Consider the following 57,287-nt stretch of genomic DNA (forward strand, 5'->3'; position numbering starts at 1 on the left):
CAGGTTCCGAGCCCGACGATGACTCCATTCGACCCCGCCCGACTGCAAGCCAGCACGGTATGTCTGCCTCCTGGTCAATGGGCTACGGTGCTCGATTGCTTGTGCGATCACTTCAAGGCCATTGACCGTAGCCAGTGGGTGGACCGTTTTGCCCGGGGACGGGTGCTGAGCGCGGACGGCCAGGCTATTTCGGCCGGTCATCCCTACAAGCGCGGTCTGCGTCTGCACTATTTTCGCGAAGTGCCGAACGAGCGAGTGATTCCCGTGCAGGAAGCGATATTGCATGTGGACGAACACCTGGTGGTAGCTGACAAACCCCATTTTCTGCCGGTCACCCCAGGGGGTGAGTACGTGGAGCAGACCTTGCTGCGCCGTCTCATCCATCGGCTGGACAATCCGCACCTGGTGCCCCTGCACCGCATCGATCGGCACACGGCGGGGCTGGTGCTGTTCTCGGCCAACCCTGAGTCACGCAGCGCTTACCAGCGCTTGTTTCCAGAGCGGCGGATCGAAAAACGCTATCAGGCCATTGCTGCAGCGCTTGGGCAACATACCTTCCCACTGGTACACCGCAGCCGCCTGGAACACGGGGAGCCGTTCTTTCGCATGCATGAGGTGCAAGGGCCGGCCAACAGTGAGACGCACGCCCGCGTATTGGAAAAGAACAAGGAGCAGTGGCGGTATGAGCTCTCGCCTGTCACGGGCAAGACGCATCAGCTGCGGGTGCACATGGCTGCTTTAGGGGCAGGCATCAGTAACGACCCGTTCTACCCGGCATTGCTTGATGTAGAGGATGACTATCAACGGCCGCTGAAGTTGCTGGCGCAAAGCCTGAGTTTCGATGATCCGTTGACCGGGCAGGCCCGTCATTTCGAAACCCGTCTGCGGCTTGACTGGTAGCGTTGATCATGCGAAGGGTCGACGATGCCGACCCCGCGCGGGCTATCCGATCTAGCGGTTGAACCGCTCCACCAGTGAATATTGGCTACCGGCCGTGCTGTTGAGGGCCTCACTCAGCACTGCCGAGTGCTGTGCCTGCTCGGCAGTTTGGTCGGCCAGGTCGGCAATAGTGCTGATGTTACGGCTGATCTCGTCGGCCACCGCAGTCTGCTCCTCTGTCGCAGCGGCAATTTGCGTGGCCATGTCGGTGATGTTCGCCACGGCTTCACTGATGCCCACTAGCGCCTCGTCAGCCTGCATGACCCGATCGACACCTTCCTGGGCCTGGCGGTGCCCACTTTCCATGGTCGTCACGGCGTTGCTGGCAGTTTGCTGGAGCTTGGCGATCAGGCCGTGAATCTGCCCGGTCGATTCGGCCGTGCGCTGGGCCAGCTGCCGCACTTCGTCGGCAACCACGGCGAAGCCCCGGCCCATTTCGCCTGCCCGTGCCGCTTCGATGGCGGCGTTCAACGCCAGCAAGTTGGTCTGGTCGGCAATGCCCTTGATGACATCGACCACACCGCCGATCTCGTCGCTGTCCTTGGCCAATTGCGTCACGGTCTGGCCAGTTTCTCCAACTGCGGCTGACAAGCGTTCGATGGCTGCCCGGGTTTCACCGGCAATTTGACGGCCCTGGCCTGTCAAGCGATTAGCCTGCTGGGTCGCATCGGCGGTGCGTTGTACATGGTTGGCCACCTCCTGGGTGGTGGCGGCCATCTGGTTCACTGCGGCAGCGACCTGTTCGGTTTCCACACGCTGGCGCTCCAGGCCTGATGAACTCATATGCGCCAGCTCGTCTGACTGACGCGCCTGATCGCTCAGGTGCTCGGCGCTGTCCTGCAACCGTGTCAGGCAGGTCTTCATCCGGGCATCCTGGCTGAGCATGGCCATTTCCAGGCGCGCCTGCACGCCACGGCTGTCGGTATACATCTGCGCAATCAGTGGATCGGACGTGGTCTGTTCGGCCAGGCGCAACAAGCGCTTGAGCCCACGTTGTTGCCAGGTCAGGCCGAGCAGGCCCAGGGGGACCGACAACGCTGCCGCCAAGGCAAAACCCCATGAGTGTCCGAGCCAGTTGCCGATGAGGAAGCCTATCTGGCTGATCAGGATGAATGGCAACCAGTCCTGCAACACGGGTAACCAACGATCACGGCGCGGCACAGCAGGCTTGCCTTGGTTGATACGCTGGTACAGGGCCTCGGCCCGGCGAATTTGCTCGGCAGTGGGCTTGACGCGCACTGACTCGAAGCCGACGACCTGATTGTTGTCGAAAATCGGTGTGACGTACGCATTGACCCAGTAGTGGTCACCCGACTTGCAACGGTTTTTGACGATGCCCATCCAGGGCAGCCCCTGCTTGAGGGTCTGCCACATGTGAGCAAACACGGCAGGCGGCACATCAGGATGACGCACCAGGTTGTGCGCTGCGCCCATCAATTCATCGCGGGTGAAACCACTGATTTCGATGAAGGCATCGTTGCAGTAAGTGATCACGCCTTTGGCATTGGTGGTGGAAATCAACCGCTGCTTGGCAGGGAAAGTCCGTTCTCTCTGGGTAATGGGCTGGTTGTTGCGCATGGCTAGGATGTCCGCAGGGCTTTGGACTGGTATCGGCACGGTGCGCGCTTTATTGAGGGAATATTTCCAGGAATTGACCCATGGCAGTGCATGGTAGATACGGGTGGGCTACTGGCATTTGTTCGCGGTCGGTTCCCACTGCGATCTTGATAGGTACTTTGGTGGAGGGGAGGCTAGCAAGGGCAGATTGGAAGAAGGAGGGTGCCAGCCTGCGCACAGACTGGCACCCGCGCGGGGCCTACGCGGCGATCAACTGACGCAGCACGTAGTGCAGGATCCCACCCGCCTTGAAGTACTCCACTTCATTGAGGGTGTCGATCCGGCAGAGCACGTCGATCTGCTCCTTCGTGCCATCTTCGCGGAGGATGGTCAGTGCCAGGCTCATGCCCGGCACAATGGCAGCCCCCTCCAGGCCAGTGATATCAATCTGCTCTCTACCCGTCAGGCCGAGTTGTTTACGGTCCTGGCCTGCCTTGAACTGCAACGGCAGTACGCCCATGCCAACCAGATTGGAGCGGTGAATACGCTCGAAGCTTTCGGCCAGCACTGCCTTTACGCCAAGCAAATTCGTGCCCTTGGCAGCCCAGTCGCGGCTGGAGCCTGTGCCGTATTCCTGGCCGGCGATCACCACCAGGGGCGTGCCTTGCTCTTGGTAGCGCATGGCGGCGTCGTAGATCGAGAGTTTCTCGCCGCTTGGCACATGCACGGTATTGCCGCCTTCTTCGCCTGCAAGCATCTCGTTGCGGATGCGAATATTGGCGAACGTACCGCGCATCATGACTTCATGGTTGCCGCGCCGTGACCCATAGGAATTGAAATCGCGAGGCTCCACACCCTTCTCGCGCAAATAACGACCCGCAGGGCTATCGGCCTTGATATTGCCGGCCGGAGAGATGTGGTCCGTTGTGACCGAGTCGCCCAGCAACGCCAGGATGCGGGCGTTGTGGATATCGGTGATCCGAGGCGCAGGTCCTTCGATACCTTCGAAGAAAGGGGGATGCTGAATGTAGGTCGAGTCCTCTTGCCATACATACGTGGCAGCCTCTGGCACTTCGATAGCCTGCCACTGCTCGTCGCCCGCGAACACTTCGGCATATTCGTTGTGGAACATGGCCGTGCTTACCTTGGCCACAGCCTCGGCGACTTCTTGCTGGCTAGGCCATATGTCCTTCAGATAGACCGGCTGCCCGTGCTTGTCGGTGCCCAATGGATCCTGGGTCAGGTCGAGTTTCACGCTACCAGCCAGTGCATAAGCCACGACCAGAGGCGGTGAGGCGAGCCAGTTTGTCTTGACCAGTGGATGCACGCGCCCTTCGAAATTACGGTTGCCAGACAACACCGAGGCGACGGTCAGGTCGGCGCTGCTGATGGCGTTTTCGATAGGCTCGTCCAAGGGACCTGAGTTGCCGATGCAGGTAGTGCAGCCATAACCGACCAGATCAAACCCGAGCTCATCAAGGTAGGGTGTGAGACCGGCCGCCTCGAAGTATTCGGTGACCACCTTGGACCCCGGTGCCAGCGAGCTTTTCACCCATGGCTTGCGCTGCAAACCTTTCTCGAGGGCTTTCTTGGCCACAAGCCCGGCCGCCATCATTACACTGGGGTTGGAGGTGTTGGTGCAGGAGGTGATGGCCGCAATGACCACGGCGCCGTCGCGCAGGGTGTGGGTCTGGCCTTGGTGACTGTAGTCGGCTTCGCCCGCCTGATCGGCATTGCCCACGGCAACGCCACCCCCGCCCTCGCTCTCAAGCCTGCCGACTTCCTTGGCGGCAGGTTTGGGTTGCAGCTCGATGAACTGTTCGAACGCCTGCTTGACCTGGGCTAGGGCAACCCGGTCTTGCGGACGTTTGGGGCCGGCCAGGCTGGACTCAACCTCATTCATGTCCAGCGCCAGCGTGTCGCTGAAGATGGGCTCCTGCCCAGGCAGGCGCCACAACCCCTGAGCCTTGCAGTAGGCCTCGACCAGTTGCACGGTTGCTTCAGGTCGACCCGACAGGCGCAGGTAATCCAGCGTCACTTGATCGACGGGGAAGAAGCCACAGGTCGCGCCGTACTCCGGAGCCATGTTGGCAATGGTGGCGCGGTCAGCCAAGGGCAGCTCGGCCAGACCGTCGCCATAGAACTCCACGAACTTACCTACTACGCCTTTCTTGCGCAGCATCTGGGTGACCGTCAGCACAAGATCGGTGGCCGTAATGCCTTCGCGCAGCTTGCCCGTGAGCTTGAAGCCGATGACCTGTGGGATCAGCATCGACACAGGCTGGCCAAGCATGGCGGCCTCCGCCTCGATGCCGCCCACGCCCCAGCCCAGCACGCCCAGGCCGTTGATCATGGTGGTGTGGGAGTCGGTGCCGACCAGCGTGTCCGGGAAGGCATAGGTGCGGCCGTCGGCTTCGCGGGTCCACACGGTACGCCCCAGGTATTCGAGGTTCACCTGGTGGCAAATGCCAGTGCCAGGCGGTACCACACTGAAGTTGTCGAAGGCACTCTGGCCCCAACGCAGGAACGCATAGCGCTCGCCGTTGCGTTGCATTTCGATGTCGACGTTCTCGCCAAAGGCCTGCGGTGTCCCGTATCGATCGACCATCACGGAGTGGTCGATCACCAGGTCCACAGGCGAGAGCGGGTTGATGCGCTGGGGATCGCCGCCAGCCTTGGCCATGGCCGCGCGCATGGCGGCGAGGTCCACCACGGCTGGCACGCCGGTGAAGTCTTGCATCAGCACCCGCGCGGGGCGGTACTGGATTTCGCGGTCCGAGCGCTTTTCAACGAGCCACTGGGCCAGTGCCTGCAAGTCTTCGCCGGTAACGGTCTTGCCGTCCTCCCAGCGCAGCAGGTTTTCCAGCAGCACCTTGAGCGACATGGGCAATTGCTGCAGGTCCCCGAGCTGCCGAGCAGCTGTCGGAAGGCTGAAGTAGTGATAGGTCTTGTCACCGACATCGAGCGACGTGAGGGTATTCAGGCTATCGAGCGAGGGCATTGCCAACTCCTTCTGAGCCGGTGCCCCGGCAACGTCTCGAAGGGCTGCCGGTGGCACCGCTGTGTACAGGCCCGCACGGCACGGGTCCGACTGAATGGTCAGGTTAGTCCTGTTTGCCTGACCTGACCCTTTTCTGGACCAGCGGGGCATGTCCCAGGTTCCGATCTTCCTTTATCATCGCCGCCCTGCCGGCGCCTGTGTCGCGCCAGCCGTCGTGGAGTGAGAGATGGAAACCCTGTTCATGCATTGCCGGCCCGGCTTCGAGGGTGAGGTGTGCGCCGAAATCAGTGAACATGCCGCCCGCCTGGGGATTGCCGGCTATGCCAAAGGCAAGCCTGGCAGCGCCAGCGCCGAGTTCGTCTGCAGCGAGCAAGGCGGTGCCGAGCGCTTGATGCAGGCGGTGCGGTTCAACCAGCTGATTTTCCCAAGGCAGTGGGCGCGTGGCGCGTTCATCGAGTTGCCCGAGAGCGATCGTATCAGCGTGTTATTGGCGCACCTTGCCGACCAGCCGGTGTTCGGCAGCCTGTGGCTGGAGGTGCTCGACAGCAACGAGGGCAAGGAACTGTCGACGTTCTGCCGCAAGTTCGACGCACCATTGCGCAAGGCGTTGGAGAAGGCCGGTCGCCTGGTGGCTGACCCGAATCGCCCACGACTGCTGTTGACGTTCATCAGTGGCCGCCGGGTGTTTGTCGGGCAGGCTTTTGCTGACAACAGTGCTTTATGGCCGATGGGCATTCCCCGCTTGAAATTCCCGCGTGAAGCGCCCAGTCGCTCGACCTTGAAGCTGGAGGAGGCCTGGCATCAGTTCATCCCACGCGAGCAGTGGGAGCAGCGGCTGGGCGATGACATGACCGGTGTCGACCTGGGGGCCTCACCGGGTGGGTGGACGTATCAGCTGGTACGGCGGGGCATGCTGGTGACGGCCATCGACAATGGTCCGATGGCCGAGAGCCTGATGGACACGGGGCTTGTCCAGCATTTGATGGCCGATGGCTTTACCTGGCAGCCCAGGCACCCGGTGGATTGGATGGTGTGCGACATCGTCGAGAAACCGGCGCGCACGACGGCCTTGATCGAGACGTGGTTAGGGGAAGGGCTGTGCCGCGAGGCGGTGGTGAACCTGAAGCTGCCGATGAAGCAGCGCTATGCTGAGGTGCGGCGGTTGCTCGATCGCATGGAGGCGACATTCAAGGCCCGGAAGGTGAGGGTGCTGATTGCGTGCAAGCAGCTGTATCACGATCGTGAAGAAGTGACGTGTCATTTGCGGCGGGTTGATTTGAAGGGGCGGTGAGGGTCTAACGAGGCCGAGCCAGGCGTGGCCTGTACTGCTTTGCGCTGAATCGGCCGCGATGCTCGAAATCAGGCCAAATCGATCCGTCGCCGTTGCCGTTGCCGTTGCCGTTGCCGTTGCCGTTGCCGTTGCTTTGGCTTTTGCTTCTAAGCGCACGGTAGCTCAGGCGCCGCAGATCGCGACTTCAGGAGGCCGAGCGCAGGGCTTGCGGAGGGAGGTGACAGGCATGGATGCCTGTCAAGCGCTGGGCCCCAGGATGGGGCCTGCAGCGCGGTCCTCCCGGGAGCAAGCCCGGAGCGAGGGAACCCCGGAGCGTAGCGTAGGGGCCGGATGATAGGAGCAGGCGGTTTTTGCTTACTTTTTGACAAGACAAAAAGTGAGCCGCCGTAAGGGCGGAAAGGTGACTGTGCGCCACCCGCGCCAACGAATACCAACTTGCTGTATGCGCCCACGCTTTGAAGTTTGAAGTCTGAAGTCTGAAGTTTGAAGTTTGAAGTTTGAAGTTTGAAGTTTTAGTGTTGGGTGTGGGTGTGGGTGTTGAAAGAGAGCATAGTCCATTTGCGATAGCGACGCTTAATCACCTTTTCGCCATTACGGCGAGTCACTTTTTGTCAAACGCGACAAAAAGTAACCAAAAAACGCTGTGCTCCATTCATACGGCCCCTACGCTGCGCTTCGGGGTTCCCTCACTCCGGTCTTGCTCCCGGGAGGACCGCGCTGTAGGCCCCATCCTGGGGCCCAGCGCTTGACAGGCATCCATGCCTGTCACCTCCCTCCGCAAGACCTGCGTTCGGCCTCCTGAAGTCGCGAAGATCAAGATCAAGGTCAAGGTCAAGATCAAGATCAAGATCAAGATCAAGATCAACAGCAACAGCAACAGCAACAGCAACAGCAACAGCAACAGCAACAGCAACAGCAACAGCAACAGCAACAGCAACAGCAACAGCAACAGCAACAGCAACAGCAACAGCAAGAGCAACAGCAAGAGCAACAGCAAGAGCAACAGCAAGAGCAACAGCAAGAGCAACAGCAAGAGCAACAGCAACAGCAAGAGCAACAGCAAGAGCAACAGCAAGAGCAACAGCAAGAGCAACAGCAACAGCAACAGCAAGAGCAACAGCAACAGCAACAGGCATCGAGCATCTTATACTGGCCGATACCACGAGCTGGAATGTCATGGTTATGTATTTTGAAAAGAAAGGGTGGTATGAACTAGCAATGCCACACAACTTGCATCTTATAGAGATTGGCAACCTGTCTCATTTGTATGGGGAAATTTGCCTTGCACCGCACTTAAAAGCCAACAGATGCCGGGTAGAGGCGGTCTTGCCGGTCCGGCGCCCCTGACCCAGCGGGTCCCCCAACAGCCCCACTTGGCCCGCATCCCTGGAATGCGCCACAATACCCATCATTTGCGGAGCCCTTCATGACCGACCTCACCCCCGATGCCACCCTCGACGCCACCGGCCTCAACTGCCCAGAGCCAGTGATGATGCTGCACCAACACGTGCGCGCCCTCGCCGCCGGCGGCCTGCTGAAAGTCATCGCCACCGACCCCTCGACCCAACGCGACATCCCCAAGTTCTGTACCTTCCTGGGCCACCAACTGCTGGAACAACAGGAAGCCGCCGGCACCTTCCTCTACTGGATCCGCAAGAAAGCTGACTGAGCCGCTCTGGAACACGCTCCGCGTTGAGCCTACACTGCGTTCCCCAGACAGGAGAGCGCCATGCTGATAGTTGCCGACGAAAACATCCCTTTGCTCGATGCCTTCTTCCGAGGGTTTGGCGAGATTCGTCGTTATCCTGGGCGTAGCCTCGACGCCGCCAGCGTCCGGGAGGCCGACATTCTGCTGGTCCGCTCCGTGACCAAGGTCGATCGGCAACTGCTAGAAGGCAGTCGCGTGCGGTTCGTGGGTACCTGCACCATCGGCACCGATCACCTCGACCTCGACTACTTCGAACAAGCGGGTGTCCGCTGGAGCAGTGCACCCGGTTGCAACGCCCGGGGTGTGGTGGACTATGTGCTGGGCAGCCTGCTGACCCTCGCTGACCTTGAGGGTGCATCACTGCCCGAGCGCGTCTACGGCGTGGTGGGTGCAGGCGAAGTAGGTGGGCGGCTGGTGGGCGTGCTACGCGCCCTGGGGTGGAAGGTGATGGTCTGCGATCCATTGCGCCAGGCCGCCGAAGGCGGTGACTACGTCGAGCTCGATACCCTGCTGCAAGCCTGCGATGTCATCAGCCTGCACACACCCCTCGAACGCGGTGGCCAGTACCCGACCTGGCACCTGCTAGGCCCTACAGAACTGGCGAAACTGCGCCCCGGCGCCTGGCTGATCAACGCCAGTCGAGGGGCAGTGGTGGATAATGGCGCATTGCGCACGCTCCTGCAGCAGCGCGATGACCTGCACGCGGTGCTGGACGTGTGGGAAGGCGAGCCCCAGGTCGATCTGCGGTTGGCCGACCTGTGTACCGTCGCCACCCCCCACATCGCCGGCTATAGCCTCGATGGCCGTCAGCGTGGCACCGCCCAGATCTATCGCGCGTTGTGTCAACACCTGGGCGTGGAGGAGCGCATTCAACTGGCCGACCTGTTGCCGCGCCCGCCAGTCGCGCAGATTGAATTGGACGCCGAGGCCGATCTGCAATGGGCACTGGCCATGCTATGCCGCGCCGTCTACGATCCGCGCCGCGATGATGCCGATTTGCGCCGCAGCCTGAGCGAAGACGCGCAGCAGCAACGTGCGGCTTTCGACCTATTGCGCAAACACTATCCGCCACGCCGTGAAATCGAAGGGCTATCCGTGCGCATCCGTGGTAACTCGCCCCAGCTTGCGCAGCTGATTGACGCTATCGGAGCAAAAAGGGTCTGACGCTCGGGGTTGCCCCAGGGCAAAGCAGCACGCATAAAAAACCCGGCGCTTGCGCCGGGTCAGGAATAAGGTGATCAGTTTTTCTGCGAGCGCTCGACCCGGCTTTCTTCCAAGGCCTTGCAGGCCTGCTGGATCATCTGCTCGGTGATCGGTACCTCCCGCCCTTGGGCGTCGATCAGCGCGCCGCTTGCCTGGGGGGACGGTGCGTGACGGGGCGTGTGGTGTTCGCGGTCATGGTGCAAGCTCATGCAGGGTCTCCTCTTCAGATGACGTCTGGTATCAACCTTGCGCCTGGCAGATCTTCGACGCGGGTGCGGCGCAACCTGAGGCTGGGCCATAGTCCACCAGAGATGGCGAACAAGTGCCAGAGCGCGGTTAGAACAATAGGCTATAGCCGCGCCAGACAGTTCCGTGCTGCGGCATGAATGGTAGGCTGCATGTTCCGCCTTCGAGAGCAGATCCATGGCCTCTACAACTCCGCGCCCCAGCCGCGCTTTGCGCCTCGGTTGGCATTTTCTTCGCCCATATCGGCGGCGCCTGGTGCTGGCCTTGCTGGCACTGGTGGTGACTGCCGGCATTACCCTGTCCATGGGACAAGGCATCCGCCTGCTGGTGGATCAGGGGTTCATGACCGGTTCCGTCCATCAGCTCAACCAGACCCTTGGCCTCTTCCTGCTGCTGGTGCTGGCCCTGGCGGTAGGGACCTTCAGCCGGTTCTACCTCGTCTCCTGGATAGGTGAGCGGTGCGTGGCGGACATTCGTCGCGCCGTTTTTGACCATCTGCTCGAGCTTCATCCGGGTTTTTTCGAAGACAACCGCAGCTCGGAAATACAGTCTCGGTTGACGGCCGACACCACGTTGCTGCAATCGGTGATTGGCTCGTCCCTGTCCATGTGCCTGCGTAATGCGCTGATGGTGGTGGGGGGTGTGGTCTTGCTGTTCATCACCAACCCGAAACTGACCAGCATCGTGGTCGTGGCATTGCCGGTGGTGCTGGCCCCGATCCTGCTGTTCGGTCGTCGTGTGCGCAGCCTCTCCCGCCAGAGCCAGGACCGGGTGGCAGATGTGGGTAGCTATGTGGCCGAAACCCTGGGCCAGATCAAGACCGTGCAGGCCTACACTCATCAAGCCCACGACCAGGCACTGTTCGCCGAGACGGTGGAGTCGGCATTTGCAGTGGCCCGCCAGCGCATTGCGCAGCGGGCCTGGCTGATTACCGTGGTGATTGTGCTGGTGCTAGGCGCTATCGGCGCAATGCTGTGGGTCGGCGGCCTGGACGTTATCGCCGGGCGTATGTCGGGGGGTGAGTTGGCGGCGTTCGTGTTCTACAGCCTGGTAGTGGGCAGTGCGTTCGGCACACTCAGCGAGGTGATTGGCGAGCTCCAGCGTGCTGCTGGAGCAGCAGAGCGCATAGCCGAATTACTGGCAGCGCAAAGCCAGATTCTGGCGCCATCCAGTGCGCGGCGGCTGGCGGGAGGCCGTGCACGGGGCTGCCTGACGTTGCAGCGCGTGGTGTTTGCCTATCCCTCGCGACCCGAGCACAAGGCTATCGATAACCTGAGCCTGGCCATCCAGGCAGGCCAGACGCTTGCATTGGTCGGTCCCTCCGGTGCGGGTAAATCCACCCTGTTCGACCTGCTTCTGCGCTTCTATGACCCTCAGCACGGGCAGATTCTGCTCGATGACCACCCCATCGACCAACTCGACCCCGACCACCTTCGCCAGCAGTTTGCATGGGTCGCACAGCAACCGGCACTGTTTCGAGGTACGGTGGCGGACAACATTGCCTACGGACGCCCTGGCGCTTGCCTGGCCGACATCGAAGCAGCCGCGCGCGCAGCCCATGCCGACGGGTTCATACGCCAGTTGCCGCAGGGCTACCAGACTTGCCTGGGGGAGGGCGGGGTGGGTTTATCCGGTGGGCAGCGCCAACGGTTGGCGATTGCCCGTGCGTTGCTGGTGGATGCCCCGATCCTGCTGCTTGACGAGGCGACCAGCGCGCTCGACGCTCACAGTGAGCACCTGATCCAGCAAGCTTTGCCGCGCCTGATGGCGGGGCGGACAACGGTGGTGATCGCGCACCGTTTGGCCACGGTACAACACGCCGACCGCATTGCCGTGGTCGACCAAGGCAAAGTGGTCGCCACTGGGACCCACAGTGAGCTGATTGAAGCCAGCCCGTTGTATGCACGGCTGGCAGCGCTGCAATTTACGTCCGCTTGAAAGGCTGGCCGGCTGGTGCGCGATGCAGGTATGAGCCTGAGTCGTGAACAACAAAAAACCCGCACAAGGCGGGTTTTTTGAAGGACTTGGTCGGAGAGACAGGATTCGAACCTGCGGCCTTCTCGTCCCGAACGAGACGCGCTACCTGGCTGCGCTACACTCCGATGAACAAAATCCTACTGCATCCGAAATTTGCCCGCAAGTCCTTGTAAAAGAACGAAGCTTTGGCCAACTCGGATGGGCTATCAGAGTTCTTTGACGGTGCGAATCTGGTCTTTATTCAGACGCATGCGCTTGCCATCGAGCTGCTCGAACTCGTAGAAGCCGGAATCTTCATCATAGGACGGCTTGTCCACCGCCTGGATTTCGCGACCGTCGTTCAAGGTGATGACAGTTGGGGTCGAGCAACCGGCCAGGGCAGCCAGGCCCAGGGCGAGCATAAAGGCGGGAAGGGTCCGTTTGATCATCGTGTTTCTCCAGTGCGATGGTGCAAGATGACTGTTAAGACGCGGGACGTTAGTGCAAGTTCCTTGCGCGTGCAGCATAACGGCATTCGCTCGGCGCGATCCAGTGAAGACAGCGCACCCCACGCCGGCGGGGGTGCCCTGTGATATAACTGCCGTCATTGCCATCACCAGTGACCGATACCTATGAAAGCCTCGGCAGACACCCCGTTCGTTCCTCTCAATATCGCCGTGCTCACGGTCAGCGACACCCGCACGTTCGACAACGATACATCGGGCCAGGTCTTCGTAGACCGGCTGACAGCGGCGGGCCACCGGCTCGCCCAACGCGCACTGCTCAAGGATGATCTCTACAAGATCCGTGCCCAGGTCGCGACCTGGATCGCCGATGACACCGTGCAGGTGGTGCTCATTACTGGCGGTACCGGTTTTACCGGACGTGACAGTACGCCCGAGGCGGTTATTTGCCTGCTCGACAAGCAGGTCGACGGCTTTGGCGAGCTGTTCAGGCAGATCTCCGTGGCGGATATCGGTACCTCGACCGTGCAATCGCGGGCACTGGCAGGGTTGGCCAACGGTACCCTGGTGTGTTGCCTGCCCGGCTCGACCAATGCGGTGCGCACCGGTTGGGACGGTATCCTGGCCGAACAGCTCGATGCACGGCACCGTCCCTGCAATTTCGTCGCCCATCTGAAGCAGGCGGCGGCCTGTGAAAGCCGTGGCTGAGGCCGTGCAGCCCAGGCCACTGATGCCGGTGGAACAGGCCCTCGAGCAATTGCTGGCCTTGGCAGATGCCGCGCCGATTCGCGACACCGAGCGCGTGGCGTTGGCCGAGGCACAAGGCCGAGTGCTGGCCAGTGCTCTGGTGGCTTCGCTCGATCTGCCGCCTTGGCCCAACAGCGCAATGGACGGCTATGCCCTGCGCCGGGCCGACTGGCAGGGGGCGCCGCTGCCGGTCAGCCAGAGAATCTTTGCCGGCCACGCACCTGGCCCACTGCAGCCTGGCACCTGTGCGCGGATCTTCACGGGTGCACCGGTTCCCGAAGGCGCCGACTGCGTGGAGATGCAGGAAAATACCCAGGTTCATGCCAATGGCCATGTGCAGTTCCTGCACCCCCTCAAGGCGCTGCAGAACATTCGCCCGCAAGGACAGGAAACCCGCAAGGGTGAGCAGGTGCTCGACGCCGGCACGCGTCTTGGGCCAATCGAGTTGGGCTTGGCCGCCACCCTGGGTCATGGTCAGCTCGATGTGGTACGCAGGGTGCGGGTGGCAGTGCTGTCTACCGGGGATGAACTGGTCGAGCCAGGGCTGCCGCTGGGGCCTGGGCAAATCTACAACAGCAATCGTCGCTTGCTGGTGAGTTGGTTGCAGCGCCTGGGATGCGACGTCACCGACGCCGGTATCCTGCCTGATGACTTGGCCCGTACCCGCGCGAGCCTGGCTCAGTTGCAAGGGGTGGACCTGATCCTCTCGACAGGTGGCGTCTCGGTGGGCGAGGCCGATTATCTGGGCGCGGCCCTGCGCGAGGCCGGTGAGCTGGCCTTGTGGAAACTGGCGATCAAACCCGGCAAACCGTTGACCTTCGGACACTTCCAGGGCGTGCCGGTGATCGGCCTGCCCGGTAACCCGGCCTCTACCCTGGTGACCTTCGGCCTGCTGGCGCGCCCCTACTTGTTGCGCCGTCAGGGTGTGATCGACGTCGCCCCGCTGCGCGTGTGCCTGCCCGCCGGTTTCGATTGGCCCAAAGCTGGGTCACGCCGTGAGTACCTGCGTGCGCGCATCGAGCAGGGCAAGGTGTGCCTTTACCCTAACCAGAGCTCTGGCGTGTTGCGCAGCGCAGTGTGGGCCGATGGGCTGGTCGAGGTGCAGGAGGGCACTACGCCTGGTCAAGGTGACCTCGTACCCTTCATTCCCTTCAGTGACCTACTCGGTTGACGCACGCCAGCGGCGCAGGCTCGCTCCAGTGCGCGAGCCCTGCGCCGCAATATTTGAACGACCGTGCAACAATTGGTAACGGCTAAGAGTCAAGATGCAGGTGGTCAATTATGGAGGCACCTACATGCAAGCGCGCAAGGCAATGCTGATTCTGCACGGCAAGCAAGCCATGAACGAAGACGTACGCACCGCCGTGCATGATCTGCGCGACACTGGCTGGGCATTGGACGTGCGCGTAACCTGGGAGGGCGGTGATGCCCAGCGCCTGGTCAAGGAGGCACTTGCCGCCGGTTACAGTCACATTGTCGCCGGCGGTGGTGACGGCACCTTGCGGGATGTGGCCGAAGCCATGGGCCTGGCGGGCACCGAAGCCAGCCTGGTGTTGCTGCCGCTTGGAACCGCCAACGACTTTGCCAAGGCGGCCGGTATTGCGCTGGAGCCTGCCCAGGCACTGGCGCTGCTCAATGAACCGGCGCAGGCAGTTGATCTTGGGCAAGTGGGCGAGCAACTGTTCCTTAACATGGCGACCGGCGGCTTTGGCAGCCAGGTCACAGCCAGTACATCCGAAGACCTGAAGAAGTTGATGGGGGCCGCCGCCTATGTGTTCACCGGCTTGTCGCTCGTCAGTAAACTGGAGGCAGCCTCGGTCAAGTTGAAAGGCCCGGATTTCCAATGGCAGGGTGAGTTGCTGGCGCTAGGGATCGGCAACGGCCGCCAAGCCGGGGGAGGGCAGGTGTTGTGTCCGGATGCGGTGGTAGATGACGGGTTGCTGGATGTTGCGATCCTGCCCAACCCGCAGGATGTGGTCGGCGCATTACGCGATTTGCTGGCAGGCAATGGGCTGTTCATTCGCACACGGTTGCCGTGGGTAGAGATCAACAGTCAACAGGGCCTTGATATCAACCTCGATGGCGAACCGCTCAAGGCGGACAGCCTGCGTTTCGAAGCGCGGCCCCAGGCTTTGCGCCTGCACCTGCCGCAAGGCTGTCCATTACTCAGTCATCGAGGCTGATGATCTTTTCGCGCACCGCGAACAGCACCAGCCCGGCGACGTCGTGAATTTGCAGACGTTTCATCACTTGCGAGCGATGGGTTTCGACTGTCTTGATCGACAGCCCCAGACCGTTGGCGATTTCGCGGGTGGACTTGCCGCGCACGATCAGGCGCAGAATCTCCAGCTGCCTGGCAGTCAGGTTGTGTCGCTCGCACGCCGGACGTCTGGCGGGTCTGGTATGACGCAAGGCCTGATTGATGACGGTGTGGGCAATGGCCGGGCTTAGGTAGCGCTCCCCGTTGCGCACCGCGCTAAGCGCCTGCTCAAGTTCAGAGGCGCTGGTGTCCTTGAGCAGATACCCATGGGCACCGCCCTCAAGGGCGCGCATGATTAACTCCGGGTCCGTGTGCATGGAGAGGATCAGCACCTTGCAGGCGCTGCCGCTGGTATTGAGCTGGGTCAGGGCGTCCAGCCCGCTGGTTGATCGCATGGAGAGGTCCAGCAGGATGATATCGGGCATCAACGTCCGCGCCTGATCCAGCAACTGCCCGCCATCGTCGGCCTCGCCGACTACCTCGTACCCGGGTATGTCACTGATGAGGGCGCGGACCCCCGCCCTGATCAACGAATGGTCATCCACCAGCAACAATCTACAGGTCATGGGTATCCACTCGGTCAGCGCGTTGCCGGCTACGGGGCGGCCAGGGGAACACGGCGTCGATGCGGGTGCCCTGGCCAACATCGCTGGTAATCTTCAAGCTGCCGTCAAGGGCAGTGACCCGCTCGAGCATGCCAGCCAGCCCACGCTGACTGGCAAGGTGCGGGTCTCTGGCAGGCTTGAAGCCGCAGCCATCGTCCTCGATCGACAATGCCAGGCCCAGCTCCGTACGCCGTAGGTGGATGACGAGATTGCGCGCCCCAGCGTGGCGCAACATGTTGGTCACCGCCTCCTGGGTGATGCGAAACACTGCCATTGCGACATTTTCGGCAATGCCCCCAAGGCGTTGCTTGCAAGACAGGCTCCATTGCACGCCGCTACCGTCCAAGGTGCGCAGCAAGTGCGCGCGCAGGCTGGCCTCAAGACCAAGGCTGGCCAGCTGACGGGGGTTGAGCAGGGCAGAAACGTCGCGCACAGCGCTCAACGTATCGTCCAGCGTGGCATGCAAAGCATCGCAATGCCCCTGCACATCCCCGGGCGTTCGTCGCTGCAGCCATTGCAGCTGCAATTTCGCAGCGGTCAGCAGCTGGCCGATGTCGTCATGAAGCTCCCGGCTCAGGTGCTGGCGTTCATCTTCTTGCACTTTTAGCAGGCGCTCGGCGAGTTCCGCAGGGCGCAAGCTGATCGAGCGCGCCCCCGTACGCAGTTGCACGGCAGCGACCAATACACCGGTCAGCTGCAGCACCACCAGGCTGATGGGTACGGGGCGCTCAGTCAGGTGCAACACCAGGCAGGCGATGCAGGAAACCACACTGATGCCTGCCGTGGCCCAGCACAGCCTGGTGTACGGGGGGCTACAACGAAAAGAGGTCATCAAGCGTGGGAACATAGGTAGGGGAGCCGCTGAAGTATTGCTGATGGAGGCCTTGCACATTACTGCTCAGAGGCTTTTGCGCCGTACTTTCGATGCTTTTTCGACCACGGTTCATTCAACCTTGTGTCAAGTTGAAGCGTTTCGGTGGGGCATACTACCACCTCGAATTCCCGAGGTCGCCGCCGAAGACGACTTCACCTAGATAATTCTTATTGTTGTAAATTACCCCATAGCGGCGCCTGACTTGATTGTCTGAGGCTATTTCCTACAAGTTTGTAAATTAAAGCTACAACTTTCCAGTTTCGCCAAAGTTGCACTTCTGGCATGCAACTGCAGGATGGCAAATTGCCCTACGATTTGTCGCCAAGGTCGGGCTGGTGGCGGTTATGCGCTGCGCCGTCACCTGCCACCCAGGCTTATGCCAGAGAAGATCGAACCGCCCTGGCCAGTTCGCCCAGCAACACAAATTGTTCTCCAGCGTCCAGGTCCAGCCGCCCAGTGTGTGCGTCCAGTAGCTCGAGCTGCCAGGCCAGCAGCCTCAGGCATGCAGCAGTAGTACGCAGCGTGTCAAGATGCAGGCACGCGCCTTTGCAGCAGGGTGCCAGTATCTGCTGAAGGGAAGTAGTGAAGTGGGCCACTTCAAGCAGCCCCAAACGCTGTGCGTCATGTGCCAAGTCGCTTAACGCAGCGTCCAGACACCTGCAGGCATCAGGGTCATTTTCGATGAGCTCAAGATGCTGCAAGCAGTCCTCTGCTCTGTGGAGGCGCTTCTGAGCCTTCTCGCGAAAACCTTCAACCGCCTCCGAGAAGGGTAAGGCACTGTCCATCATGGCGCCTCCATGGGCAGGACAGGCGATAGAGACGGGCACGCCGTTACGATAGCTAGCAAAGCCTGACTCCATTCATGCAGTGAGAATGGCGTCACATTAATGGCTAAAAGATAGAGCGAACATCAGGTTGTACCTGAGTGCCGCTAGGGGTTTCCCTGATAGGCAAGAAAAAAACGGAACTTTTCAGCCCATGGGAGTGGCATTAGGAAACCCGTTAAGCATGCTGTTAAAGTGACATCAAATAAGGGAGGGGGTGTAGCGTTTACTAGGGGTCAAGATGCTACGCCAACTGCCGATACACACACAATCGCGCATATTTTCGACATGAGCCTGGGGGCTTACCAATGGCTGGCATTCTCGACACGGTAGACCAACGCACACAACTGGTAGGTGAGAACCGGCTGGAAATCCTGATGTTCCGGCTGGCTGGGCGTCAGCTTTTCGCGATCAACGTCTTCAAGGTGCAGGAGGTGTTACAGCTGCCCAAGCTGACCCTGATGCCGCAGCGCCACGCGTTCGTCTGCGGTGTGGTCAACCTGAGAGGCCAGACCCTCCCGGTCATCGACCTGTCCCAGGCAATCGGCATGCGCCCCATTCAGCCAGGCCCTGACAGCACCATCATCGTCACTGAATACAACCGCTCGGTGCAGGCGTTTCTGGTGGGCGGGGTCGACCGCATCGTCAACCTCAACTGGGAGTCCATCATGCCGCCACCGACCAGTGCCGGCCGTCAGCATTACCTGACCGCCATCACCAAGGTGGACGACAAGCTGGTGGAGGTGATCGATGTGGAAAAGGTGCTCGCCGAAATCGTGCCTTACAACGCTCGCGTTTCGGGCGAGAAGTTGGCCGATCCGGTTCTGGCAAGGGCACGTGGTCGCGAGGTGCTGCTGGTGGACGATTCCAGCGTGGCCCTGGCCCAGTTGCGCGACACGCTCTCGCAGTTGGGGATGAAACTGCACGTTGCCAGTGATGGCCTCAAGGCGTTGCGCATGCTCAAGGCTTGGGCCGATGCCGGGGAGGACATGTGCGAAAAGCTATTGATGATCTTCACGGATGCTGAAATGCCGGAAATGGACGGTTATCGCCTGACAACCGAGATCCGCGAGGATGCGCGCCTGCGTAAGCTGTACGTCGTACTGCACACGTCGTTGTCGGGCAGCTTCAACGAATCCATGGTCAAGAAGGTGGGTTGCGACAATTTTCTGTCCAAGTTTCAGCCTGATCGCCTGGTCGATGTGGTCAAGCAGCGCCTGTTGCTGGACAACACCAACGCGTGATCGCGCCCCCTGCCGGGTATAAGCTGACGTTTTTGTGAATTATGAGGCGGCAGGGATGTTTCTCAGCGAGCTCTATCGGTATCCGGTCAAGTCAGGGCGGGCACAAAGCCTGCAAGCCTCTCCCGTGGGTCTGCTTGGACTGGAAGGAGACCGTCGCTGGATGCTGGTGGAGGAAGAAAACGGGCGCTTCCTGACCCAGCGTGCCTGGCCGCAGCTCGGGCAGCTCGAAGCAGTGCAGTCAGGCGGGGCACTGTTGCTGCGGGCGCCTGGGCAAGTGCCGCTGAATGTGGTGGCCCCAGCCGAGGATGCCGCGCTGCGAGGGGTGACCTTGTGGCGCGACACCTTGCGCGTGCCGGATGCCGGCGATGAGGTCGCCGCCTGGCTCAGTGGCTGGCTAGGCAAACCGGTGAGGTTGGTCTACTGCCCGCAGCAGCGGGCCAGGTACCTGCCCAATGGCTATGGCACCGACCGTGACCGTGCCGCCTTTCCCGACGGTTTCCCGTTGTTGCTCATTGGCCAAGGGTCGCTCGATGAGCTCGATCGCCGTATCGGCCGGCCCATGGACATGCTGCGGTTCAGGCCCAACCTGGTGGTTCAAGGGGCCGAGGCTTTTGCAGAGGATGGCTGGAAACGCATTCGCATCGGCACGGTGGAGTTTCGTGTTCTGAAGCCAAGCGTGCGCTGTATTTTCACCACCATCGACCCTGCCACCGGGGAGCGCAGCCCTGACCGGGAGCCCATGACCACGCTTCGCACGTTCCGGGAAAAGGAAGGGGACATACTGTTTGGGCAAAACCTGGCCGCCGATGGCAGCGGGCACCTGGAAGTTGGCATGAAGGTGCAGGTGCTCTGAGTCGCCGGGCAGCTGGACGCCGGTGTGGCCGGCGCCCAGGCTTGATCAGCTGGCAGTGGCCCTTACATGTCGTCGAAGTAGCGCTCGTGCCAGTCCACCAGAGGTTGTGGCATGTTGAGCTTCTGCCCGTAGATCACCGAGTAGGACAGCACGTTCTGAACGTACTGACGGGTTTCATCGAACGGAATGGACTCGACCCACACGTCGAAGCTCAGGTGCTTGGCACCTTTGAGCCATTGCCGCACGCGGCCTGGGCCTGCGTTGTAAGCCGCTGACGCCAGTACTCGGTTGCCGTTGAACTGGCTGTGCACTTGGCTGAGGTAGGCGGCCCCCAGCTGGATGTTCTTGTCCGGGTTCAGGACCTGTGCGGGCGATGCCAGTGGGATGCTGAACTTGCGCGCCGTTTCTTTGGCTGTAGCAGGCATCAACTGCATGAGCCCGCTGGCGCCCACGGGGGAGCGAGCATCTTCCATGAAGGCGCTTTCCTGACGGGTGATTGCGAACACCCAGCTTGAATGCAGGCCGCGCACCTTGGCTTCGCGTACCAGGGTGTCGCGGTGCGCCATGGGGAAGCGCACATCCAGGTCATCCCAGTACTTGGCCTGGCTGATGGTGCGAATGGCCGGGAAATACCAGCGCAACTCGTAACCCAGGCGCGCCTGGGCAACCATTTCGTCGCGGTTGAAGTGACGGCTAACGTGATACCACTCGCGGCGACCTTCGACGATCTGACCGCGAGCATGGAATTCAAGGGCGCGTCGGATGCCAGGGGTGTTGCGCACTTTCTTGACCAGCTGTGGGCTGAGCACCAGGGGCTTGTTGTTCAGCTGGTAAGGGGCTTGCGCACGGTCCGCAGCCAGGAAGCCATAGAAATCACGCTCGCGGGCAACGGCCTTGTACAGCTGCGGGACTTGCGGATTCTTCGGCTGTGCCAGCTCCAGGCTGCGCGCCTGCCAGTACTTCCAGCGACTGCTCTGGGCCAGGTCGCCGCTCAGGCGCTTGGTGAGCGCGTAGGCGTCTTCCCAGCGGCCCAGGCGCAGCAACAGGCGCAAGCGCCATTCACTGACGGTGTCGTCCCGCAGCTCCGGGTCGTAGCGGGTCATCAGGTCAAGCGCGCGCGGGTCATAGCGCCGGGCCAGGGTCAGGCCGATCTCGCGGGCGATGGCCACTTTTTCATCGCGGGAAAAGTGCATGCGCTGGGCATAGTCGTCAAGCAGCCCCATGGCGCGCTCCGGGTCCTGCCGTGCAAGGCGGCGCAGGCCGAGGCTGACGACGTCCGAGGTGGCCTCGTCGGCCTGGGTGAAGCGTGATGGCTGGTTGAGCAGTTCGGGTTTCTGCGCCACATCGATCAGCAGGCGGCCTTGTGGCGCCAGCGTGGTCAGGGTCTTGACCAGGTTCTCGGCCAGGCCGTAGTTGCGCGCCTGGGCAGCAAGCTTGGCCCGTTCCCAGCGTTTGCCCTCCGTGAGTTGCCCCTCTGCGGCCCACATGGCGAACAACGGGTCGCAGGCAGCAGGCTGGGACTTGCCCACCGACCACAGCTTGTCTGCCGTGGCAAAGCCTTCGGTGCGCATCCCGTGGCTAAGCTGGTACTGGCCGTTCAGGCAATCGAGCTCGGTGAAGTTGAGCTTGGGATCGTAGTAGTTGGCGAAGGTCTGCCACTCGCCGCGTTCGGCCAGCCAGCGCAACCAGCGCAGTTTCATCCAGTTGGCTTGCGGCAGATCGCCATGCTTGGCCAGGAAACCCTCGATCTCCTCGTTGCTGGCAGATTTCAGGCGCGCGGTCAGTTCGTCATAGGCCAGGTAGGGTGTCAGCGGATAGTCGCTCAACGCCTGGGCATAGCGCAGGTACGGGCCCTTGTCGCCCTTGGCCAGCGCACGCTTGGCTTCATCGTAGTATTGACGTTGCACGGTGATGTCGGTGGCCTGGGCCGCGCCGGTGGCAGCGGTGAGCAACAGGCATGAAGCAATTTGTAACAGGCGGCTGCGCATGATACGTCCGGGCAGTTGAACCATGGGAAAGTGGCGGCTGGGCCAGCACTGTTGGGAACGATGGCCCTAGCTTAGCCGTTTGCGGATGACAGGTGAAAGCACTGTGCTTGTATCGGGATATTAAGTTCGACCGGATGTCGCCGTGGGTGGCAGGCGCTGGCCTTGCGGATGTCGGCGCAGGGCCAACTCAGGTAGAATGCGCGCCCGATTTATGGAGACGAACATGACCCTGCTCAAATTCAGCGATGTGTCCCTCGCATTCGGCGCCATGCCGCTGCTGGACAAGGTGTCCTGGCAGATCGCTCGTGGCGAGCGGGTGTGCATCATCGGCCGCAACGGCACCGGCAAGTCGAGCATGCTGCGCCTGGTCAAGGGCGAGCAGAAAGGCGATGACGGCGACATCTGGCGCGCCCCTGGGCTGAAGATCGGCGAGTTGCCCCAGGAACTGCCATTGGCCGACGAGCGCACGGTGTTCGACGTGGTGGCGGCAGGCCTGGATGGCGTTGGCGAGCTGTTGGCACAGTTTCATCACCTGAGTCAGAACATCCAGGGCGATGAAGACCTGGAAAAGCTGATGCACGTGCAGCACGAGCTGGAGGCCCGCGATGGCTGGCGTCTGCAGCAGGTGGTTGAAAGCACCCTGAGCCGCCTGCAGTTGCCGGCGGACAAGACCCTGGCGGAGTTGTCCGGCGGCTGGCGCCGTCGTGTATTGCTGGCCCAGGCACTGGTGTCCGAGCCCGACCTGTTGCTGCTCGATGAACCGACCAACCACCTGGACATCGGTGCCATCGCCTGGCTTGAGGAAGCACTGCGCGGGTTCAACGGCGCTGTGTTGTTCATCACCCACGACCGATCCTTCCTGCAGAACCTGGCCACCCGCATCCTTGAGCTGGACCGGGGCGGCCTGATCGACTGGAACGGCGACTACGCCAGTTTCCTGGTGCACAAGGAGGCCGCGCTGGCCGCTGAGGAAACCGCCAACGCCTTGTTCGACAAGCGCCTGGCCCAGGAAGAGGTGTGGATCCGCCAAGGCATCAAGGCCCGTCGCACCCGTAACGAAGGCCGCGTGCGGGCGCTCAAGGCGCTGCGTGTGGAACGTGGCGAGCGCCGTGAGCGGCAGGGCAAGGCCAACATCCAGATCGAGGCGGCCGACAAGTCGGGCAAACAGGTCATGGTGCTCGAGCACGTCAGCTTCTCGCACCCGGACGGGCCGATGCTGGTCAAGGATTTTTCCATGGTGCTGCAGCGCCAGGACCGTATCGGTCTGCTGGGGGCCAACGGCACCGGCAAGACCACCTTGCTCAAGCTGATGCTGGGTGATCTGGAGCCCACGTCAGGCAAGATCGAGCGCGGCACCAAGCTTGAAGTTGCCTATTTCGACCAGATGCGCCATCAGCTGGACCTGGAAAAGACCGTCATCGACAACCTCGCCGAAGGCCGTGACTTCATCGAGATCGAGGGGCAGAACCGGCATGTGCTGAGCTACCTGGGTGACTTCCTGTTCAGCCCGCAGCGGGCCCGCACCCCGGTCAAGGCATTGTCCGGCGGCGAGCGTGCGCGTCTGCTGCTGGCCAAGCTGTTCAGTAAGCCGGCCAACCTCTTGGTGCTCGACGAACCCACCAACGACCTGGACGTGGAAACCCTCGAGTTGCTCGAAGAGGTGCTCTCCAACTACAAGGGTACCGTGCTGATGGTCAGCCACGATCGAGCGTTTCTCGACAACGTCGTGACCAGCACCCTGGTGTTCGAAGGCGATGGCCTGGTCCGCGAGTACGTGGGCGGTTACGAAGACTGGATTCGTCAGGGCGGTTCGCCAAAGCTGCTTGGGGTCACCGAGAGCAAGGGCGGCAAGTCGGCGCTCAACAGTGCGGTGGTGGAGAAGGTCGAGGCCAAGCCGCAAGCCGTCGCTGCGCCAGTGGTCGAGGAGTCGAAGAAAAAGCTCAGCTACAAGCTGCAGCGTGAGCTGGAGATGCTGCCAGGTCAGATCGACGCGCTGGAACAGCGCATGGCCCAGGCTCAGGAAGAGGTGAGCGCGGCCGGTTTCTACCAACGTCCGATCGCGGAGACGTCAGCGGTGCTGGCGAACATCGAGAAGCTGCAAGGTGAGCTCGATGCCCTGGTGGAACGCTGGGCCGAGCTGGAAGGCTAAGCAGACAGGACGCTTGGGGCCTGCGCGTGGCGGGCGAGCCCGCTACCAGGTGCCGGAGGGAGGGGACAACCCCGAGGCACCTGGCGTTGCGGCTTGACGTGCCGCGATGGACAGGTTCAGTCCTTTTTCTGCAGTCGCACTGCCAGCACATCGCAGGGTGCGCCATGCAAAACGTCATTGGCCGTGGAGCCCAGTAGCAGCGCCAGGCCGTGGCGACCGTGGCTGCCCACGACGATCAGGTCGCATTTCTGGTCTTTGGCCAATTGATGGATTTCCTGGCGGGGCTGTCCGTAGGTCAAGTGCGAGTCGCCGCGCTGAATGTCCGGATATTTGTTGAACAGGCGATCCATGCGTTCCTTGGCCTGGTCGAACTGCTGCTGTTGCAATTGCGACAGATCCATCGGCACGTCCCCGCCAAACGCCATGGCCATGGGTTCGACGATGTGCACCAGTGAGACCTTGGCGTTGGTTGGCTGGGCCAGCGCCATGGCGCGCTTGATCACAGGGTCGCATTCTTCCGTCAGGTCGACGGCGACCAGCAGATGTTGGTAGGTCATGAGCTGTACTCCAGGCAATCGCTATAGAAGAAGTATGGTCGCTTTCGGGCGGGTCATGCGTGAAAAATGGCTAACCAGCTCATTTGCAACGGTTTATGGGAACTACTGATATGACGGTATTGCTGGTGGTGTCAATCCTTGCGCTGATTCTCAGCCCGCTCTCCTGGCTGCGCAACTCGCGCAATCAGAGCGAGCAGATGCGCTTGCGCCTGGAGGCGCGGCGCATGGGTCTGGCCATGCAGCTGGCGCCTCAGCAGTGGCCGCACTGGTTGGAAAAGCAGCCGCCGAGCCCATGCCCGCAATATCACCGGGCCCGCAAGCGGGGGCATGTCGACAGCTTCAGCTTCTGGCAGATCAGCCCTGGCGTATGGTGGAACCAGTGGCGAGAGCCGTGCGAAGACCCACGCTTCATGCAGGCGCTGGCCCGTCTGCCGGCAAGCGCCTACAAGGTCGAGGCCGATGCGCGGATGATAGCGCTCTACTGGACGGAGCGCGGGGATACGGCTGTATTGCAGGATGTTGCCTATGTGCTGGAGACACTGGCCTGACCCCAAAGGCACTCGGCGGGCTTTCCAAGGCCCCCTGGAATGCGGCGCAACGACAAAGCGGCGATTCGGCGGTCCCCTGACAGGGCCTGCTCAATCGCCGCTTTGTCGTTGTGCCTCAAGCGAAGGCAGGGCAGGCCAGTGAATTCATTGCGTCATGCGGGGGCTGGCGCTTGTGCCCGGATCAGCCAGACTGCAGAGCACGCCAAGGCTGACAAGGTTTGAAAATTGCCAGCATGAATGGGCAGCGATCAGCCCCATGATCGGTCGTGCCCGGCCTGTGGAAAGTGACCGCAAAGTCGGCTTTTCTGCCGTGGGTGCAGCATTTGACAATGCAGATCTTTTCGGAGAATGTGTGCACACCCAAATCAAACGGGCGTATGAATTGAGCGTTTGCATTGCACGTCATTCATTCATGCGCTCGACTCGCGCGCTGACGGGTGTGCCTGGGGCAGGTGGCCATGATGGCTGCGGTGCCGCAGCGATCGGCGTGTACAGTTCAGCTTCCATATCTTGGAGATCAGTTGATGATTTACGAAGGTAAAGCCATCACGGTTAAGGCTCTTGAAAGTGGCATCGTCGAGCTCAAGTTCGACCTCAAGGGTGAGTCCGTCAATAAGTTCAACCGCCTGACCCTGAGCGAGCTGCGCCAGGCTGTAGACGCCATCCAGGCCGATGCGTCGGTCAAGGGTGTCATCGTCAGCAGCGGCAAGGACGTGTTCATCGTTGGTGCCGACATCACCGAGTTCGTCGACAACTTCAAGTTGCCCGAGGCCGAATTGGTCGCCGGCAGCCTGGAAGCCAACCGTATCTTCAACGCATTCGAAGACCTTCAGGTGCCCACGGTTGCGGCCATCAACGGTATCGCCCTGGGCGGTGGCCTGGAGATGTGCCTGGCAGCCGACTACCGCATCATGGCCACCACCGCGCGCATCGGCCTGCCCGAAGTGAAACTGGGCATCTACCCAGGCTTTGGTGGCACCGTGCGCCTGCCGCGCCTGATCGGCTCGGACAATGCCGTCGAGTGGATCGCCGCGGGCAAGGAAAACAGTGCCGAAGACGCCCTGAAAGTGGGTGCCGTCGATGCCGTGGTCGCGCCTGAGTTGCTCATGGCCGGTGCTCTGGACCTGATCAAGCGCGCCATCAGCGGCGAGCTGGACTACAAGGCCAAGCGCCAACCCAAGCTCGAAAAACTCAAGCTCAATGCCATCGAACAGATGATGGCCTTCGAAACCGCCAAAGGCTTCGTCGCTGGGCAGGCAGGCCCTAATTACCCAGCGCCTGTCGAGGCGATCAAGTCCATTCAGAAAGCGGCCAACTTCGGTCGTGACAAGGCGCTGGAAATCGAAGCGGCAGGCTTTGCCAAGCTGGCCAAGACGTCGGTCGCACAGAGCTTGATCGGCTTGTTCCTGAACGATCAGGAACTCAAGCGCAAGGCCAAGGCCCATGACGAGATTGCCCGTGACGTCAAGCAGGCGGCCGTGCTGGGCGCCGGTATCATGGGCGGTGGCATCGCCTATCAGTCGGCGGTCAAGGGCACCCCGATCCTGATGAAGGATATCCGCGAAGAGGCCATCGAGCTTGGGTTGAACGAAGCGTCCAAACTGCTGGGCAATCGGGTCGAGAAAGGTCGGCTGACACCGGCCAAGATGGCCGAGGCGCTCAACGCGATTCGCCCGACGCTGTCCTACGGTGATTTCGCCCACGTCGACATCGTGGTCGAGGCAGTGGTCGAAAACCCGAAGGTCAAGCAGGCCGTGCTTGCCGAGGTGGAAGGGCAGGTGAGGGAGGATGCGATCCTGGCATCCAATACCTCGACCATTTCCATCAATCTGCTGGCAAAAGCGTTGAAGCGCCCGGAAAACTTCGTGGGCATGCACTTCTTCAATCCGGTGCACATGATGCCGCTGGTGGAAGTGATTCGTGGCGAAAAATCCAGTGAAGCGGCAGTCGCCACCACCGTCGCCTACGCCAAGAAAATGGGCAAGAACCCGATCGTGGTCAACGACTGCCCAGGGTTTTTGGTCAACCGCGTCCTGTTCCCGTACTTCGGCGGCTTCGCCAGGCTGGTCAGCGCGGGGGTGGACTTCGTGCGCATCGACAAGGTCATGGAAAAATTCGGCTGGCCCATGGGCCCAGCGTACCTGATGGACGTGGTGGGCATCGACACCGGGCATCATGGCCGTGACGTCATGGCCGAGGGGTTCCCCGATCGTATGAAGGATGAGCGCCGCTCTGCCATCGACGCCTTGTACGATGCCAACCGCCTGGGCCAGAAAAACGGCAAGGGCTTCTACGCCTATGAAACCGATAAGCGCGGCAAGCCGAAAAAGGTCGCCGATGCCAGCGTGCTCGAGGTGCTCAAGCCCATCGTGTACGAGCAGCGTGAAGTCAGTGACGAGGACATCGTCAACTGGATGATGATCCCGCTGTGCCTGGAAACCGTGCGCTGCCTTGAAGATGGCATCGTCGAGACCGCCGCCGAGGCGGACATGGGCCTGGTCTACGGCATTGGCTTCCCACCCTTCCGCGGCGGTGCGCTGCGCTACATCGATACCCTGGGTGTAGCCGAATTCGTCGCCCTGGCCGATCGCTACGCCGACCTGGGGCCGCTGTACCACCCGACCGCCAAGCTGCGTGAGATGGCCAAGACGGGCCAGCGCTTCTTCAACTGAGCGGTCAACGAGCTAGAGCGAGAGATTTGATATGAGCCTTAATCCAAGAGACGTGGTGATCGTCGACTTCGGTCGCACGCCAATGGGCCGCTCCAAGGGTGGCATGCACCGTAATACCCGCGCCGAAGACATGTCGGCGCACCTGATCAGCAAGTTGCTTGAGCGCAACGACAAGGTCGATCCCAAGGAAGTCGAGGACGTGATCTGGGGCTGTGTGAACCAGACCCTGGAGCAGGGCTGGAACATCGCCCGCATGGCATCGCTGATGACCCAGATTCCGCACACGTCCGCGGCACAGACCGTCAGCCGGTTGTGCGGCTCGTCGATGAGCGCGCTGCACACCGCCGCCCAAGCGATCATGACCGGCAACGGCGACGTGTTCGTGGTAGGCGGCGTCGAGCACATGGGGCACGTGAGCATGATGCATGGCGTAGACCCCAACCCGCATCTGGCGCTGCATGCGGCCAAGGCTTCGGGCATGATGGGCCTGACGGCCGAGATGCTGGGCAAGATGCACGGCATTACGCGTGAGCAGCAGGACCAGTTCGGCCTGCGCTCGCACCAGCTGGCGCACAAGGCCACCGTGGAGGGCAAGTTCAAGGATGAGATCATCCCCATGCAGGGGTATGACGAGAATGGTTTCCTGAAAGTGTTCGACTTCGATGAAACCATTCGTCCGGAAACCACCCTCGAGGGCCTGGCGTCGCTCAAGCCGGCCTTCAACCCCAAAGGCGGAACCGTGACCGCAGGCACTTCTTCCCAGATCACCGACGGTGCGTCGTGCATGATCGTGATGTCGGGGCAGCGTGCAATGGACCTGGGTATCGAGCCTCTGGCGGTCATTCGTGCCATGGCTGTGGCTGGCGTCGACCCCGCGATCATGGGCTATGGCCCAGTGCCGGCCACCCAGAAAGCCCTCAAGCGCGCGGGCTTGAGCATGGCCGACATTGACTTCATCGAACTCAACGAGGCGTTCGCCGCACAAGCACTGCCTGTGTTGAAAGACTTGAAAGTGCTCGACAAGATGAATGAGAAGGTTAACCTGCACGGCGGTGCGATCGCCTTGGGCCACCCGTTTGGTTGCTCCGGGGCGCGTATTTCCGGCACCCTGCTCAACGTCATGAAGCAAAATGGCGGCACGCTGGGGATTGCGACCATGTGTGTCGGCCTTGGCCAAGGTATTACCACTGTATTCGAACGCGTCTAAGGCGCAGGAGAAGAACAGCGACCGGGGCCTTGTGCCCCGGTTTTGTTTTTTCGGTTTCAATCGAACCAGGAGGTAGTCCACATGCAGATCCAGCCAGGTGTGTACCGGCATTACAAGGGCCCGGAGTACCGTGTGTTCAGTGTTGCGCGGCACTCTGAGAGCGAGGAGTGGATGGTGTTCTACCAATGCCTGTATGGTGATTACAGCTTCTGGGTGCGCCCGCTGTCGATGTTCCGCGAGTCTGTGGAAGTCGACGGCGAACAGGTGCCACGCTTTGCGTTGATCAAGGCCGAAGAGGGGTTGTGCGGGACGTCGGCCAAGTCGCAGGCGTGATGTTCTGAACTTGACCTCGCAGTTTCGCCACTATATATAGCGGTGCCGCGTCTGGTACCTGACGTGTTTTCAATCTTCAGATTCAGGAATACTCCGATCCATGGGCAAATCGCTGGTCATTGTGGAATCCCCGGCCAAGGCCAAGACCATCAACAAGTACCTGGGCAACCAGTACGTGGTGAAGTCGAGTATCGGCCATATCCGAGACCTTCCCACCAGCGGTTCGGCGAGCGCGAGCAAAGAGCCGGCCGCCAAGCGTGGCAAGGCGGCGGGTGAGGCACCGGCCCTTTCGCCCAAAGAAAAGGCGCGCCGCCAATTGGTTGCACGCATGGGCGTCGACCCGGACCAGGGCTGGAAAGCCAAGTACGAGATCCTTCCTGGCAAGGAAAAGGTGATCGACGAGCTGCGCCGCCTGGCCAAGGATGCCGACACCATCTACCTCGCGACCGACTTGGACCGCGAAGGGGAGGCAATCGCCTGGCACCTGCGTGAGGCCATCGGTGGCGACGATACCCGCTACAAGCGCGTGGTGTTCAACGAAATCACCAAGAAGGCCATTCAGGAAGCGTTTTCGCAGCCTGGTGAGCTCGACATTGATCGGGTCAACGCGCAGCAGGCGCGTCGTTTTCTCGACCGTGTGGTGGGCTACATGGTGTCCCCGCTGCTGTGGTCCAAGATTGCCCGCGGCCTGTCGGCCGGGCGGGTGCAGTCGGTAGCCGTCAAGCTGGTGGTCGAGCGTGAACGCGAGATTCGCGCCTTCATTCCTCAGGAATACTGGGAAATTCATGCCGATCTCGGCACCGCCAAGAACGCCAAGGTTCGCTTCGAAGTCGCCCGTGAAAATGGCGAGGCCTTCAAGCCGCTGAACGAAACCCAGGCCATGGCCGCGCTGGAGAAGCTCAAGGCATCGAGCTACAGCGTCGTCAAGCGTGAAGACCGCCCGACTAGCAGCAAGCCATCGGCGCCCTTCATTACCTCGACCCTGCAACAGGCAGCGAGCAATCGCCTGGGGTTCGGCGTGAAGAAAACCATGATGATGGCCCAGCGTCTGTATGAAGCGGGTTACATCACCTACATGCGTACCGATTCGACCAACCTGTCGAGCGATGCGCTGGAAATGGCGCGCAGCTACATCGAGCGCGAATTCGGCAAGCAGTACCTGCCCGAAACGCCGCAGGTGTACGGCAGCAAGGAAGGGGCCCAGGAGGCGCACGAAGCCATCCGGCCGTCGGACGTGAGCACCCACCCGACCAAGCTCAGCGGTATGGAGCGCGATGCCGAGCGGTTGTACGAGCTGATCTGGCGTCAGTTCCTGGCCTGCCAGATGCCGCCGGCCCAGTACCTGTCCACCAGCGTGACCGTGGCAGCGGGCAGCTTCGAGCTGCGTGCCAAGGGCCGCATCCTGAAGTTCGACGGTTACACCCGCGTGTTGCCGCAGCAGAGCAAGCCTGGCGAAGACGACGTGCTGCCTGAGATGGTGCAGGGTGAAGCGCTCAAGCTGATGCAGCTTGACCCTAGCCAGCACTTCACCAAGCCGCCTGCCCGGTTCACCGAGGCCAGCCTGGTCAAGGAAATGGAAAAACGCGGCATTGGCCGACCATCGACCTATGCGGCGATCATCTCGACCATTCAGGACCGCGGCTATGTGACGTTGCACAACCGTCGTTTCTATTCGGAAAAGATGGGCGACATCGTGACCGAGCGGCTCTCCGAGAGTTTTTCCAATTTGATGGACTACGGTTTCACCGCCGGCATGGAGGAAAACCTCGACGACGTCGCCCACGGCGAGCGCGACTGGAAGAACGTGCTGGACGAGTTCTACGGCGACTTCAGCAAGAAATTGCAGACGGCCGAATCCAGCGAACATGGTATGCGCGCCAATCAGCCGACGATGACCAACATTCCTTGCAAGGAGTGCGGTCGCCCGATGATGATTCGTACAGCGTCCACGGGCGTGTTCCTGGGCTGCTCCGGTTACAGCCTACCACCTAAAGAGCGCTGCAAGTCCACGGTCAACCTCGTGCCTGGTGACGAGATCGCTGCTGACGATGAGGGCGAATCGGAGTCGCGCGTGCTGCTTGGCAAGCACCGCTGCCCAGTTTGCGCAACGGCGATGGACGCTTACCTGCTCGATGAAAAGCACAAGCTGCACATTTGCGGGAACAACCCTGATTGCCCGGGTTACGAGATCGAAGAGGGCAGCTATCGCATCAAGGGCTACGAAGGCCCAAGCCTTGAGTGCGACAAGTGCGGCAGCGAAATGCAGCTCAAGACCGGACGCTTCGGCAAGTTCTTCGGGTGCACCAACCCTGCGTGCAAGAACACCCGCAAGCTGCTCAAAAGCGGTGAAGCGGCGCCGCCGAAGATGGACAAAGTCGACATGCCCGAGCTTAAGTGCGAGAAGGTGGACGACACCTATGTGCTGCGCGATGGTGCTTCGGGGCTGTTCCTGGCTGCCAGCCAGTTCCCGAAGAACCGCGAAACACGTGCGCCCTTGGTGTGCGAGATTGTCCCGCACAAGCATGAAATCGATCCCAAGTACCATTTCTTGTGCGAAGCGCCGCAGAAAGATCCCGAGGGTCGACCAACCGTAATTCGCTACAGCCGCAAGACCAAGGAGCAGTACGTCCAGTCGGAAGTGGACGGCAAGCCCACGGGTTGGAAAGCGTTTTACGATGGTAAGGCCTGGAAAGTCGAAGACAAGCGCTGAGTTCCAGCGTCCAGGGATGGGGCCGTGCTGCGGTCTTTCGTGAGCTGATATCACGAAAGGCCGCAGCACGGCCCCTTTCATTTATGATGCAGCAATCCGCTAAGCCACTTGATGGGAGGGCAGCACATGGCCCAGGAGCTCTATACCCGCACTAATCAAAAACTGTACTTTGCCGGGCTGGCACTGGAATCGATGGCCAGGGCTGAACAGAGCCAGGCCATGAACGCCCAGGGGCTGGTGCAGGCTGAGCGGGAGTCGGCATTGTTTCATCTGCATGGTGCCTTGCTTGGCCTGTGTCACGAAATCAGTGGCTACTACCGCTTGCCTGCGCTGGCAAGCGTTGAGCAGGCTCTGGCGCAGGACGCCTTCAATGGCATCGCCATACCAGAAGTTGCCGAGCTCCTGGAGCTTGCCCGGCAGCGGGAAACCTGGCTGGCGCAGATGCTGGCTGCCTATGCTGACTTGTTCCGAGCGCCTGTGATGCGCAAACCACCCAAGACTGACGTCACCCAGCCGTTGATCCAGGCGGTCAGCCTCGATGAGCAGGTGCCTGCGCCGCTGTCCCGTGCCGAGCTTGAGGCCTGGCGCAGCGATCTCAAGGCACTCGTCAGGCGTTTTCGCGATGCGTTGAGTGAGTGCTGACAGCGTCGAGCGCTGGTACAATGCTCGCCTTTCGTGGAGAACCGCCCTTTATGTCTACGTCTTTTCTGGAAATTGTCGAGTTGCCTGATGGCCGCATCGAACTGCGTCGCGCCGAGGATGAAGGCTCACTGGTAACCCTGGATTTCTCAGAGGATGCCAAAGTATTCCTGCAGGGTCAGCACGTCGAGGTGGCCAAAGCCATGCTCAGCGTGGGTGTGCAGATGGCTGGACGACTCGTGGATGGCGAGCTCGAACGTGACGAAGGGCCGCGCGTTCTGCACTGAAACGCGCAGTCGTGAGATGGCTGCCACCGGCCTGGCCGGTGTCGGCGGCAAACGTATCGAACAGATGAGTGTGGGGGTGTCGGGAAAGCGTTGCGCTTTGTCGGCGCTCTTTACTCGTCATGGCGAGCATGGCCTGGAGCGGTCTGGCCGGTAGTACGAATGCCGCAGTGTCAGCCGAAACGAATGTTCAGGCTTTGCGCGTTCCCTACGCTTGCCGCACGCAACAGCAGCTGACGTGCGTTGGCATTGACGCTCCCCAACCAGCTGACCACGGTATGGCTACGGCCCAGGCGCAAGGCTTCGCACGCCAACTGCAAGGGAAGCTGGTTGCCCCGCGGATGAAGCAGCAGAATGCGTTCGCGGTTGAGCCCAGCCCTGCGCAGCCAGGCCTGTGTCAGGCTCGACGGTGGTGCAATGAGGGTCAACCAGCGTGTTTCGTCTTCTTCGCTGAGTTCGCGTAGCACAGGTGCCAGCAAGGTGTGACAGTGACTGGGGGCGCCGTGCAGTGACAATTCGCTGAACAGGTCGGGCATGTCGCTCTTGCGCGCCAGTTCGCTGGCCTTGAGGCCAGGCAGGACAGGCTGGGCGAGGAATGCTTCGAACAGCGGCAACTGGACTTGCTCGGTAGTATGGGTGAATGGCTGCATGACGCCTCCTGATTCAGCGGCGAATGACGCCGACGCTCAAGCCCTCGATCACCAGTTCCTGATCTTTCAGGTTGACTTCGATAGGGGCAAATTCCGGGTTTTCGGCCAGCAGCCAAACCTTGTTGCCTTCGCGCTTGAAGCGCTTGACGGTGACTTCGTCGCCGATGCGCGCCACGACGATCTGGCCGTTGCGGGCTTCGCGGCAGGTATGCACCGCCAACAGGTCGCCATCGAGGATGCCGACGTTCTTCATGCTCATGCCGTGCACACGCAACAGATAGTCGGCCTGGGGGTGGAAGAAGGCTGGGTTGATGTTGCAGGATTGCTCGATATGTTGCTCGGCAAGGATCGGGGCGCCGGCAGCAACGCGGCCGATGATCGGGAGCCCGGCTTCTTCGGCCTTGGCTTCGAGGCCGGGAATGCGAATGCCTCGGGAGGCGCCTGGCGTCATTTCGATAGCGCCTTTACGGGCCAGCGCCTTGAGATGCTCTTCGGCGGCATTGGGTGACTTGAAGCCCAGCTCCTGGGCAATCTCGGCACGAGTCGGCGGAAAGCCGTTGTCCTCGAGGCTGCGCTTGATGAAGGCGAGGATTTCGGCTTGGCGTGGCGTCAGTTTCAACATGATCAGCGCTCTGTCTTTTTGTACAGTGACTGGGATTATATACAGTATTCGGCGCGCCGCAAGCTCTGCCACTGCCCAGGCCAGCTGATCGCCACGGATTACACCGGATTCGCCGCCAAATGCCCTCGCAACGATATGGTTGACCGGCCGGTCACGAACGCTTGACAGATGGGGGGTTGAAACGTATGTTTCAAACACCTGTTTGTATGGCGGAGTGCTTGGAGTAGTCATGGCCCAATCGGAAACCGTTGAACGCATCCTCGATGCTGCCGAGCAGCTGTTCGCCGAGCGCGGGTTCGCCGAAACCTCGTTGCGGCTGATCACCAGCAAGGCCGGCGTTAACCTGGCGGCGGTGAATTACCACTTCGGTTCCAAGAAAGCGCTGATCCAGGCGGTATTCTCTCGTTTCCTGGGGCCATTCTGCGCCAGCCTCGAGCGCGAGCTGGAGCGGCGCCAGGCCCGCCCCGAGCACAAGCCCACCCTCGAAGAGTTACTGGAGATGCTGGTCGAGCAAGCCCTTGCCGTGCAGCCGCGCAGCAACAACGACCTGTCGATCTTCATGCGGCTGCTGGGCCTGGCGTTCAGCCAGAGCCAGGGCCACTTGCGCCGTTACCTCGAAGACATGTATGGCAAGGTCTTCCGCCGCTACATGTTGCTGGTCAACGAAGCCGCGCCACGCATTCCTCCGCTCGAATTGTTCTGGCGTGTGCATTTCATGCTCGGGGCTGCTGCGTTCAGCATGTCGGGCATCAAGGCGCTGCGAGCCATCGCCGAGACTGACTTTGGCATCAACACCTCCATCGAGCAGGTGATGCGCTTGATGGTGCCGTTCCTGGCTGCCGGCATGCGTGCCGATACCGGTGTCACCGATGCGGCCATGGCCAGCGCCCAGTTGCGCCCGCGCAGCAAGACCGTCAGCGGTGCAGCCCCCGCCAAGGCATGAGCTCGCCATTCGCCAGCCCTGAGCGGGCTTTCCCCTGTCTCTATTGAAGGATTTCTCATGACCGCCAGCCTGCAAGGCTCATTGATGGTGGATATCGCCGGTACCTGGCTGACCGCCGAAGACCGGCAGCTGTTGCGCCAGCCCGAAGTGGCGGGGTTGATCATCTTCGCCCGCAACATCGACAGCCCGCGCCAGGTGCGTGCGTTGTGCGCGTCCATTCGTGCGCTGCGCCCGGACCTGATCCTGGCCGTCGACCAGGAGGGCGGTCGGGTACAGCGTCTGCGCCAGGGTTTCGTGCGCCTGCCGGCGATGCGTGCCCTGGCCGACACTGCCAATGCCGAGTACCTGGCCGAACAATGTGGCTGGTTGATGGCGACCGAAGTCCTTGCCGTTGGCCTGGACCTGAGCTTCGCTCCGGTGCTGGACTTGGATCACCAGCGCAGCGCGGTGGTGGGCAGCCGCGCCTTCGAAGGTGATCCGCTGCGGGCTACGCAATTGGCCGGCGCGTTCATCCGCGGCATGAACGCGGCAGGCATGGCTGCTTGTGGCAAACATTTCCCAGGCCATGGTTGGGCAGAAGCCGATTCCCACGTGGCGATACCCACTGACGAGCGTAGCCTGGAGCAACTGCGTGCGGCAGACCTGGTGCCGTTCAGCCGCCTGAGCGGTCAACTGGCGGCAGTGATGCCTGCCCATGTGATCTACCCGCAGGTCGACAACCGTCCGGCAGGCTTTTCCCGCCGGTGGCTGCAAGATATTTTGCGCGGCGAGCTAGGTTTCGACGGGGTCATCTTCAGTGACGACCTGTCCATGGCCGGTGCTCATGTGGTCGGTGATGCGGCCAGCCGCATCGAGGCCGCGTTCAGTGCCGGGTGCGACATGGGGCTGGTTTGCAACGACCGTGCTGCGGCCGAACTGGCGCTGGGTGCTGCTCAGCGTATGCGAGTCACGCCGTCACCTCGGATCGCCAGCATGCGCGGCCAAGGCACCGCCTGCACCGATTATCGCCAGCATCCGCGTTGGCTGCAGGCGCTGCGTGCGCTCAAGGACGCGCAGTTGATCGACTAGCCGCTCATCGTCCAGCAGTCTGTCGGAACGCGTATACCCAGCGGGTACGCGTTCCGACAGCTGCTACCGACCGCGTTTGCCCGGCAACGGCGCAAACAGCGCCTCTATTTCCTCGTCCCCCAGTCGCCATTGCCCGGCCTTGGCACCGTCTAGCAGGCTGGCAGCCAGCGCCGCTTTTTCCTGCTGCAACAGCTGAATCTTTTCCTCCACCGTGCCGCGGGTGATCAGCTTGAACACGAACACGGGCTTGTCCTGGCCAATGCGGTAGGCCCGGTCGGTCGCCTGGTTTTCGCTGGCCGGGTTCCACCACGGGTCGTAATGGATGACGGTGTCGGCTGCCGTCAGGTTCAAGCCCACCCCGCCTGCCTTGAGGCTGATCAGAAAGACCTGGCTGTCCCCCTCCTGGAACTGCTGGACAGGGGTGCGGCGGTCGCGAGTGTCGCCGGTCAACAGGCTGTAACGGATGCTGCGCTTTTTCAGTTCCTGCTCGATCAACGCCAGCATCGAGGTGAACTGGGAGAACAGCAGCACGCGGCGGCCTTCGCCCATCAGCTCTTCGAGCATCTCCAGCAGCGCGCCCAGCTTGCCCTTGTCGCTCTGGTTGCCCTTGATGTCCACGCCCTTGACCAGGCGCAAGTCGCAACACACCTGGCGTAGCTTGAGCAGTGCATCGAGGATGACGATCTGGCTGCGTGCGGCACCGTTGCGGGCTACCTCGTCGCGGACCTTCTTGTCCATCGCCACCCGTACGGCCTCGTAGGTGTCACGCTGTGCGTCACTCAGTTCGACCCAGTGCACCAGCTCTGTCTTGGCTGGCAGCTCGGTGGCGACCTGCTCTTTCGTGCGGCGTAGCAGGAAGGGGCGAATGCGCGTGATCAGGTGGGTCAGGCGCTCGGTATTGCCCTGGCGCTCGATAGGCGTGCGGTAGTCCTGATTGAAGCGCTTGAGGTCACCCAGCCAGCCGGGCATCAGGAAGTGGAAGATCGACCACAGCTCGCCGAGATTGTTTTCCATCGGTGTACCGGTCAGGCACAGGCGCTGGGTAGCCTGCAGTTGGCACACGGCCATGGCTGCCTTGCTGGTGCTGCTCTTGATGTTCTGCGCCTCGTCGAGCAACAGCAGGTGCCATGGCTGCGCACGCAAATGCGCAAGATCGCGGGGCACCAGTGCATAGGTGGTCAGGATGAGGTCGTAATCGTGCAGGCGGGCGAAATGCTTGCTGCGGGCTGGCCCGTGCAGGGCCAGCACCCGAAGGCCGGGTGCGAAGCGCTGCGCCTCGTCCAGCCAGTTGGGTATCAGGCTGGTCGGCATGACAGCAAGTGCTGGCGCGCTCAAACGGCCCGCTTCTTTTTCCAGCAGCACATGGGCCAGGGCCTGCAAGGTCTTGCCCAGGCCCATGTCATCCCCAAGGATGCCACCGGTGCCCATTTCCCGCAGTGCTTGCAGCCAGTTGAGCCCCTGCTGCTGGTAGCCGCGCAGGCTGGCTTGCAAGCCGGCAGGTGGGGCGACCTGCAGATCCCTGGCATCGCGCAGGCGGCGACCCAGGTCGCGCACATGCTCACCACCTTCCCAATGCAGGGGCAGCGCCTCGATCCCGTTCAGGCGCGCAGCGTCTGCTCGGCTCATGCGCAGTGCCGTCCCGGCTTCAGGTTCGCTCAGGTACAGCTCGCCCAAGGTCGCCATCACGGCCTTGACCCGGCCATAAGGCAGAGCCACGCGCAGGGCAGGGGCATCGATCCGGCCGCGGTTGAGATCGATCAGCAGGTGCTCCTCGTCGTTGCGCTTGGCCAGTTCGCTGGGGCGTAGCAGCTCAGGGCTGTTGCGCAACAGTTGCAGGACGATGGGCAGCAGGCTGTGCCGCTGCCCTTCGACGACGATACCCAACTCAAGGTCGAACCATTCATGGCCGGGCGTTTCATCGACCGTGGCGTACCAGTCTTCTACCTCCTGCAAGTCGAACGCGAAGTCGCGGTTGACGTCCACCTGCCAGCCCGCTTCACGCAGCTGGGGCAGGTTGGTGCGCACGAATTGCAGCCAGGCCTCGTCGTCGGGAAGCAGGAACATTTCGCCGGCGCTGTCGGGCAGTGCCTTGCTCTGCCGGGTCGCGACTCTGAACCCTATGTCACGCAGGACATTGCGCAGGGCTTGCTCAGCCTTGGGCTGGCGGCTGATGCGCTGGCTCACGCTGCCCACCAGGCGCGTCAGCGGCTTGTCGGTATTGCCGCTGGCCGACAGGCCGTCGTAGTCGAACGACAGCGCGGCGCGGTGCTGCATCTGGCGCTGCATGCGACCGGTCTTGGGCATGTAGGCGGTGAACTCCAGGCTCCCAAGTACCAGGTGCGCGGAGGGCTGGATGTCATCGACGTGTTGCTCCTGGACCTCGGTCGGCGTCGGCACGGCATGGCTCAAGGCGTTGAGCTTGTGGCTGAGCGGCACGACCAGGTGCTCCGGCACCTCGGGTGCGAGGGTCAGTTGCATCGCAACGTGGGAGTTGAGCCCATGTTCCAGGACACCGATCTCATGGGTGACCAGGTCCAGGTAGTACAGCGGAAGCAATGGGATGACGCAGTTGGATTCATCTTCGCCGGTGAACCACAAGCCACGGTATGCACCGTTGTCCAGGCGCACCCAGCGAAACTCGCCCTGGCGCACCGGGCCAGGCCGCAGTTGTGGCTGAGTGTCTAGCAGGTACAGCCGGCCCGTGTCGATAATGCGCTGGAGCAACTCGCCGCCTTCGGCCCCGGTCAACCTGTAGCCCCGCTCTTGGCCGCCCCCCTGGTTGAGCGAGGAGAGCAGACGCAGGATGCGCGCGTCTTCTTCGGTCACGAATTTTGGCCGGTCATATAGGAAGTCGTAGACCGATTGCACCCGGCTGAAGCGAATGCCGTCTTCTGTTTCGGTGCCCTTGCGCACGACCACCGAGCAACTGGCATCGTCCTGGAGGTTCAGGTTGTAGCAGACCGAGCGCCCACGCTTGTCCTTGCCAGGTTCGGCCGGTGCGGGCGCTTGTTCGAGGTTGCTGAGCCAATGCTGGAGCTCGGCTGACATCTGCGCAGAGGTGGGCTTGGCTATCAGTGGCTTGTCGAAGGGATCGCTGATCAGCAGCAGCGCGGCTGCGCAGTGCTTGCAGTTGTGCGCAACAGGGCAACTGCACCGGCCTTCTACAAGGAGGCGCCCGGCATGCACGCTTACTTCGATGTCCTGCCGGTAGGTTTGTCCTGCACTGCCTTTGCACAGAGCGGAAAACCTTCGCCCGTTTAGGTGCTCCAGCTCGGCCATGCCCTCGCTCGCGTAAACCTCGCCTCGCCTCAGAGTGCCTGCGTCGAAACATTCGATCCAGTTGGGGTACTCGTTCAGCAGCTCGAAGGCATCAGGTCCGTTACGGCTCATGGGCTACTGCTCCAGCATGTCCAGCGATGGCATCTTGGGTGTGCCGGGTGGGGTTATCTTTAGGAGCATGGCCAGATGACCGCCGTCCAGGTAGGTCAGTTGTCCGCCTTTCATATTGCTGTTGGTCTGCCGAAATTGCTCGCTTTGCAGCACGCTGCCGTTGCCGTCGAGCTGGTTGACCCAAAGGTTGGCTTCGACCTGGATGAAGCGACCCTGGGTGATGCTCAGGTTGCCCTCGATCGGGAAATGGCCGAACTGCTCGGCACCTTCACCCAATGCGATGCGACTGGGCCCATCGCCTACCTGCTGTTGCCAGGCCCGGTGCATGAGCACCGTGTAGTCGGCCGTGGCGCTCAAGCGTGTGGCCTCGTCTTCGAGCGCCGGGCGCTGCTCTGCGGCTTTGTCCAGCCGTGGCGCGCCAGCGCTCCAGTCTTCAGGCGCGAATGGGCTGGTGAACGCGGGTACGTTGTTCTGCCTTACCAGGATCATTTCGACCTGATACGGGCCCTGGGCGAATGCCGCTGGGGCAAACGCCACCAGCAGCAGGGTCAGACAGCGGATGGCGCGCATGAATCTTCCTTAGGCAGGCTTTGGTGTCAGGCGCTCGAACAGCGCCTCAAGGGTGTTGAAACGCTCATCAGGCCGCTCCATCGGGACCATGAAGCGGAACTGGGTGGCGCCTTCGAACTTGTAGCGCTTGGGCTGACCCTGGATCAGCTTGATCAGGGTCAGAGGATCGACTGGCGTTTCGGCCTCGAACTCGAGCTTGCCGCCATTGGGGCCGGCGTCGACTTTCTTGATGCCCAGTTTCTCCGCCTGCAACTTGAGCAGCGTCAGGCGCATGAGGTTCTTGGTGGGCTCTGGCAGAAGGCCGAAGCGGTCGATCATCTCGACCTGCAGGTCCTTGAGGCCCTCCTCATCGGCCGCCGAGGCGATGCGCTTGTACAGGATCAGCCGCGCATGCACGTCCGGCAGGTAGTCCTCGGGGATCAGGGCTGGCAGGCGCAGGTTGATTTCCGGGCCGCCGCCCAGCGGTTGTTCCAGGTTGGGCTGGGTGCCCTTGCGGATCGCCTTGACGGCGCGCTCGAGCATTTCCATGTACAGGGTAAAGCCCACCGCCTGGATCTGACCGCTCTGGCCGTCCCCGAGCAACTCGCCAGCCCCGCGGATTTCCAGGTCGTTGGTCGCGAGCACGAACCCGGCGCCCAGGTCCTGGGTGTTGGCGATGGCTTCGAGGCGTTTTTCGGCGTCGCCGCTGACCTTCTGGCGCGTTGGCGTCAACAGGTAGGCATAGGCCTGGTGGTGGCTGCGACCGACCCGGCCACGCAATTGGTGCAACTGGGCCAGGCCGAACTTGTCGGCACGCTCGATGACGATGGTGTTGGCGCTGGGCACGTCGATGCCGGTTTCGATGATGGTCGAGGCCACCAGCACGTTGAAGCGCTTGTGATAAAAGTCGCTCATCACCTGCTCCAGCTCGCGCTCGCGCATCTGGCCGTGACCAATGCCGATGCGCGCCTCGGGGACCAGTTCGGCCAGGTCGGCGGCACATTTCTCGATGGTTTTCACATCGTTGTGCAGGTAATACACCTGGCCACCGCGCAGCAGTTCGCGCAGCAGCGCTTCCTTGACGGTGCTGTTGTTCTGTTCCATGACGAAGGTGCGTACCGACAGGCGCCGGGCCGGCGGCGTGGCGATGATCGACAGATCGCGCATGCCCGCCACGGCCATGTTCAAGGTGCGCGGGATGGGCGTGGCGGTCAGGGTCAGGATGTCCACTTCGCTGCGCAGCGCCTTGAGCTGCTCTTTCTGACGCACCCCGAAACGATGCTCTTCGTCGATGATGGCCAGGCCCAGGTCCTTGAAGCGCACGTCGTCCTGGAGCAGCTTGTGGGTGCCGATCAGGATGTCGATCTTGCCCTCGGCCAGCTCGGCCGCGGCGTTGGCCACTTCCTTGGCCGACTTGAAGCGGCTCATCACCTCGACGGTGACCGGCCAGTCCGCAAAACGGTCGCGGAAACTGTTGTAATGCTGCTGGGCCAGCAGGGTGGTGGGCACCAGCACAGCCACCTGGCGACCGCTGTGCACGGCGATGAACGCTGCACGCATGGCCACCTCGGTCTTGCCGAAGCCTACGTCGCCGCACACCAGGCGATCCATGGGCTTGGGCGCCAGCATATCGGCGCGTACCGCTTCGATGGCCGCTTGCTGGTCGGGGGTTTCTTCGAACGGGAAGCCTGCGCTGAACGTGGCGTAGTCGGCGGCCGGGTCGGCGAACGCGTAACCCTTGCGCGCTGCACGGCGGGCATAGATGTCGAGCAGCTCGGCGGCGACGTCGCGTACCTGTTCGGCGGCCTTGCGCTTGGCTTTCTGCCAGGTTTCCGAGCCCAGGCGGTGCAGGGGCGCCAGCGCGTCATCGCTGCCGGTGTAGCGGGCGATCAGGTGCAGGTTGGCAACCGGTACGTAGAGCTTGGCGCCCTCGGCGTATTGGAGGGTCAGGAACTCGGCGGCCTGGCCGTCGATTTCCAGCGTCGCCAGGCCCAGGTAGCGGCCCACGCCATGATCGATATGCACCACCGGCGCGCCTTCACGCAGCTCGGTCAGGTTCTTGATGACGGCATCGTTGGCGGTTTCACCGCGCTTGTCGCGGCGGCGGCGCTGCATCACCCGCTGACCGAACAGCGGGCTTTCGGCGATCAGGGCCATGGCCGGGTCGTCGAGCAGCAGGCCTTCGTCGAGCGGTGCGATGGTGATGTTCAGGCGTTCGCTACCGGTGACGAAGTCGGTCCAGCCTTCGACCGTGTTCGGGCGCAGCTTGAGCCGTTCGAGCAGCTCAAGCAGCACTTCGCGGCGTCCGGCCGATTCTGCGGTGAACAACACGCGCCCATCGAACTGGTCGAGAAACCCTGCCAATGCCGCCAGCGGCTGGTTGGCCTTGGCTTCGATGGCAAGGTCAGGCAGGGGGCGGGCGGCGAAGCGCTGGCGCCCGGCGCCTGGGTCCAGGTCATCGCGGCTGACCACCACCCGTGGCCACTGCTTGAGGCGCGCGAAACAGTCTTCAACCGGCATGAACAGCTCGGCCGGCGGCAGCAAGGGCCGGCTCAGGTCGCCCCGGCGGTCCTCGTAGCGCCCGCGTACGTCGTTCCAGAAGTGCTCGGCCGCTTGCTCCACGCCCGGCAGCGAAAACACCTGGGTATCGGCCGGCAGGTAGTCGAACAGGGTCGAGGTTTCTTCGAAGAACAGCGGTAGGTAGTACTCGATACCGGACGGGATGATGCCGCTGGCCAGGTCCTGGAAGATCGCGCTGCGGCGAAAATCCACGTCGAAACGCTCGCGAAAGCGTGCCTTGAACCGGGTGACTTCCTCTTTTTGCATCGGAAATTCGCGTGCCGGCAGCAGGCGAATGGAGTCGACCTTGTCGATCGAGCGCTGGGTCTCGGGGTCGAACGTGCGCAGCGTTTCGATTTCGTCGTCGAACAGGTCGATACGGTAGGGCAGCTTGCTGCCCATCGGGAACAGGTCGATCAAGGCCCCACGCACGGCGAACTCGCCATGCTCATAGACGGTGTCCACGCAGCGGTAACCACTGGCTTCCAGGCGGCTGCGCATCTGCTCCACATCGATGGTCTGGCCCACGTCCAGCACCAGGCTGCTGCCCAGCAGGAAGCGGGTAGGGGCCAGGCGATGCAAGGCCGTGGTGATGGGCACTACCAGGATGCCGTGGCTCAGCTCCGGCAGCCGGTACAGGCTGGCGATGCGCTGGGAGATGATGTCCTGGTGGGGCGAGAACAGGTCGTAGGGCAGGGTCTCCCAGTCGGGAAACGGCAGCACCGGCAACTCGGGCGCGAAGAACTTCAGTTCCTGCTCCAGGCGGTCGGCGGCCTGGCTGTCTGCCGTCAGCAGCAGGGTGAAGCGGCCAGCGCTGCTGGCGGCCTCGGCGATGGCAAGGCTGAGGGCGGCACCGGGCAGGTTGCCCCAGGTTTGTTTGCCGGCGGTAGCCGACAGTTGCGGTAGGCGCAGAACTGACACGGGAGATTGCACTCCAAGCGTTTCGGCAAAGAGACCGATTGTACCGGTGACGCTGGCGGCTGTCAGGCTCCAATGGGGCAGGATGATCGATGTGCGTGACCACGACAGGCGCTCATTGCCGGTTACGCATCGGGGCGTCATAATGTAGCCCCTTTTTTCTGTCCCTACATGTGGAAGGTTCCCGTGACTCAGAAGCCCGACCAGTGTCTTGGTGAGTGGATCGATCGTGAAGCCCTGGCTGAAGCGATGATCCCGCTTATCGGTCAGCTCTACCGCAACAACAATGTGGTGAGCTCGATCTATGGCCGCAGCCTGATCAACCGTTCGGTTATCTCGATCCTCAAGGCACACCGCTTTGCGCGTCATCGCCAGACCGACGAAACCGAACTGTCCGTTCACGAGACATTCCCCCTGCTCAAGGCCATGAGCGAGCTGAAACTGGGCGCCGCCTCGGTCGACCTGGGCAAGCTGGCCAACAAGTTCAAGCTCGAAGGCAACGGCCGCAGCGCCGAGCAGTTCGTGCGTGAAGAACTGGCTGACGTGGTGGGCCAGCAGAACGCCGCCGCGCGCAAAGGCACCGACGTCGTGCTGTATGGTTTCGGCCGTATCGGTCGCCTGCTGGCGCGTATCCTGATCGAGAAGACCGGTGGTGGCGACGGCCTGCGCCTTCGTGCCATCGTCGTGCGCAAAGGCGCCGAGAACGATCTGGTCAAGCGTGCCAGCCTGCTGCGTCGTGATTCGGTGCATGGGCCGTTCGATGGCACCATCACCATCGACGAAGCCAACAACACCTTGACGGCCAACGGCAACCTGATCCAGATCATCTACGCCAAGAACCCGAGCGAAGTCGACTACACCCAGTACGGCATCGACAACGCGCTGATCGTGGACAACACCGGCGTATGGCGTGATGCCGACGGCCTGGGCCAGCACCTGGCCTGCCCGGGTGCCAGCCGCGTGATCCTCACCGCACCTGGCAAGGGTGCCCTGAAGAACATCGTGCATGGCATCAACCACGGCGAGATCACGGCCGATGACAAGATCATCTCCGCCGCCTCCTGCACCACCAACGCCATCGTGCCGGTGCTCAAGGCCGTCAACGACCAGTACGGCATCGTCAACGGCCACGTCGAAACCGTTCACTCGTTCACCAACGACCAGAACCTGATCGACAACTTCCACAAGGGCAGCCGCCGTGGCCGCGCCGCGCCGCTGAACATGGTCATCACCGAAACCGGTGCTGCCACCGCCGCCGCCAAGGCCCTGCCCGTGCTCAAGGGCAAGTTGACCGGCAACGCCATTCGCGTGCCGACGCCGAACGTGTCGATGGCAATCCTCAACCTGAACCTGGAAAAGGCCACCAGCCGCGAGGAAATCAACGAGTACCTGCGCCAGACGGCCATGCACTCGGACCTGCACAAGCAGATCGACTATGTGAGCTCCCAGGAAGTGGTCTCCACCGACTTCGTGGGTTCGCGCCACGCCGGTGTGGTAGACGCCGAAGCCACCATCTGCAACGACAATCGCGTCGTGCTGTATGTGTGGTATGACAACGAGTTCGGCTACAGCTGCCAGGTCGTGCGCGTGATGGAAGACATGGCCGGGGTCAACCCACCTGCCTTTCCACGCTGATCGGCCAGTCAGACGCTGAACACACGGGAACCTTCGGGTTCCCGTTTTCGTTTGCGCTGCCGGGCAAGGGCGCTTGTCCTAGCAGAGCGCAGGGGGGCATCGAGTGACTCAGCGCAACATTTCAGGGACAATAACCGCCGTTTCGCAGGTGCCTGGGCGGTTTTTCCGTCTGAGCAGGCAGTGCAAGGTGGTCGAAAGCGTGGACAAGGATGATTGCCGCCAGGGAGACGGTGCTTTATGTAGTGCGGGCGAAATTGGCCTACGACGCGACCAAGGGTTAATGTGCGCGCCGTTCACGCTTGATTAGACTGCACCCGATTTTACTCATGGCGCCGAGGCGGCATGATCGTGCGCCGCAAGCGACCGTGGCTTGCGGGCCAGTTCTGAAGGAGTACGCATGGCTGTCTACAACTACGACGTAGTGGTGCTGGGTTCCGGCCCGGCCGGGGAAGGTGCGGCAATGAACGCCGCCAAAGCAGGGCGCAAGGTGGCAATGGTCGACACCCGTCGCCAGGTCGGGGGTAACTGCACCCACCTGGGTACCATCCCGTCCAAGGCGCTGCGTCACTCGGTGCGGCAGATCATGCAGTTCAACACCAACACCATGTTCCGCGCCATCGGCGAGCCGCGTTGGTTCTCTTTCCCGGACGTGCTCAAGAGCGCCGAAAAGGTCATCGCCAAGCAGGTGGCCTCGCGCACGGGCTACTACGCCCGCAACCGCGTCGACCTGTTCTTCGGCACCGGCAGCTTCGCTGACGAGCAGACCGTCGAAGTGGTCTGTCCCAATGGCGTGGTGGAAAAACTCAACGCCAAGCACATCATCATCGCCACCGGTTCGCGCCCCTATCGGCCAGCAGACATCGACTTCAACCACCCGCGTGTGTACGACAGCGACACCATCCTCAGCCTCAGCCACACCCCGCGCAAGCTGATTGTGTATGGCGCCGGCGTGATCGGGTGCGAGTACGCCTCGATCTTCAGCGGCCTTGGTGTGCTGGTCGAGCTGGTGGACAACCGTGGGCAACTGCTCAGCTTCCTGGATTCGGAAATCTCCCAGGCCTTGAGCTACCACTTCAGCAACAACAACATCACCGTGCGCCACAACGAAGATTATGAGCGGGTCGAGGGCCTGGACAACGGCGTCATCCTGCACCTGAAGTCGGGCAAGAAGATCAAGGCCGATGCCTTGCTCTGGTGCAACGGGCGGACCGGCAATACCGACAAGCTGGGGCTGGAGAACATCGGCATCAAGGTCAACAGCCGCGGCCAGATCGAAGTGGACGAGGCCTACCGCACCAGCGTGCCGAATATCTACGGCGCAGGCGACGTGATCGGCTGGCCGAGCCTGGCCAGTGCCGCGCACGACCAGGGCCGCTCGGCCGCAGGCAGTATCGTCGACAACGGCAGCTGGCGTTTCGTCAACGATGTGCCGACGGGCATCTACACCATTCCGGAGATCAGCTCGATCGGCAAGAACGAGCAGGAACTGACCCAGGCCAAGGTGCCCTATGAAGTGGGCAAGGCCTTCTTCAAGAGCATGGCCCGGGCGCAGATCGCCGGTGAGCCCCAGGGCATGCTGAAAATCCTGTTCCACCGCGAGACCCTGCAGGTGCTGGGTGTGCACTGCTTCGGCTACCAGGCATCCGAGATCGTGCATATCGGCCAGGCAGTGATGAATCAGCCAGGCGAGCTGAACAACCTCAAGTACTTCGTGAACACCACGTTCAACTACCCGACCATGGCAGAAGCCTATCGGGTAGCGGCCTATGACGGTCTGAACCGGCTTTTTTGAGCGGCTCCGACCGGTGGCCTGAGCCGGTCGGAGAGACCGAATTCAACCCTGCCCGAGGGTGGTCCTGGCCAAACCGGGAAAGTCTGTAATCAGGCTGTCCACGCCAAAATCAGCGAGCCTGCGCATCAGCGCCGGCTCGTTGACCGTCCATACCGATACGTGCAAACCCTGCTTCTGCGCCTTTTGCAGGCGTTCCGGGGTGCACAACGTCCAATTCAGTGCCAGCATCTGGCAACCATAATTCTGTGCAACCTTCAGCGGGTCGAGCCAGGCGTATTCGGCCACCAGGCCGCGTTGCACGTCCGGCACCAGTTCTTGAGCGGCGCCCAGTACTTCGCGTGAACTGGAGGTGATCGTCACCTTGTCCAGCAAGCCGAACTGCTGGGCCAGCTCGCGTATGGCCAGCACCGTAGTGGCTGCGCGGGTGCGCGAGGCGCTCTTGACTTCCAGCTGCCAGTGCTCGAACGGGCACTTCTCGAACAGCTCTTCCAGGCGTGGGATGGGGCAGGGCTGGACCCAGCCCGGGCCACCCTGACGTGCGTCGAGCTTGACCAGGTCTTCGGCCGGGTGCTCGACCACCTTGCCGCGCTTGCCGGTGGTGCGCTTGAGGGTAGGGTCATGGATCACCATCAGCTGGTTGTCGGCCGATAGGTGCAGATCCAGCTCGCAGCGCATGATGCCGTGGGACAGGCACTGGCGGAAGCTGTTCAGGGTGTTCTCGGGTGCTTCGCCCTTGGCGCCGCGATGGCCGTAGATCAGGGTCACGTTCGTTCCTTCAGTGAGAAAATGAGTCAGGGTGATGGGGCGTTCTGTTCCAGTTGCTGGCGTCTTTGCTGTTGCTGGCGTTGCAGAATGTAGCGGGCAAGCAGTTGGCGCTGGGCATCGACCATGTCGATGAATTCGATGCCGACCTCGAAGCCGCCCTGGGGCCTGGCGTCGCAATGGGTGATCTTGCCGCGCAACAGCAGGCCGTGGGCGCGCGGCATCAGCACCATTTGTACCTTCACCTGGGTACCCTGTGCAAAGGGCTCTGGCTGGATGCACTCCAGGCCACCTTCGGACACCACGACTGCCTGCGGCTGGCCTACCTCGCCCAGCAGGGTATGGGCGACCACGGCGCTGAGCACGTCCAGGCGCTTGTTTTGTACCCGCAAAAACGCTGCAAGGGTGCGGTCCTTGTCGCTGAGCTGGCGCAGCAGGTGCTGGGCCTCGAAGTCGGCCAGGTGCAGCTCGCTGAGCAGATTTAACAGCGGGGAATCATCCTGCAACACATCTGGATCCAGGGCTTCGGCCGCGCTCAATGGGCTGATTTGAAGTGCGATCCGATCGGCGATGCGGTAGTATTCGCGGCGATCTTCTTCGTCTAATGTCGTCATGGCGAACCCATGGTAGCGGCGGTGGTCCGAGTGTAAAGCCGCCATAGGCGCCTCGCCACAAGGACGTTCCCTTCCATCCGAACAAGCCCCGACATGTTCAGACCTCTTTTCGCATTCATCGGCACGCGTTATACCCGTGCCAAACGTCGCAATCACTTCGTCTCGTTCATTTCCCTGACCTCGATGATCGGCCTCGCCCTGGGCGTGGTAGTCATGATCGTGGTGCTGTCGGTGATGAACGGGTTCGACCACGAGATGCGCACCCGCGTGTTGGGCATGATCCCTCACGCCACCCTCGAGAGCGGCCAGCCCATCGCCGACTGGCCTGCCCTTGCCGAACAAGTAAAGCAGAATCGGCAGGTGGTGGCGGTCGCGCCCTTCACCCAGATGCAGGGTTTGCTCACCCATGACGGCAAGGTGCAGAAGGTCCTGCTCAACGGCATCGATCCGGCCCGGGAACGGGAGGTGTCGATCATCGACAACTTCGTCCAGCAGGGCCGGCTGGACCAGTTGGCGCCCGGCGAGTGGGGCATCATGATCGGTGACAAGGCCGCGGCCAAGTTGGGTGTGGCCGTGGGCGACAAACTCACCTTCGTGGCCCCGGAGGTCAGCGTCACGCCGGCCGGCATGTTCCCGCGCATGAAGCGCTTCACCGTGGTGGGCACCTTCCATGTGGGGGCCGGCGAGATCGACGGTTACCTGGGGCTGACCAACATCGCCGACCTGTCGCGCCTGCACCGCTGGAAGCCCGACCAGGTGCAGGGCCTGCGCTTGAAGTTCGATGACCTGTTCCAGGCCCCGCGCGTGGCCTACGACATCGCCCAACAACTGGGTGACCAGGATTTCTATAGCCGCGACTGGACCCGTACCCATGGCAATCTCTACCAGGCCATTCGCATGGAAAAAGCCATGATCGGCCTGCTGTTGCTGCTGATCGTCGCGGTTGCCGCGTTCAACATCATTTCCACACTGGTGATGGTGGTCAACGACAAGCGGGGGGACATCGCCATCCTGCGCACGTTGGGCGCCACCCCTGGGCAAATCATGCTCATCTTCATGGTGCAGGGCACTGTGATCGGTGTGGTGGGCACGTTGATCGGGGCCGTGGTGGGCATCATTGCGGCGCTCAACGTCAGCACGGTCATCGCCGGTATCGAGCACCTGATCGGCCACAAATTCCTCAACGCCGACGTGTATTTCATCGATTACCTGCCCTCGCAGATCCAGGCCCAGGATGTGTACATGGTCTGTGGTGCGGCATTGGTCCTGAGTTTCTTCGCCACCCTGTACCCTGCCTGGCGTGCGGCACGCACCCAGCCGGCAGAGGCGTTACGTTATGAGTGAGTCGCGCATGAGTGATAAAGCCGTTCTGAGTTGCCGCAACCTGGGCAAGTCCTACGATGAGGGCCCCGAGTCGGTGCAGGTCTTGTCTGGCCTGAACCTGGAACTGCACGCCGGCGAGCGTATCGCCATTGTAGGCAGTTCGGGGTCGGGCAAAAGCACCTTGCTCAACCTGCTGGGGGGCCTGGATCGCCCCACCCAGGGCAGTGTCTGGCTGGCCGGCGAAGAGCTGTCGGCGTTGGGCGAGCGCGCCCGGGGCCTGCTGCGCAACCGCGAGTTGGGCTTCGTGTACCAGTTTCATCACCTGCTGCCCGAATTCACGGCCCTCGAGAACGTGTGCATGCCACTGCTGATCGGCCGTACGGCTATTCCAGAGGCGCGTGAACGTGCCGAGGCGCTGCTCAAACGCGTTGGGCTGGGGCATCGCCTCAATCACAAGCCGGCCGAGCTGTCTGGCGGCGAGCGTCAGCGAGTGGCCATCGCACGTGCGCTGGTCAACCGCCCAGGCCTGGTGATGCTGGATGAACCCACCGGGAACCTCGATCACCATACTGCACAGGGCATCCAGGAGTTGATGCAGGAACTGTCCAGCGCTTCGCGCACGGCGTTCCTGGTGGTGACCCACGACCTGAGCCTTGCGCGTCAGATGGACCGTGTACTGAAACTCGACAATGGCCACCTGGTGGCGATCTGACCGACCGAGCGGGGTGACCCTTTCATCCCGCGACCTGTTTTGATTGGGTGTATCCGCACATGTTCAGACCCCTGCCCATCTTCATCGGCGCGCGCTATACCCGGGCCAAGCGTCGCAACCATTTCATCTCGTTCATCTCCATGACCTCGATGATCGGCCTGTCCCTGGGCGTGCTGGCCATGATCGTGGTGCTGTCGGTGATGAACGGCTTCCAGCGCGAAATGAGTTCGCGCATCCTGGGTCTGGTACCCCACGCGGCCATCCTGGGCCAGCAGCCGTTGGACAACTGGCAGCAAGTGGCCGATGCGGCCATGAAAAACCCTGCCGTGGTTGCCGCGGCCCCGATCACCGAAATGGAAGGCATGCTGTCCTACAAGGGCGCCATGCAGCCGATTCAGGTTGGCGGTATCGACCCGGCCGAGGAAAACAAGGTGTCGATCGTAGGACGGCACATCGTTCAGGGCCGCCTGCAGGACTTGCAGCCTGGCGAGTTCGGCGTGGTAATTGGCGAGCTGACGGCCCGCCGCTTTCGCCTGAATACCGGGGACAAACTGACCTTGATCGTGCCGGAGATCAGCAGCGAGCCTGGCGGGATCACCCCACGCATGCAGCGCTTGACCGTGGTGGGCATCTTCAAGGTGGGCGCCGAACTCGATGGCTCCCAAGCCTACATTCACATGGCTGATGCCGCGACGATGCAGCGTTGGGCGCCCGGCCAGGTGCAGGGGGTGCGGCTGAAACTGCATGACCTGTACGCCGCCCCGCAGGTGTCCAAGGCCATCGCAGCGCAGCTGGGTGAGGGCTATCGGGCAGATGACTGGTCCCATACCCAAGGTAGCCTGTTCAGTGCCATGAAGATGGAAAAGACCATGATCGGCCTGTTGCTGCTGATGATCATTGCCGTGGCCGCGTTCAACATCATCGCCACCTTGGTCATGGTGGTAAACGACAAAGGGCCGGATATCGCCATCCTGCGTACCCTCGGGGCAACGCCTGCGCAGATCATGGGTACGTTCATGGTCCAGGGCAGCTTGATTGGCGTGGTCGGCACGCTGATCGGCGGCGTGCTGGGGGTGATCGCCGCGCTCAACGTGAGCCAGATCGTGGGCTGGCTGGAGCGGATCAGCGGTCAGCATATCTTCACCTCCGACGTGTACTTCATCAGCAGCCTGCCATCGGAGCTGCAAGGCGGGGACGTGGTGATGATCTGCGCGGCAGGGCTGGTGATGAGCTTCCTGGCGACCCTCTACCCAGCCTACCGGGCTTCCCAAGTACAGCCGGCCATTGGCCTGGCGGTTTGACGGAGCCTTTACCGGCCTGTGAAGTCCAGCGTGAAGCGGGTCCAGCCAGCCTCGCACGCCACCTGAATCCGCCCGCCATGGGCCTGCACGATCGACCGCGTGATCGCCAGGCCCAGGCCGGCATGTTCGCCGCCGCCGTCATGCCTGGAAGGGTCCACCCGGTAGAAGCGATCGAACAGCCGTGGCAGTGCCGTCGCCTCGATGGCGCTGCCGGTGTTGGCCACGGTAATGCTCGGCCCTGCGGCCAGTGTGATCCGCACCTGTCCGCCCGCCGGCGTGAAGCGCAAGGCGTTGTCGAGCAAGTTGCAGAGCGCCCGGCGCAGCATAGTCCGGTCGCCGGGCAGCCACGCTTGCCCCTCGCGTGTCAGTTGCACGGCCGCCTCTTCAGCCGCCAGGGCGTAATACTCCAGCAGCGAATCCACTTCATCATGCAGCGCCAGTGGTGTGTCACCTGGTGCCAATAGCCCCTGGTCGGCCTTGGCCAGGAAGAGCATGTCATTGATCATCTGCGCCATTGCTTGCAGCTCTTCGAGATTGTCATGCAAGGCCTCCCGGTAGGCGTCGAGGCTGCGTGGGCGAGTCAGGGTGACCTGGGTGTGGGTCAGCAGATTGGACAGCGGCGTACGCAGTTCATGGGCGATATCGGCCGAAAACGCCGACAGGCGCTGAAACGCATCGTCCAGGCGCTGCAGCATGGCATTGAGGCTGTCAGCCAATTGGGCCAGTTCGGCAGGCATCTGCTCCACAGGTAGGCGAGTGGTGAGCGAGCGGGCAGAGACGCGTGCGGTGATGCGCCCCATCTGTCTCAAGGGGCGCAGGCCGCTACGCGCTGCCCAGGCGCCCAGCAGGGCGGTGACCAGCGCCGACAGCCCGACTGTCAGCCAGACCAGACGCTGCATGCCTTGCAGAAAATGCTGGTGATGGGTGATGTCAAGGTACAGCACAAGGTGCGGTGAGGCCGCGCTGCCGGGCATCAGCGCCACAGCAAGGCTACGGTAGTCAGTGCCCTGCGCGTGCAGCGTGTTCAAACCCGTGGAGGAGGGCGCAGGGGGGAGGCCGGCGCGGCTCTCGAACCAGGTGGCGCCACTGCCTGAGGTGACCCGCACGGACAGGTCGGCCTGATGACTCAGCTCCTCGTGCAGGGCAGGCAGGCGGGTTTGCAGATCGGCTTGTGTGCCGACGTCAGTGAGGTGACGGCGCAACAATGACAGGCGCGACGCCAGCAACTGCTGGTCGAGTTCGATGAAATGCTGCTCGCTGGCCTGATTGAACACAAGGCCCGCCCCTAGCGAAACAGCAGCTGTGCAGGCGGCGAACAGCAGCGCCAGGCGGCCGGTCAGCGAAATGCGGCGCCTCACGATGAACGCACTTCCAGCACATAACCCATGCCGCGCACCGTGTGGATCAGCTTGTCGTCGTAGGCATCGTCCACCTTGGCCCGCAGTCGCCGAATGGCCACTTCGATCACGTTGGTGTCGCTGGCAAAGTTCATGTCCCATACCTGGGACGCGATAAGCGCCTTGGACAGCACTTCACCCTGACGGCGCAACAGCAGCTCGAGCAAACCGAATTCTTTCGCGGTCAGGTCGATGCGCTGACCGCCGCGCTCGACACGCCGGCGAATCAGGTCAAGGCGCAGGTCCGCCACCGCCAGCGAGGTATCGGCACTGGGCGTGGCCCCGCGCCTGAGCAGGCTGCGCACACGCGCCAGCAGCTCCGAAAAGGCGAATGGCTTGATCAGGTAATCATCGGCGCCCAGTTCCAAGCCATGTACCCGGTCCTCGATGGCATCGCGGGCGGTCAGAAACAGCACAGGCGTATCGATACCGGCTTGTCGCACGGCCTTGAGGATCTGCCAGCCGTCGCGCCCTGGCAGCATCACATCCAGGATCAGCAGGTCGTGATCGCCCGTCAGCGCCAGAAACTGGCCTGTCTCGCCATCGGTGGCCAGCTCTACCGTGAAGCCGGCCTCGCTCAGGCCCTGATGCAGGTACTGGCCAGTACGGGCCTGGTCTTCGACGATCAACAGTTTCATTGAGGCAAGCTCCGGCTGGCGATGCGGCGCCGCGGTGTTGTCCAGCCGGCGCACAGGTGCCAGGATCATACGTGACCTGCGCGGCGTTCGGCCAAACTGACAGGCTTGTAATGCAGCGGTCAGGTTCATGGCAGTCGCATGGGCTTAACATCGCGCTGTTCAATCAAACGAATGGAAACCCCGATGTCTCGCTTTATCTTTGCCTGCGCACTGACGCTGGCCAGTAGTCTTGCTCAGGCAGGCACCGCCCACACACTGGCTTTCGGTGAGCCTGCGCCAGCCGAAAAAGCCACCCGTACGGTCGAGGTGAGGCTCAAGGACATCGCCTTCGAGCCCGCCAGCCTCACTGTCAAGGCGGGTGAGACGGTGCGCTTCGTGTTGATCAACGAAGGGCAATTGCCCCACGAGTTCAACCTGGGTGACAAGGCCATGCATGCCGAACACCAGAAGCAGATGGTTGCCATGCAAGGCGAGCTGTTCACTGCGGCCGTAGGCGAACAGGGCATGGGGCATGGCGCCATGAGCGAGCATGATCATGGTGCAGGCCATGGGCATGGCGGCGGTAACACGGTGCTGGTGATGCCTGGCCAGCGCGCCGAGTTGACCTGGACCTTCAAGGCCTCTGCACCCATCGAATTCGCCTGTAATGTGCCAGGTCATTACCAAGCGGGCATGGTGGGGCCGCTGATCATCGAATGAGTGGCGCTGCAAGGCGGCAAGCAAAAGGGTAGACTGGGCGCCCTACGCGTCATCCTGTACACGACACGATTGCCCCAGAATGGGGCGCGCACCGTACGAACGCTAGCGTCCACTCCACACTTTCAGGTCAGTTCCAATGCACCCTGCCGCCGAACACTCCCCGCTGGGCAAGTCCAGTGAATACGTCGCCACCTATTCCCCGGAGCTGTTGTTCCCGATCCCACGCACCGCCAAGTGGGCGGAGCTGGGTGTCACCGCGCAGACGCTACCGTGGCAAGGTGTGGATTACTGGAATTGCTTCGAGCTGTCCTGGCTGTTGCCCTCGGGTAAGCCGGTGGTTGCCATAGGCGAGTTCGCCATCCCGGCCGATTCGCCCAACATCATCGAATCGAAGTCATTCAAGCTTTACCTTAACTCGTTGAATCAGACGGTTTTCGCGGGCGTCGAGCCGTTGCAGGCGTGCCTTGAGAGGGATCTCTCGGCGGCCGCCGGCAAGGCGGTAGGGGTCAAGGTCAAAACGCTGGAAGAGGTTGAGGCCCAAGGCGTGGTCGCTTTGCCAGGCACCTGCATCGATGGGCTGGACGTGGCTATTTCCAACTATGCGCAGCCGCAACCGGAGCTGTTGCAATGCGACGCCCATCAGGTGGTCGAAGAGACGCTGCACAGCCATTTGCTCAAGTCCAACTGCCCGGTCACCGGACAGCCTGACTGGGGGAGTGTGGTAGTGACCTACAAAGGCAGCGCGCTTGATCACGCCAGCCTGCTGACCTACCTCATCAGCTTCCGCCAGCATGCGGACTTCCATGAGCAATGCGTGGAGCGCATCTACCTGGACCTGAAAAATCTGTTGCAGCCTGAGCACTTGACCGTTTATGCCCGGTATGTGCGCCGAGGTGGGCTGGACATCAACCCCTACCGCAGCATGGGGGAAATCGTCGTGAACAATGGGCGGCTGGCCAGGCAGTGACCGCCGCAGAGGTGCGCCTGCGTTGAATTGCAGCCGATCCTGACAGCAGGCCATGTGCTGTTCGCCTCTGGCCTGAGTGCGGGTCAAGGCAGGCCACTGCGCTGCGCTGGGCGCGCAGCAGCCCGAGCGGTATGTTTCAGATACCCATGCTGTGCAGCGAGTTGGCAATGCTGCGCAGGGTGGCCGTCAGGTCAGGGTGGTCGGCTTCAAATCGCTCCACGGCGAGGTTCACACCGTCGGCCAGGTTGTTGTCAGGCGTGGCGTTTTCCAGCTTCAGTTGCGCTTCGATCTGGCGCGCTTCTTCGTGGAGCGCAGCCAGCTCTTCGTCCGAAAGTGGCACGTTGCGATCCAGTTGCTCGCGCAGGCTGTTGAGGCGCTCTTGCAATTCGCGGGCAGGCATTGGCAATTCTCCATCATGGGTTTGGCAAGCCATGGACCTCAGCGAGGCGGCAAAGGTTCTGGCCTGTATTGAGCGTAAACCCTTCGCCTTGGATTTGCATGACTGGCAGCCGCTGGGCTGTGTCTGTATTTCTCGCTTATTAACTGCCAAGCGATGATTTTCATCCACAAGGCACGCGAGCAATGGCTTTTCCGCTGAATCTTGCAGCCATCGCGTAGCACGACTGACGCAACACTTGGTCACATTAAACTTCATGGCTGCCGAAAGCTGTCTATCGGCCTGCAAAACTCTATACTGCCGCACTACAGCAGCGCGCCCGTTGCGCTTGCGGCCGATAATCCTGATGGAGAAACACTATGCGTAGGATCGGTGCCAGTGTGATCGAACGAGTCACCCAGGCCTGTGTATGCGCCAGCATGCTGCTGGCGCCCGTGGCGGCTACCCAGGCCGCGACCGAAGAAGACCCCTGGGAAGCGGTCAATCGCCCGATCTTCCGCTTCAACGATACCCTCGATACCTACGCGCTCAAGCCGCTCGCCAAGGGCTACGACACCGTGACGCCGCAGTTTCTCGAAGACGGCATTCACAATATGTTCCGCAACCTGGGCGATGTGACCAACCTGGCCAACAACGTCCTGCAGCTCAAGCCCCATGCGGCAGGGGTGGACACGGCGCGCCTGATCGTCAACACCACCTTCGGCCTGGCGGGGTTCTTCGATGTCGGCACCAAGATGGGCCTGCAGCGCAGCGATGAAGACTTCGGTCAGACCCTGGGTTACTGGGGTGTACCCAGCGGCCCGTATGTGGTCATTCCGTTGCTCGGCCCCAGCACCGTGCGCGATGGTGTAGCCAAGTACCCGGACACCTTCACCCGGCCTTATCGCTACGTGGACCATGTCCCTACCCGCAACTCGGCTTTCGCCCTGGACGTGGTGGATACTCGTGCGAGCCTGCTGCCGGCCGAGAAGCTGATTCAGGGGGATAAATACATCTTCATTCGCAACGCCTACCTGCAGAACCGTGAGTTCAAGGTGCGCGACGGCGAAGTCGAGGACGATTTCTAACCCTACCGCATGGCCAGGATGCGCAGCCCGAACGTATGCTGCCCATCCGCCTGGGCCGCGATCCACACCACTTCCGCCGTGGCGTGCAAGCCTTCGAGCGACGGGTGATCAGACTCCAGGCGCACCTCCAGCCGATCCCCGACCTGGAACGGCTGAGGGGCTTGTACTTGCATCCCGCTACTGGACAGGTCGAGACACACGGCGGCGATGACGTTACCCTCGTGCACCAGGGTAACCGGCGTGTCGATGCGCATGCGGATGAAATCGCGTTTCTCGCTGTGGCTGGTGGCGGTATCGAGCATGCTGCATCCTTCCTGTGAGGTTACATCGTGAAGGTTTCTTATAACTCTCGGTGATTTGCCCTGTAAAGCCGCTCAAGCGTACCGTTCGATGCTTGAAACCCCTGGCGGATGGGAGTACCGTCT

48 protein-coding genes, 1 tRNA gene and 1 pseudogene are annotated in these 57,287 nt (G+C 61.9%); 29 read left to right on the plus strand and 21 right to left on the minus strand.

The features are described from left to right. The first annotated feature begins 18 nt into the window (after positions 1-18). Positions 19-900 (plus strand): pseudouridine synthase, encoded by an 882-nt coding sequence (locus CWR53_RS07525; protein WP_058604536.1) that lies wholly within the window; start codon positions 19-21, stop codon positions 898-900. Between the two features lie 51 nt (positions 901-951). Here the strand turns inward: CWR53_RS07525 and CWR53_RS07530 are convergent, their stop codons facing one another. Both CWR53_RS07530 and acnA read right to left on the minus strand, forming a co-directional pair. After that, positions 952-2,517, minus strand: a complete 1,566-nt coding sequence (locus CWR53_RS07530; protein WP_058604537.1) for a PAS domain-containing methyl-accepting chemotaxis protein — start codon at positions 2,515-2,517, stop codon at positions 952-954. Between the two features lie 238 nt (positions 2,518-2,755). Next, positions 2,756-5,497: an aconitate hydratase AcnA gene (acnA, locus tag CWR53_RS07535; RefSeq protein WP_100851162.1), complete on the minus strand. Its 2,742-nt coding sequence runs from the start codon at positions 5,495-5,497 to the stop codon at positions 2,756-2,758. A 226-nt stretch (positions 5,498-5,723) separates the two neighbouring features. On the opposite strand from acnA, the gene rlmM reads away from it, so the two are divergent. From rlmM to pdxB, 4 genes are all read left to right on the plus strand, one after another. Beyond that, complete coding sequence (gene rlmM, locus CWR53_RS07540) at positions 5,724-6,788, plus strand: 23S rRNA (cytidine(2498)-2'-O)-methyltransferase RlmM (protein ID WP_058604539.1); 1,065 nt, start codon at positions 5,724-5,726, stop codon at positions 6,786-6,788. 758 nt (positions 6,789-7,546) lie between these two features. Continuing rightward, on the plus strand, positions 7,547-7,981 hold the full coding sequence (locus CWR53_RS22930; RefSeq protein ID WP_181405503.1) for a hypothetical protein: 435 nt from the start codon (positions 7,547-7,549) through the stop codon (positions 7,979-7,981). Between the two features lie 233 nt (positions 7,982-8,214). Beyond that, positions 8,215-8,457, plus strand: coding sequence for a sulfurtransferase TusA (tusA, locus tag CWR53_RS07555; protein ID WP_058605718.1), 243 nt, complete (start codon positions 8,215-8,217; stop codon positions 8,455-8,457). 60 nt (positions 8,458-8,517) lie between these two features. Continuing rightward, complete coding sequence (pdxB, locus tag CWR53_RS07560; RefSeq protein ID WP_100851163.1) at positions 8,518-9,660, plus strand: 4-phosphoerythronate dehydrogenase PdxB; 1,143 nt, start codon at positions 8,518-8,520, stop codon at positions 9,658-9,660. 74 nt (positions 9,661-9,734) lie between these two features. On the opposite strand, the gene CWR53_RS22935 is transcribed toward pdxB, so the two are convergent. Then, positions 9,735-9,908: a PA1571 family protein gene (locus tag CWR53_RS22935; protein ID WP_165919263.1), complete on the minus strand. Its 174-nt coding sequence runs from the start codon at positions 9,906-9,908 to the stop codon at positions 9,735-9,737. A gap of 214 nt (positions 9,909-10,122) precedes the next feature. Here CWR53_RS22935 and CWR53_RS07565 point away from each other — a divergent pair, with 214 nt between their 5' ends. Continuing rightward, entirely contained in the window at positions 10,123-11,883 is a 1,761-nt protein-coding gene (locus tag CWR53_RS07565; RefSeq protein WP_100851164.1) for an ABC transporter transmembrane domain-containing protein, read from the plus strand. A gap of 87 nt (positions 11,884-11,970) precedes the next feature. Here CWR53_RS07565 and CWR53_RS07570 read toward each other — a convergent pair. Beyond that, positions 11,971-12,047, minus strand: a tRNA-Pro gene (locus CWR53_RS07570). Between the two features lie 81 nt (positions 12,048-12,128). Then, on the minus strand, positions 12,129-12,350 hold the full coding sequence (locus tag CWR53_RS07575) for a YgdI/YgdR family lipoprotein (protein ID WP_023534255.1): 222 nt from the start codon (positions 12,348-12,350) through the stop codon (positions 12,129-12,131). A gap of 183 nt (positions 12,351-12,533) precedes the next feature. On the opposite strand from CWR53_RS07575, the gene moaB reads away from it, so the two are divergent. From moaB to yegS, 3 genes are all read left to right on the plus strand, one after another. Beyond that, a complete protein-coding gene (moaB, locus tag CWR53_RS07580) occupies positions 12,534-13,073 on the plus strand; it encodes a molybdenum cofactor biosynthesis protein B (protein ID WP_100851165.1) in 540 nt (179 codons plus the stop codon). Then, positions 13,057-14,283 (plus strand): gephyrin-like molybdotransferase Glp, encoded by a 1,227-nt coding sequence (glp, locus tag CWR53_RS07585; RefSeq protein ID WP_100851166.1) that lies wholly within the window; start codon positions 13,057-13,059, stop codon positions 14,281-14,283. The genes moaB and glp overlap by 17 nt, the downstream gene beginning before the upstream one ends. Before the next feature lie 124 nt (positions 14,284-14,407). Further along, a complete protein-coding gene (gene yegS, locus CWR53_RS07590) occupies positions 14,408-15,295 on the plus strand; it encodes a lipid kinase YegS (protein ID WP_100852596.1) in 888 nt (295 codons plus the stop codon). Here the strand turns inward: yegS and CWR53_RS07595 are convergent. The 3 genes and pseudogenes from CWR53_RS07595 to CWR53_RS07605 all read right to left on the minus strand — a co-directional run. After that, positions 15,279-15,938, minus strand: coding sequence for a response regulator transcription factor (locus CWR53_RS07595; RefSeq protein WP_100851167.1), 660 nt, complete (start codon positions 15,936-15,938; stop codon positions 15,279-15,281). The two genes, yegS and CWR53_RS07595, sit on opposite strands and share 17 nt — an antisense overlap. After that, positions 15,928-16,824 carry a sensor histidine kinase gene (locus CWR53_RS07600; protein ID WP_100851168.1) on the minus strand — a complete coding sequence of 299 codons (897 nt, stop codon included), beginning with the start codon at positions 16,822-16,824 and terminating at the stop codon, positions 15,928-15,930. The genes CWR53_RS07595 and CWR53_RS07600 overlap by 11 nt, the downstream gene beginning before the upstream one ends. Before the next feature lie 404 nt (positions 16,825-17,228). Continuing rightward, positions 17,229-17,636 (minus strand): annotated as a pseudogene (locus CWR53_RS07605) (histidine kinase); the annotation flags it as partial. 347 nt (positions 17,637-17,983) lie between these two features. Here CWR53_RS07605 and CWR53_RS07610 point away from each other — a divergent pair. Next, entirely contained in the window at positions 17,984-18,919 is a 936-nt protein-coding gene (locus CWR53_RS07610; protein ID WP_058639664.1) for a chemotaxis protein CheV, read from the plus strand. Positions 18,920-18,974: 55 nt separating this feature from the next. Beyond that, positions 18,975-19,772 (plus strand): MOSC domain-containing protein, encoded by a 798-nt coding sequence (locus tag CWR53_RS07615; RefSeq protein ID WP_100851170.1) that lies wholly within the window; start codon positions 18,975-18,977, stop codon positions 19,770-19,772. Between the two features lie 62 nt (positions 19,773-19,834). On the opposite strand, the gene CWR53_RS07620 is transcribed toward CWR53_RS07615, so the two are convergent. After that, a complete protein-coding gene (locus CWR53_RS07620; RefSeq protein ID WP_100851171.1) occupies positions 19,835-21,760 on the minus strand; it encodes a transglycosylase SLT domain-containing protein in 1,926 nt (641 codons plus the stop codon). Between the two features lie 223 nt (positions 21,761-21,983). On the opposite strand from CWR53_RS07620, the gene CWR53_RS07625 reads away from it, so the two are divergent. Then, positions 21,984-23,909: an ATP-binding cassette domain-containing protein gene (locus CWR53_RS07625; RefSeq protein WP_100851172.1), complete on the plus strand. Its 1,926-nt coding sequence runs from the start codon at positions 21,984-21,986 to the stop codon at positions 23,907-23,909. Between the two features lie 116 nt (positions 23,910-24,025). On the opposite strand, the gene CWR53_RS07630 is transcribed toward CWR53_RS07625, so the two are convergent. Then, positions 24,026-24,466 carry a universal stress protein gene (locus CWR53_RS07630; RefSeq protein ID WP_058606178.1) on the minus strand — a complete coding sequence of 147 codons (441 nt, stop codon included), beginning with the start codon at positions 24,464-24,466 and terminating at the stop codon, positions 24,026-24,028. A 110-nt stretch (positions 24,467-24,576) separates the two neighbouring features. Between CWR53_RS07630 and CWR53_RS07635 the strand changes: the two genes are divergently transcribed. The 7 genes from CWR53_RS07635 to CWR53_RS07665 all read left to right on the plus strand — a co-directional run bounded on the left by CWR53_RS07635 (position 24,577) and on the right by CWR53_RS07665 (position 32,862). Beyond that, entirely contained in the window at positions 24,577-25,014 is a 438-nt protein-coding gene (locus CWR53_RS07635; protein ID WP_100851173.1) for a hypothetical protein, read from the plus strand. A gap of 524 nt (positions 25,015-25,538) precedes the next feature. Further along, the gene (gene fadB, locus CWR53_RS07640) at positions 25,539-27,686 is read left to right on the plus strand and encodes a fatty acid oxidation complex subunit alpha FadB (RefSeq protein ID WP_058639659.1); all 2,148 of its coding nucleotides are present in this window, start codon (positions 25,539-25,541) and stop codon (positions 27,684-27,686) included. Between the two features lie 31 nt (positions 27,687-27,717). Next, positions 27,718-28,893, plus strand: coding sequence for an acetyl-CoA C-acyltransferase FadA (fadA, locus tag CWR53_RS07645; RefSeq protein WP_058639658.1), 1,176 nt, complete (start codon positions 27,718-27,720; stop codon positions 28,891-28,893). A gap of 81 nt (positions 28,894-28,974) precedes the next feature. Then, on the plus strand, positions 28,975-29,226 hold the full coding sequence (locus CWR53_RS07650; RefSeq protein ID WP_058606157.1) for a DUF1653 domain-containing protein: 252 nt from the start codon (positions 28,975-28,977) through the stop codon (positions 29,224-29,226). Positions 29,227-29,326: 100 nt separating this feature from the next. Beyond that, a complete protein-coding gene (topA, locus tag CWR53_RS07655) occupies positions 29,327-31,936 on the plus strand; it encodes a type I DNA topoisomerase (RefSeq protein ID WP_058606158.1) in 2,610 nt (869 codons plus the stop codon). A 126-nt stretch (positions 31,937-32,062) separates the two neighbouring features. Then, positions 32,063-32,578 carry a DUF6586 family protein gene (locus CWR53_RS07660; protein WP_058639657.1) on the plus strand — a complete coding sequence of 172 codons (516 nt, stop codon included), beginning with the start codon at positions 32,063-32,065 and terminating at the stop codon, positions 32,576-32,578. Positions 32,579-32,628: 50 nt separating this feature from the next. Beyond that, the gene (locus CWR53_RS07665) at positions 32,629-32,862 is read left to right on the plus strand and encodes a hypothetical protein (protein ID WP_023534164.1); all 234 of its coding nucleotides are present in this window, start codon (positions 32,629-32,631) and stop codon (positions 32,860-32,862) included. A 170-nt stretch (positions 32,863-33,032) separates the two neighbouring features. Here the strand turns inward: CWR53_RS07665 and sulA are convergent, their stop codons facing one another. After that, complete coding sequence (sulA, locus tag CWR53_RS07670) at positions 33,033-33,509, minus strand: SOS-induced cell division inhibitor SulA (protein ID WP_100851174.1); 477 nt, start codon at positions 33,507-33,509, stop codon at positions 33,033-33,035. 13 nt (positions 33,510-33,522) lie between these two features. Next, positions 33,523-34,131 (minus strand): transcriptional repressor LexA, encoded by a 609-nt coding sequence (gene lexA, locus CWR53_RS07675; protein WP_023534260.1) that lies wholly within the window; start codon positions 34,129-34,131, stop codon positions 33,523-33,525. Between the two features lie 229 nt (positions 34,132-34,360). Here lexA and CWR53_RS07680 point away from each other — a divergent pair, with 229 nt between their 5' ends. Both CWR53_RS07680 and nagZ read left to right on the plus strand, forming a co-directional pair. Further along, positions 34,361-35,074 (plus strand): TetR/AcrR family transcriptional regulator, encoded by a 714-nt coding sequence (locus tag CWR53_RS07680; protein ID WP_058639655.1) that lies wholly within the window; start codon positions 34,361-34,363, stop codon positions 35,072-35,074. A 69-nt stretch (positions 35,075-35,143) separates the two neighbouring features. After that, positions 35,144-36,142 carry a beta-N-acetylhexosaminidase gene (gene nagZ / locus CWR53_RS07685; protein WP_181405483.1) on the plus strand — a complete coding sequence of 333 codons (999 nt, stop codon included), beginning with the start codon at positions 35,144-35,146 and terminating at the stop codon, positions 36,140-36,142. 63 nt (positions 36,143-36,205) lie between these two features. Here nagZ and CWR53_RS07690 read toward each other — a convergent pair whose 3' ends face one another. The 3 genes from CWR53_RS07690 to mfd are packed head-to-tail and all read right to left on the minus strand — an operon-like array spanning position 36,206 to position 43,561. After that, positions 36,206-39,532, minus strand: coding sequence for a DEAD/DEAH box helicase (locus CWR53_RS07690; protein ID WP_081322885.1), 3,327 nt, complete (start codon positions 39,530-39,532; stop codon positions 36,206-36,208). 3 nt (positions 39,533-39,535) lie between these two features. After that, on the minus strand, positions 39,536-40,102 hold the full coding sequence (locus CWR53_RS07695; protein WP_058605708.1) for a peptidoglycan binding protein CsiV: 567 nt from the start codon (positions 40,100-40,102) through the stop codon (positions 39,536-39,538). Between the two features lie 9 nt (positions 40,103-40,111). Then, entirely contained in the window at positions 40,112-43,561 is a 3,450-nt protein-coding gene (gene mfd / locus CWR53_RS07700) for a transcription-repair coupling factor (protein ID WP_058605707.1), read from the minus strand. Between the two features lie 168 nt (positions 43,562-43,729). Between mfd and CWR53_RS07705 the strand changes: the two genes are divergently transcribed. Both CWR53_RS07705 and sthA read left to right on the plus strand, forming a co-directional pair. Further along, a complete protein-coding gene (locus tag CWR53_RS07705) occupies positions 43,730-45,193 on the plus strand; it encodes a glyceraldehyde-3-phosphate dehydrogenase (RefSeq protein WP_027915082.1) in 1,464 nt (487 codons plus the stop codon). Between the two features lie 397 nt (positions 45,194-45,590). Continuing rightward, positions 45,591-46,985 carry a Si-specific NAD(P)(+) transhydrogenase gene (gene sthA / locus CWR53_RS07710; protein ID WP_023534167.1) on the plus strand — a complete coding sequence of 465 codons (1,395 nt, stop codon included), beginning with the start codon at positions 45,591-45,593 and terminating at the stop codon, positions 46,983-46,985. Positions 46,986-47,027: 42 nt separating this feature from the next. On the opposite strand, the gene CWR53_RS07715 is transcribed toward sthA, so the two are convergent. After that, on the minus strand, positions 47,028-47,750 hold the full coding sequence (locus CWR53_RS07715) for a glycerophosphodiester phosphodiesterase (RefSeq protein ID WP_058605706.1): 723 nt from the start codon (positions 47,748-47,750) through the stop codon (positions 47,028-47,030). A 26-nt stretch (positions 47,751-47,776) separates the two neighbouring features. Continuing rightward, positions 47,777-48,361 carry a PilZ domain-containing protein gene (locus tag CWR53_RS07720; protein WP_100852597.1) on the minus strand — a complete coding sequence of 195 codons (585 nt, stop codon included), beginning with the start codon at positions 48,359-48,361 and terminating at the stop codon, positions 47,777-47,779. 93 nt (positions 48,362-48,454) lie between these two features. Between CWR53_RS07720 and CWR53_RS07725 the strand changes: the two genes are divergently transcribed. Genes CWR53_RS07725 through CWR53_RS07735 form a run of 3 tightly spaced genes read left to right on the plus strand, consistent with a single transcriptional unit; the run spans position 48,455 to position 51,697 of the window. Then, positions 48,455-49,705, plus strand: coding sequence for a lipoprotein-releasing ABC transporter permease subunit (locus tag CWR53_RS07725; protein ID WP_058605705.1), 1,251 nt, complete (start codon positions 48,455-48,457; stop codon positions 49,703-49,705). 7 nt (positions 49,706-49,712) lie between these two features. Continuing rightward, positions 49,713-50,396 carry a lipoprotein-releasing ABC transporter ATP-binding protein LolD gene (gene lolD, locus CWR53_RS07730; RefSeq protein ID WP_174435400.1) on the plus strand — a complete coding sequence of 228 codons (684 nt, stop codon included), beginning with the start codon at positions 49,713-49,715 and terminating at the stop codon, positions 50,394-50,396. A 59-nt stretch (positions 50,397-50,455) separates the two neighbouring features. After that, positions 50,456-51,697, plus strand: a complete 1,242-nt coding sequence (locus CWR53_RS07735) for a lipoprotein-releasing ABC transporter permease subunit (RefSeq protein ID WP_058605704.1) — start codon at positions 50,456-50,458, stop codon at positions 51,695-51,697. Between the two features lie 8 nt (positions 51,698-51,705). On the opposite strand, the gene CWR53_RS07740 is transcribed toward CWR53_RS07735, so the two are convergent. After that, positions 51,706-53,055 carry a heavy metal sensor histidine kinase gene (locus CWR53_RS07740; protein ID WP_100851176.1) on the minus strand — a complete coding sequence of 450 codons (1,350 nt, stop codon included), beginning with the start codon at positions 53,053-53,055 and terminating at the stop codon, positions 51,706-51,708. Next, complete coding sequence (locus CWR53_RS07745; protein WP_100852598.1) at positions 53,052-53,732, minus strand: heavy metal response regulator transcription factor; 681 nt, start codon at positions 53,730-53,732, stop codon at positions 53,052-53,054. The genes CWR53_RS07740 and CWR53_RS07745 overlap by 4 nt, the downstream gene beginning before the upstream one ends. Before the next feature lie 183 nt (positions 53,733-53,915). Here CWR53_RS07745 and CWR53_RS07750 point away from each other — a divergent pair, with 183 nt between their 5' ends. Then, the gene (locus CWR53_RS07750; protein WP_100851177.1) at positions 53,916-54,431 is read left to right on the plus strand and encodes a plastocyanin/azurin family copper-binding protein; all 516 of its coding nucleotides are present in this window, start codon (positions 53,916-53,918) and stop codon (positions 54,429-54,431) included. A 136-nt stretch (positions 54,432-54,567) separates the two neighbouring features. After that, positions 54,568-55,398 carry an NADPH-dependent 7-cyano-7-deazaguanine reductase QueF gene (gene queF, locus CWR53_RS07755; protein ID WP_100851178.1) on the plus strand — a complete coding sequence of 277 codons (831 nt, stop codon included), beginning with the start codon at positions 54,568-54,570 and terminating at the stop codon, positions 55,396-55,398. Positions 55,399-55,534: 136 nt separating this feature from the next. Here the strand turns inward: queF and CWR53_RS07760 are convergent, their stop codons facing one another. Beyond that, on the minus strand, positions 55,535-55,798 hold the full coding sequence (locus CWR53_RS07760) for a DUF4404 family protein (RefSeq protein ID WP_023534264.1): 264 nt from the start codon (positions 55,796-55,798) through the stop codon (positions 55,535-55,537). A gap of 356 nt (positions 55,799-56,154) precedes the next feature. On the opposite strand from CWR53_RS07760, the gene CWR53_RS07765 reads away from it, so the two are divergent. Beyond that, a complete protein-coding gene (locus CWR53_RS07765) occupies positions 56,155-56,862 on the plus strand; it encodes a VacJ family lipoprotein (RefSeq protein WP_058605700.1) in 708 nt (235 codons plus the stop codon). A 2-nt stretch (positions 56,863-56,864) separates the two neighbouring features. Here CWR53_RS07765 and CWR53_RS07770 read toward each other — a convergent pair whose 3' ends face one another. Continuing rightward, positions 56,865-57,164, minus strand: a complete 300-nt coding sequence (locus tag CWR53_RS07770) for a PilZ domain-containing protein (RefSeq protein ID WP_058605699.1) — start codon at positions 57,162-57,164, stop codon at positions 56,865-56,867. Between the last annotated feature and the right edge of the window lie 123 nt (positions 57,165-57,287).

It is taken from the genome of Pseudomonas sp. SGAir0191 (assembly GCF_002812565.2).
GTDB classification, from domain to species: Bacteria; Pseudomonadota; Gammaproteobacteria; order Pseudomonadales; family Pseudomonadaceae; genus Aquipseudomonas; species Aquipseudomonas parafulva_B.

Coding starts and splice junctions, on each gene's coding strand:
- moaB (WP_100851165.1), top strand. CDS start 12,534: ATGAAAGCCTCGGCAGACACCCCGTTCGTTCCTCTCAATATCGCCGTG.
- tusA (WP_058605718.1), top strand. CDS start 8,215: ATGACCGACCTCACCCCCGATGCCACCCTCGACGCCACCGGCCTCAAC.
- sthA (WP_023534167.1), top strand. CDS start 45,591: ATGGCTGTCTACAACTACGACGTAGTGGTGCTGGGTTCCGGCCCGGCC.
- CWR53_RS07725 (WP_058605705.1), top strand. CDS start 48,455: ATGTTCAGACCTCTTTTCGCATTCATCGGCACGCGTTATACCCGTGCC.
- CWR53_RS07525 (WP_058604536.1), top strand. CDS start 19: ATGACTCCATTCGACCCCGCCCGACTGCAAGCCAGCACGGTATGTCTG.
- rlmM (WP_058604539.1), top strand. CDS start 5,724: ATGGAAACCCTGTTCATGCATTGCCGGCCCGGCTTCGAGGGTGAGGTG.
- CWR53_RS07735 (WP_058605704.1), top strand. CDS start 50,456: ATGTTCAGACCCCTGCCCATCTTCATCGGCGCGCGCTATACCCGGGCC.
- fadB (WP_058639659.1), top strand. CDS start 25,539: ATGATTTACGAAGGTAAAGCCATCACGGTTAAGGCTCTTGAAAGTGGC.
- yegS (WP_100852596.1), top strand. CDS start 14,408: ATGCAAGCGCGCAAGGCAATGCTGATTCTGCACGGCAAGCAAGCCATG.
- CWR53_RS07600 (WP_100851168.1), bottom strand. CDS start 16,824: ATGTTCCCACGCTTGATGACCTCTTTTCGTTGTAGCCCCCCGTACACC.
- lolD (WP_174435400.1), top strand. CDS start 49,713: ATGAGTGATAAAGCCGTTCTGAGTTGCCGCAACCTGGGCAAGTCCTAC.
- lexA (WP_023534260.1), bottom strand. CDS start 34,131: ATGTTGAAACTGACGCCACGCCAAGCCGAAATCCTCGCCTTCATCAAG.
- CWR53_RS07690 (WP_081322885.1), bottom strand. CDS start 39,532: ATGAGCCGTAACGGACCTGATGCCTTCGAGCTGCTGAACGAGTACCCC.
- CWR53_RS07530 (WP_058604537.1), bottom strand. CDS start 2,517: ATGCGCAACAACCAGCCCATTACCCAGAGAGAACGGACTTTCCCTGCC.
- CWR53_RS07625 (WP_100851172.1), top strand. CDS start 21,984: ATGACCCTGCTCAAATTCAGCGATGTGTCCCTCGCATTCGGCGCCATG.
- CWR53_RS07635 (WP_100851173.1), top strand. CDS start 24,577: ATGACGGTATTGCTGGTGGTGTCAATCCTTGCGCTGATTCTCAGCCCG.
- CWR53_RS07680 (WP_058639655.1), top strand. CDS start 34,361: ATGGCCCAATCGGAAACCGTTGAACGCATCCTCGATGCTGCCGAGCAG.
- CWR53_RS07660 (WP_058639657.1), top strand. CDS start 32,063: ATGGCCCAGGAGCTCTATACCCGCACTAATCAAAAACTGTACTTTGCC.
- CWR53_RS07610 (WP_058639664.1), top strand. CDS start 17,984: ATGGCTGGCATTCTCGACACGGTAGACCAACGCACACAACTGGTAGGT.
- CWR53_RS07665 (WP_023534164.1), top strand. CDS start 32,629: ATGTCTACGTCTTTTCTGGAAATTGTCGAGTTGCCTGATGGCCGCATC.
- topA (WP_058606158.1), top strand. CDS start 29,327: ATGGGCAAATCGCTGGTCATTGTGGAATCCCCGGCCAAGGCCAAGACC.
- CWR53_RS07720 (WP_100852597.1), bottom strand. CDS start 48,361: ATGACGACATTAGACGAAGAAGATCGCCGCGAATACTACCGCATCGCC.
- acnA (WP_100851162.1), bottom strand. CDS start 5,497: ATGCCCTCGCTCGATAGCCTGAATACCCTCACGTCGCTCGATGTCGGT.
- CWR53_RS22935 (WP_165919263.1), bottom strand. CDS start 9,908: ATGAGCTTGCACCATGACCGCGAACACCACACGCCCCGTCACGCACCG.
- CWR53_RS07705 (WP_027915082.1), top strand. CDS start 43,730: ATGTGGAAGGTTCCCGTGACTCAGAAGCCCGACCAGTGTCTTGGTGAG.
- CWR53_RS07745 (WP_100852598.1), bottom strand. CDS start 53,732: ATGAAACTGTTGATCGTCGAAGACCAGGCCCGTACTGGCCAGTACCTG.
- CWR53_RS07615 (WP_100851170.1), top strand. CDS start 18,975: ATGTTTCTCAGCGAGCTCTATCGGTATCCGGTCAAGTCAGGGCGGGCA.
- CWR53_RS22930 (WP_181405503.1), top strand. CDS start 7,547: ATGCCTGTCACCTCCCTCCGCAAGACCTGCGTTCGGCCTCCTGAAGTC.
- CWR53_RS07750 (WP_100851177.1), top strand. CDS start 53,916: ATGTCTCGCTTTATCTTTGCCTGCGCACTGACGCTGGCCAGTAGTCTT.
- CWR53_RS07760 (WP_023534264.1), bottom strand. CDS start 55,798: ATGCCTGCCCGCGAATTGCAAGAGCGCCTCAACAGCCTGCGCGAGCAA.
- CWR53_RS07695 (WP_058605708.1), bottom strand. CDS start 40,102: ATGCGCGCCATCCGCTGTCTGACCCTGCTGCTGGTGGCGTTTGCCCCA.
- CWR53_RS07575 (WP_023534255.1), bottom strand. CDS start 12,350: ATGATCAAACGGACCCTTCCCGCCTTTATGCTCGCCCTGGGCCTGGCT.
- queF (WP_100851178.1), top strand. CDS start 54,568: ATGCACCCTGCCGCCGAACACTCCCCGCTGGGCAAGTCCAGTGAATAC.
- CWR53_RS07620 (WP_100851171.1), bottom strand. CDS start 21,760: ATGCGCAGCCGCCTGTTACAAATTGCTTCATGCCTGTTGCTCACCGCT.
- sulA (WP_100851174.1), bottom strand. CDS start 33,509: ATGCAGCCATTCACCCATACTACCGAGCAAGTCCAGTTGCCGCTGTTC.
- fadA (WP_058639658.1), top strand. CDS start 27,718: ATGAGCCTTAATCCAAGAGACGTGGTGATCGTCGACTTCGGTCGCACG.
- pdxB (WP_100851163.1), top strand. CDS start 8,518: ATGCTGATAGTTGCCGACGAAAACATCCCTTTGCTCGATGCCTTCTTC.
- CWR53_RS07630 (WP_058606178.1), bottom strand. CDS start 24,466: ATGACCTACCAACATCTGCTGGTCGCCGTCGACCTGACGGAAGAATGC.
- CWR53_RS07565 (WP_100851164.1), top strand. CDS start 10,123: ATGGCCTCTACAACTCCGCGCCCCAGCCGCGCTTTGCGCCTCGGTTGG.
- CWR53_RS07770 (WP_058605699.1), bottom strand. CDS start 57,164: ATGCTCGATACCGCCACCAGCCACAGCGAGAAACGCGATTTCATCCGC.
- CWR53_RS07595 (WP_100851167.1), bottom strand. CDS start 15,938: ATGACCTGTAGATTGTTGCTGGTGGATGACCATTCGTTGATCAGGGCG.
- CWR53_RS07765 (WP_058605700.1), top strand. CDS start 56,155: ATGCGTAGGATCGGTGCCAGTGTGATCGAACGAGTCACCCAGGCCTGT.
- CWR53_RS07650 (WP_058606157.1), top strand. CDS start 28,975: ATGCAGATCCAGCCAGGTGTGTACCGGCATTACAAGGGCCCGGAGTAC.